Source organism: Kitasatospora sp. NPDC088134 (assembly GCF_044741705.1).
Classification (GTDB): domain Bacteria; phylum Actinomycetota; class Actinomycetes; order Streptomycetales; family Streptomycetaceae; genus Kitasatospora.
Window position 1 is genome coordinate 70,203 of record NZ_JBIUTD010000024.1, and the last position, 51,157, is coordinate 121,359.

The following is a 51,157-nucleotide window of genomic DNA, read 5'->3' on the forward strand; positions in this document are numbered from 1 at the left end:
GCCACAAGCCGTTCCTGATGGTCGGGCACCCGCTCGGCGACGGCGACGAGGACCCCAGCTGGAACGGGGCGTGGCCCCGCCTGGACGGCTGGAAGCGCTGGCTGACCGTGGCCGGCTCGAACCACGGCACCTTCACCGACAACCCGCTGTTCACCGAGAAGTTCGGCGTCCCGAACCCGCCCGGCACCACGGTCGGCGCCGAACGCGGCATCCAGCTCACCCGCCAGTACGTGGCCGCCTTCTTCGACCTCCACCTGAAGGGCGTCCCGCAGCCGCTCCTCGACGGACCGACCCCGGACCATCCGGAGGTGCTCTTCCACCCGTGACCGGGGGCGCACCCCGTCGGATGCGTCCAGTGGCGCGGATCACAGCGGGGCGTGCCGGATCGGCGAAATGCGGCGGCCGCCGGGACGGTTGGGGCGGTTGGGCCAGGGCGACCGGCCCGCGCCCGGCGGCCCCGCACCGTCCGGGCGGCCACCGGCACCGACCGCGAGGAGCACCGCATGACCGTCACCGGTCCCACCGAAGCCGCCGAACCGTCCGCCACCGGGTCGGCCACCGCCGAACCGTCCGCCGTCGAATCCGCTGCCGCCCGCGCGGCCGGGCTGCTGTCCCGGCCGGTCGCGATCAACGGACTGACGGTGCCCAACCGGATCGTGATGGCGCCGATGACGCGGATGTTCTCGCCGGGCGGCGTGCCGGGCGAGGACGTCCGCTCGTACTACGCCCGGCGGGCCGCGGCGGGCGTCGGCCTGATCGTCACCGAGGGCACCTACGTCGGGCACGAGTCGGCGGGGCAGAGCGACCGGGTGCCGCGCTTCCACGGCGAAGAGCAGCTGGCGGGCTGGGCGAAGGTCGCCGAGGACGTGCACGCGGCGGGCGGCACCATCGTGCCGCAGCTGTGGCACATCGGCATGGTGCGCAAGCAGGGCGACCCGCCGTTCGCGGACGCCCCGGCGATCGGTCCGTCCGGCATCCGGCTGAACGGTGCCGAGGGGACGGGGCGGGCGATGACCCGGGCCGACCTGGACGCGGTGATCGGCGCGTTCGCCGAGGCCGCGGCGGCGGCCGAGCGGATCGGCTTCGACGGGGTCGAACTGCACGGCGCGCACGGCTACTTGCTCGACCAGTTCCTGTGGGCGGGCACCAACCGGCGCACCGACGCGTACGGCGGCGACCCGGTGGCGCGGACCAGGTTCACCGCCGAACTGGTCGCGGCGGTCCGGGCGGCCGTCTCACCCGCCTTCCCGGTGATCTTCCGCTACTCGCAGTGGAAGTCCGACAACTACGACGCCCGCCTGGCGGAGACCCCGCAGGAGCTGGAGGCGATCCTGGCCCCGCTCGCCGCGGCCGGCGTCGACGCCTTCCACGCCTCGACCCGCCGCTACTGGCTGCCCGAGTTCGACGGCTCCGACCTCAACCTGGCCGGCTGGACCCGCAAGCTCACCGGCCTGCCCGCCATCACCGTCGGCTCGGTCGGCCTGGACGGCGACTTCATCCGCGCCTTCGCGGGCGAGGGCGCCCCGGTCGGCAGCCTCGACAACCTCCTCGACCGCCTGGAGCGCGACGAGTTCGACCTGGTCGCCGTCGGCCGCGCCCTCCTCCAGGACCCCGACTGGGCCGCCAAGGTCCTCACTGGCCGCTTCGCCGACCTCCTCCCCTACGACGCCGCCGCGGCCCGCACCCTCACCTGACCCCGCCCCACCCCAGGGCCTCCCCTCCCCCCGGTGCGCGGCGACCGGCTCGCGGCACCGGGCGCAGGAGGCCCTGGGGCGCGCTGCCGGGTGGTGCGACGGCTTCCCGCGCGGCCTGTCATCGAAGTTCGGCCAACTGACGGTCAATCAAGTCATAAGCGGAGCAACCTTGTTCGCTTCCCGACCGCCGCTGTCAGACTGGCCGACGCCCCGCGAGGGGTGCGATACGTGTCCGTCGCCGCTCCGGGTCGGGGGAGGACGGGAGCGGCGTTCCGTGCGTGTGGGAGGGGAACAGTGGCAGCTCAGGAATCCTTGCTCAAGATCTACGGTGACCGGTCGTACCGGCATGTGACGATGGCCCGGCACCAGGGCACGACGATCGCGTTCGCGATGGACGCGGCCCGCCGGATCGTGTACTCGGTGCTGGACCTGGCCGGCCAGCAGTCCAAGGGGGACGCGGACGCCGCGTACTGGAGCGACAACCCGGCCGAGCTGGTCCTGCCCCGGGAGATCGCCGAGGTGGGGTTCGCCGTGGTCGGCGCGACCGCGATGCCCACGGTCAAGCGCGGCGGCGCCGAGGCGGCGGTCGACGAGCGGCCGTTGGACAGCGAGATCGACCCGTACCTGTCCACGACCGCCCGGTTGACCGCGGACGCCCCGTTCCACGTGGTGTCGGACGGCACGTACGTGGTGGTGCTGCGGCAGTCGATCGGCGAGACGCACCCCGACGCGGTGTACAAGCTGACCGACGGCGGCTGCTCCGCGAACGCCTCCCGCACCGACTACGTGCTGAGCGGCACGAAGAAGGTGCCGCTGGTCCGCGACACCCTGCTGTGCGACCGCTTCCTGCTGGTGGACGGCAAGCTCAAGCCGGTGCTGGAGGTGCGCTACAAGCGCAGCCGGCACGCCACCCGTCCCGCGTCGGCCAAGGACACCCTGGGCACCGAGGACATGGAGGGCCGACCGTTCTACGAGCCGACCCAGGAGCTGTCGTTCGTCCGCAACCTGACCCGCGGCCGGTTCGCCGCGGTGCTGGTGCCCACCGCGGTCAGCGGTGCGCGGCGCTGGCAGCTGTTCGCCCACAACGACGCCACCGGGAGGATCGACGGCTTCAGCGTCGAGCAGGGCGTCCAGGGGCTGTTCAACACCCAGGGCACGCGGTTCTGGACCAGCCCCGACCCGCTGTACCGGGACGCGGTGTTCGAACGCAGCCCGGGCACCTGCCCGTTCACCAACCAGGACCTGGTGCCGGTGACCAGCACCGAGGGCCACGCGGAGACCGCGCTGGGCCTCACCGGCGCCAACGACGCGCACGTCGACCTGGGCGACCCGGCGGCGCTGCGCTTCGGCGGCAGGGCGTACTCGATCGAGGCCTGGATCAAGCCCACCGCGTACGACCGCCCGGTGCTGTCCCGGGGCGGGGAGTACCGGCTCGGCCTGGACGCCGCCGGGTCGCTGCGCCTCGCGCACGAGGGGGCCGCGACGACGGTCGGCTCGGTCGACACCGTCCCCACGGACGTCTACACCCACGTCGCGGCCACCTTCGACGGGACGACCGCGAAGCTGTACGTCAACGGCAAGCTGTCCGGCAGCGGCGCGCTGCCGTTCACGCCGGCCACCGGCGTGAACACCCTGATCGGCAAGCAGGTCTCCGGCACCACCGCCGGCCTCTTCGCGGGCGACGTCGACGAGGTGCGGGTGTGGAACCGGGTCCGGTCCGCCACCGAGCTCGTGGACGACCTGAACCACCGCCTGATCGGCAACGAGCCGGGCCTGGTCGCCTACTACCGGTTCGACGAGGGCTCCGGCACCACCGCCTACGACCAGAGCGACCGGGCCCTGCACGGCACGCTCAAGGGCGACGCGAAGTGGACCGGCTCGGACGCACCGGTCGGCGACCACCCGGGGGTGCGCCGCGACAGCTTCGTCCTCAAGGGGCGCACGGTCGAGTCCGGCATGTCCGCCGTGATCTACCACCAGCAGGAGAACGTCTCGGCCGGCTACCGGACCGACCCCAAGCCCGCCAAGCGGCAGGCCCGGGTGCTGCTGGCGTTCGCCGCCAAGTACGGCCAGGAGCCGGCCCTGGTGAGCCTGGACTTCGCCGTCGGCCGCGACGGCCGGCTCGCCCAGGTGCCCGACGTGCTCGACCCGGCGGTGCTCCGGCGGCCCGTGAAGGGCCAGGACTCCGAACAGGTCAGCGCCCTCCAGCAGTTGATCCGGCAGCTGGAGCCGGAGGTCGCCGCCCTGCCGGCGGAGATCACCCGGCTCGCGGCCACCGCCGGCCAGGTCGCCCACTGGCAGGGCGAGCACGACCGGCTGCTGCCGGGGTTCGAGCGGCTGGAGCGGCAGTACCTCGCCGAGAAGGACGTGCCGACCGCCTGGAACTACGCCCTGGAACTGAAGACCCCCCGCGAGGTCGACGGCCAGTCGCTGCGGTACTTCAACCCCCCCATCCACACGTCGGTCATCGTCGTCCTCGTCTCCTTCCGCTCGGCGGGCTGGCGGCTGGAGGACACCGGCGAGAGCCAGAACGGCAAGCCCTTCTACTGGCTGGTCGGCAACAACGTGAACAACCTCGACCTGCACGTCCGCAACAACGCGTCGGCGCAGAACACCGTGCCGGACACGATCGTCCGCGAACCGGGCAACCCCTTCGCCCAGTTCCAGCTGACCGCCGAGGGCGAGTACACCCGTCTCGTCAACCGGGGCAGCAAGCTCGCGCTGGGCCTGCCCGCCTCGTTCCCGGCCGCCGTCCCGGTCCAGTCGAGCGAGTGCCTCACCGGCGACTCGGGCCTGATTCGGATGGTGCGCGTCTCGCTGCGCTCGGGGGCGGACACGGCGTACCTGCAGGCCAAGCAGGAGATGGACACCGTGCGCGAGCGCCTCCAGGAGGCGAAGACGGCCGCGCAGCGGGTCGCCGAGCTCCAGCTCGTTCTGACCGGCAAGCAGGCGGCGCTGAAGGACGCCCAGGAGAAGCTGGCCCGCCTGTCGACCGCCCTGCAGGGCGACGACGACCTGACCGTGGCGATGCCGCTGATCTCGGTGGACACCACCGGGCTCAGCCTCTCCGGCGGCCTGCTCGAATTCGCCCGCGGCACCGACCGGCCCGCGCTGCTCGACAGCGGCACCGGCACCGTCGTGCTGTACTTCCGCGGCGCCAACGAGCAGTTCTTCGCCGTCTACTACGACACCGCCGTGGTCCGCGGCACCCAGCGGCTGACCGGCAACGGCGGCACGCTCGGCTTCCTCGCCCGCGACCCGGGCGTCCTGCTGGACAGCGCCGTCATCAAGGTCTCCGACGGCGACGCCCCCGGCCGCTGCGACCTGACGATCACCGTAGGCGGCGACACCGAGACCTGGCGCTCGCTGCCGCGCAAGGCCGAGCAGCTGGCCGCCGCCCTGGCCGGGCAGTCCGGGCAGCCGGTCACGGTCGGCACCGTCGCCCGGGTGACCGGCAGCACCGTGGAGTTCACCGCGGCCACCACCGTCGCGGTCGCGGCCAAGGCCCACCTGCAGATCGGCGCCAACGGGTACGCCGCGTCCGCCGACGCCCCGGTCGGCGCCAAGACGCTCACCCTCACCACCACGGGCGCGGCGGTCAAGCCGGGCGACACGGTCACCGTGGTCGGCTACGACTGGGCCCGCGCCGAGTCCACCCGGGTGGGGGTCCTGCTCTCCGCCGGCTCCCGGCTGATCACCCTGAACACCGGCGGCGCCACCTCCGTGCCCAACGGCACGGCCGTCCTGGTGACCGGCGGCCGCGGCTGCCGCTGGCGGGCCGAGATGCCCGGCCGGGCCTTCCTGTTCGACGGCAAGGACCAGTACCTCACGCTGCCCGCCGCCCAGCAGAAGAACGCCGTCCCCGCCGGTGACCTGACCCTGGAGGCCTGGGTCAACCCCGAGGCCGGACAGGGCCGGATCGTCCACGGCCGGACGGACGGGTCGGGATACTCGCTGGGACTCGCCGAAGTCGGGCTGCCGGTGCGGCAGTTCGTCGGCCAGAGCAGGGAGGTACTGACCAACTCGCTCGACCTGGCGGGCCGCGACTTCACCATCGAACTGTGGGCCAAGCGCAGCCAGGCCCGCGGCCGCGTCGAGCCGCTGCTGTTCCACGGCGCGCCGGAGGGCCGGGTCGACCAGACCCTGCACCTGTGGATCCACCCCGACGAGACCTTCTGCTTCTCGCTGTACGGCGACGACCTGAAGACCACCCAGGCCTACCCGGACCTGGAGTGGCACCACTGGGCCGCGGTGTACAAGAGCGCAAGCCGCGAGCAGATCCTCTACCGGGACGGCGTCGAGGTCGCCCGCCGGACCTCCACCGGCACCTACACGGGCAACGGCCCGCTGGTGCTGGGGCAGTTCCCCTTCTCCGGCGACAGCCTCGACGGCCAGATCGACGAGGTCCGCGTCTTCGGCCGCGTCCGCACCCCGCAGGAGATCTCGGCCCAGCGCCACCAGCGGATCTCCGACCGGGAGCCCGGCCTGCTGGGCCACTGGACCTTCGAGGGGTCGGGCAGCCCGGCCTCGCCGATCAAGGGCTACCAGGTGGTCGCCCGGGTCGGCGACCGGGTGCTGCGGTCGGCCGACCGCTTCCCGTGCAACGAGTGGGCGCACCTCGCCGCGACCTTCAGCCAGGCCTGGGCGCTGCGCCTGGACGGCGGCGAGGGCCTGTCGGTGGCCTCGCAGGACTCGCTGAACGTCCTGGAGGACCTCACCGTCGAGGTGTTCGTCCAGATCGACAAGGTGGGCGCGCCGATGGCCCTGGTCACCAAGGGCACGGCCGTCAACGGCGGCCGGGAGGGCGTCCCCTACCAGCTGGGCATCCTGGCCGACGGCCGGGTGGAGTTCGCCTTCGCCGAGGCCGACGGGACCCCCGTCCGGTACGTCTCCGACCGGGCCGTCAAGGCCGGGGCCTTCCAGCGGATCGGCGTGGTGCGGCAGCGCCGCAAGGCCGAGGTGTCCGCCGCCACCGGCACCCAGCCGGCCACGGCCGGCCAGCCCGAGCAGGACATCCGCTTCTACCTCGACGGCGGACTGGCCGGCAGCTACGTCTACGGCGGCCCGGGCGCGCAGTCCAACAGCAGCGACCTGGAGATCGGCCGGGGCCTGAACGGCGTCCTGTGCGAGGTGCGGCTGTGGAGCTCCGCCCGGACGTTCAACCAGCTCGGCCGGCCGGTCGCCGTCCGCGAGAAGGGGCTGCTGGCGCGCTGGGCCTTCGAGGAGAACGCCGGCAACACCACCCTGGACGCCTCCGGCTCCTTCCCCGCCAAGCTGCGCGGCGCCCGCTGGACCCGCGACGTCGACCCCCTCGCCAGCCCGCTGCGGCTGTACCGCAACGGCGAGCCGCTGCTCGCCACCACCGCCCCGCTCCCGGCGGACCTCCTCCCCTTCGGCGACCCGCAACTCACCCTCGGCGCGCGGCTGGAGGGCGGCAAGCCCACCGACCTGCTGACCGGCACGCTGGAGGAGGTGCGGATCTGGCGCACCGTGCGCACCCGGGAGCAGATCCTGGACAACCTGTTCACCCGCCTGCGCGGGAACAAGCAGGACCTGCTCGGCTACTGGACGTTCGACCGGGACTCCACCGCCGCCAGCACCACCTCGGTGCGCGACGAGGGCCTGCGCGGCAACAACCTGGCGTTCTCCACGAAGCGGCCGCGGATCCTGCTCTCCACCGCACCGGTGTCCACCGACACCGCCCAGGTGCGCTCGGCGCTCGCCGACGTGCGCACCCCGTTCCACGACACCGTCTCCGGCGCCCCCGCCGCCTCCGAGTACGCCGACCTCCAGTTCGACGCCAAGGGCGAGACGCTGGGCGTGCTCAAGCGCTGCTACGGCTTCGTCCGCGACGGCCGCTGGCACCTGGTCACCGGCTACAAGGTGGGCGACCTGACCACCGAGTGGGTCGGCCAGGCCCAGTTCGACCCGCAGCTGATGGGCTACATCGAGGGCGCCCCGCCGGTGCCGTCGGAGAACCTCACCGACAAGCCCGACGGCTTCCCCGGCGCCTCCTCGGTGGAGTTCACCGAGGCCGACCAGGTGGTGCACAGCCTCTCGGCCAGCAAGACCCGCAGCACCAACACCGCCTTCAACGTCTCCTTCGGCTTCGAGACCGTCGCCGACGTCATGGCGGTCGCGGCGCCCCTCGGCTTCGGCACCGCCAGCCCGCTGGCCGAGGGCCAGCTGAAGATGGCCGCGACGGCCGGCCTGGAGTTCTCCAACACCTGGAGCGAGGACACCACCGTCAGCCAGGGCAAGAACACCGCCCGCCGGACCAAGCTGGAGCTGACGGGGTACACCGAGGACCCCGCCAAGGTGCTGAACTCCGACCTCGGCCCCCGGTACGTGCCCGCCAACACCGGCATGGCGCTGGTGCAGTCGCAGACCGCCGACGTCTTCGCGCTGCGCCTGGCGCACACCGGCGCCCTGGTCGCCTACCGGATGCTGCCCAACCCGGACATCCCGCTGGACTGGAACATCGTCCACTTCCCGATCAACCCCCGCTACACCAAGCAGGGCACCCTGGACGGCGCGGTCGGCTTCGACGCGACCGGCAAGGTCACCGACCCCGACTACCCCACCGCCACCGGCTACGGCGAGTACAGCTACTTCAAGCCGCGCGACGCGTACGCGCTCAAGCGCCGCATCACCCGCGACCAGCAGCGGCTGCAGGCCTTCTACCAGTCGATCTCGACCGACGTCGGCCACCACTCGGGCACCGAGCCGGCCGAGACCCAGGCCAAGGCGGTGCTGCGCTCGATGGGCATGTCCGCCGAGCAGCAGGAGAGCGCCCGTTCCACCACCGGCAGCGCCGCCGCCACCGGCTTCGCGCACCGGGACCTGGTCAACACCTACGTCTGGACCGCCCAGGGCGGCTTCTTCGCCGAGACCACCGAGGCCACCGACGCCGTCAGCGAGACCACCTCCGGCTCGTACAACTTCACCTACTCCTACGGCGGCAACCTCGACCTGAGCTTCGGCGCCCTCGGCCTCGGCTGGGCCTTCCACCTCGACGCCTCCCGGGGCGGCGGCTTCAGCACCACCCGGGCCAAGAGCAAGGAGGCCTCCCGCAGCTTCGGCCTCGACGTCCAGTGCGCGCCCTCGAACGACCTGCAACGGCGGGACGCCAACGGCAAGCCGAAGTACGACGCCGCGGGCAAGCCGGTCCTGGTGCCGGGCAAGGTGGACGCCTACCGCTTCCTCACCTTCTACCTCGGCGAGAGCAGCGCCAACTTCGACGACTTCTACCACAAGGTCGTCGACCCGACCTGGCTGCAGGGCAGCAACGCCCCCGACGCGGCCGCGCTGCGCCAGACCCGACAGAGCTCCGCCAAGCCCCCGTGCTGGCGGGTCCTGCACCGGGTCACCTACGTCAGCCGGGTCCTCGCCCCCGTCCCGCCGCCCGGAGCGCCGCCGCTGGAGCGGGCCATGCGCACCGAGAACATCGCCAGCAACTACGAGCTGATCAAGCGCCTCGAACCGTACGTCCGCCCCGCCGCCACCAGCTCGGCCGCCCTCGCCGCCGCCACCCGCGACGCCCTCGCCGCCCAGCTGCCCGAACTCCTGCCCCACGCGGCCGAGATCACCGAATACCTCGGCCACTACTTCGGAATGGAGAACTGACCCCCGGCCCGGCTCCCCGCCCCGTCGGGGAGCCGGGCCCCGCACCACCGGTCCGTAGCCCCGGCCGTGATCCGTTCCATCCCTCTCCCGGAGGACGTGCCGGTGGTACCGCAGGTGCCCCGACCCACGACGATCCGGTTCCCCTCCCGGCAGACTCGGGTCGAACTCCTCCCGCAGCGCCCGGTACCAACGGCGACCGCACCTGGGAGAGGAGCACTCGACGGCATTCCCGTCACCACAATCGGTCTACAACGAGTGCCACGTCCGTCATGAAGCCCACCTACTCGGCTCGTAGGCCCGGTGGGCGGCAATCAGGTAGCTGTACCAGGCGTAGAAGGCCCTGGGGGTGCGCTGCTGGGTGGCGAAGTCAGCGTAGGCCTTCTCGGCGAAACCGATGCGCGTGGCCAAGTAGAACTGGGAGGCCAGGCGAACCACGGATGGGAAGCAACCCCGCGAGCGCGGGGGTTGCTCCTGCCCTGCCGCACAGCAGCAGGGCGGTACCGTCTCGGCCCCGCGCTCGCGGGGGTTGCTCCCCATTGAGGGCTCGTGGACGCCCCCGGGTAGCTCGGCCCCGCGCTCGCGGGGGGGGGTGCTCCGTCTGCTGGATGAGGGTCCACTGAACCTCTGGCTCGGCCCTGTCACCGTGGTGCGGACTTCGCCCGGTGGGCGGCGATCAGGTCGCGGTACCAGGTGTAGGAGGCCCTGGGGGTGCGCTGCTGGGTGTCGAAGTCGACGTGGACCAGGCCGAAGCGCTGGCTGTAGCCCTCGGCCCATTCGAAGTTGTCGAGGAGGGACCAGGTGTAGTAACCGCGGACGTCGACGCCGTGGGCGGTGGCGCGGGCGAGGGCGTCGAGGTGGCCGGCCAGGTAGTCGGTGCGGAAGGTGTCGTCGAGGGCGCCGTCGGTGGAGCAGCCGTTCTCGGTGACGGTGATCGGGGGGAGGGTGTCGCCGTAGCGCTCCCGGAGGGTCAGGAGGAGTTCGTACAGGCCGGCCGGGACGACGGGCCAGCCGAAGTGGGTGCGCGGGACGCCGTCGATGGGGGCTTCGGCGAACGGGAGGCCCGGGTCGGTGGGGGCGGCGATCCGGGTCGGGTTGTAGTAGTTGACGCCGAGTCCGGCCAGGTTCGGGCCGGAGATCAGGGCGAGGTCGCCGTCCCGGACGGCGCCGTGCAGGTCGGGTCCGACCCCGTACGCGGACAGGTCGGGGTAGCGGCCCAGCAGCAGCGGGTCGGTGAACAGCCGGTTGTGCAGGGCGTCATAGGCCTCGGCGGCGGCCCGGTCCGCAGGGGCGTCGCTCGCCGCCCGGACGGGTGTCAGGTTGTTGGCGATCAGGACGTCGAGCCCGCGGCCGCGCAGTTCGGCGGCGGCCAGGCCGTGTCCGAGCAGTTGGTGGTGGGCGGCGGGCAGCGCGTCCAGCATCAGGGTGCGGCCCGGGGCGTGGATGCCGAGCGCGTACCCGTACACCATGTGCACGAACGGTTCGTTGAGGGTGATCCAAGCCGGTACCCGGTCGCCCAGGCGGTCGGCGACGACGCCCGCGTACTCGGCGAACCGGAAAGCGGTTTCCCGTTGCATCCAGCCGCCCTCGTCCTCCAGCGCCTGCGGCAGGTCCCAGTGGAAGAGGGTGGGCAGCGGGGTGATCCCGGCGGCGAGCAGCCCGTCCACCAGCCGGTCGTAGAAGTCCAGTCCGGCGGCGTTCGCCGGGCCCCGCCCGGTCGGCTGCACACGGGTCCAGGCGATCGAGAACCGGTACCCGTCCAGGCCCAGTCCGCGCATCAACTCCACGTCCTCGCCCCACCGGTGGTAGTGGTCGCAGGCGACGCGCCCGCTCTCGCCGTTCTTCACCGCCCCCGGCCGCTCGCAGAAGGTGTCCCAGATCGAGCGCCCCCGCCCGTCCGCGTCCACCGCCCCTTCGACCTGGTACGCGGCGGTGGACGCGCCCCACCGGAAGCCGGCGGGCAGATCGTGACGGTCCGTCATGGGAGTCCCTTCCATGGCACGAACCCCGCAAACGCGAGGAGTGCTCATGTTAGAGAGATCCACCGGCCGCCGACCAGAGCCCCCGGCCCACCAATCACCGACCGCCCCGGGCGGAGCGCCCCCAACAGCACGCTGCCGTGACGGAGGCGGACGGCCACGGGCGGGTCCGCGGGGCGGCCTGCCTGATCAACGAGGACGTGACCCGCGCCCAGCAGCTCGCCCGCTTCACCGCCCGGGTCTCCCGCCCCGAGAGGCCGGCCGACGACCGGCAGCCGGAGGTGCTGCGCGAGAACCGAGGCCCCGCCCCCCGGACCACCGGCAGGAGAAGCAGGGCCAAGCGGCCCGGATCGCCGCGGTCCTCCCGGAGGGCACCCCGTTCCGAGGGGGACCGGCCCGGGACCCGCGAGGCGGGCAGCCGCGCGGATACGCCGTCGGCGGGGCTCCGACCGGGAACAGGTCGGAGCCCCGCAGTTGTCCGTCGGCCGGCCCTGCCGCCCCCGGCCGGAGTTCACCGGCGGAAGGGTTACAGGCGGAAGGGGTTCCCTCCCTGGGCGGCGATGAGGTACCAGGCGGTGGCGCCGGTGTGGAGGGCGGCGTAGTAGGTGTCGCCGTCACCGGTGATCAGGCCGTCCCTGGAGGCGGCGTCGATGCCCCTGCCGTTGCTGTGCGGGGCGTCCGCCTGCGCCTTGAGCAGCGTGTCCAGCAGGACGTTCGCCTTGGCCGCGTCCCCGTCCGCGTGGCGGGCGTGGTAGGCGGCCAGCATGTGGGCGGTGCCTTCGAACCAGACCTTGGAGGTGTCGACGGGGCTGAAGCTGACGCCGGTGAACTCCCCGTCCGTGGCGGCCGTGTGGGCCGCTGCCCAGTCCACGGACGGGCTGTAGGCGGGGTCGAGTGTGGCCAGGTAGCTCCAGGCCTGCACGTCCTCGGGGACGAAGTCCTGGTTGAGGCTGACGCCGTCCGTGCCGGTACCCGTCCACAGGTGTCCGTCGGCGGCTTTCATCGAGGCCACGAAGTGGAAGGCGTCCGCGGCGCGGCTCGACCAGACCGGGTCGCCGCTGACGGAGCCGAGCATGGTGAAGAACGCGCCGGTGTCGATGTTGTGCTCGGTGGCCTTCCACAGCAGCGGCGTGCCGCCGGCCGCCGGATCGTCACCGTAGCGCAGGCCGCCGGTGTAACCGCCGGCGCCGCGGGAGTCGGCGGCGTGCGTCTGGATCCAGTCGCCGATCTTCTTCGCGCCGTCGAGGAAGTCCCCGTTGCCGGTGGCCTTGTACAGGTGGGCGAAGGCCATGCCGGCCCAGGCCATGTTCCCGGTGTAGACGGAGTAGCCGCCGACGTACGGCGCGCCGCTCCTGGTGACGAAGGGGTTCGGCTCGTAGGAGGCGCGCAGTCGGCCGTCGGCGATCTCCGGGTCGTGCTCCTGCGCGTAGCGCAGGGTCTTGCCCAGCACGGTGGCGTAGGAGACGTCGCTGCTCGTGCCGCGCTGCAGCAGCGCCATGATGACCAGGGCGTTGTCGTAGGTGAAGGACGCCTGGTAGCCGTCCGGGCCGAACGAGGGGTCGGTGAAGTGGCCGCCCTGGTAGCTCTGCGGCACCCGCAGCTCGTCGTTGCAGCCGTAGGCGTCCATGTCGCGCTTGAGGAAGTCGTAGGCGTTCTGCAGGGAGTACTCCGGGGCGCCGGCGAAAGGCACACCGCCGATGACGACGGGCGGCGTGGTCGGCGTCGCCGGCACGCCCACCGGGGGCTGCCCGTCAACGCTGGGGTTGTGGTTGATGATGTCGTCGATGAGCGCCCACCCGGGGAAGTCCATCATCACCAGGCCCAGCCGGGCGCCGGCGGCTTCGTCGGGCCCTTCCAGGTACTGGGCGAGCTGGGTGTTGACGCCGGGATCGCCCGGCGGGCCGTCCCCGCCCCCCGCGTAGGTGAAGGGAGTCGTCCCGACCAGGAATGTTCCGGCAGCGGACGTGTAAGTGGTGTACAGCGCCTTGGAGTTGCCCGCGAGCTCTGCGTCCGGTCGGGCTGCCCGCCACAGGTTGGCCTTGACGGAGGCCACCTTGTCGCTGAGGGTCGGGTTGTTCCAGTTGTCCTCGAGGCAGGAGCTTTCGTTCCCTCCCGTGGCGGAGGCGCAAGGAGCGGGGGCGTTGACGGCGAAGCCCGTGAGCCCGATGCCGTAGTCGCCGCCGAAGGGCCCCCGGTAATCGGTCAGAACGATGTGCCCCTTCGCGTCCTTCAGCGTGGGGGTGTCGAAGGCTTTCCGCGTCACGGAGGACAGCTTCGCGGGGGTGCCGGAGGCGATGCTCACCTGGGAGTCCTGGTTGTAGAACAGGCCCTGGTACTGCGGATCGTGCAGGTAGCCGCAGAGGATGGCCAGGTGCCTCGTCTCGGTCCTCGCGCCGTTGTCGGCGTACCCGTCGGCGCCGAGGTCGTCGGGGACCCAGTTGTGGACGCAGCTGTTGTCGACGGGCGTGGGCGCGCTGTCGTAGCAGCCCGTCGGCCGCTCCAGGCTGCAGGGCGCTGCCACGAGGTGCGTGGTGTCGTCGGTGCAGCTGCCGGCCTGCTCGGTGCACTCCGCCTTCAACCGCAGCATGACGGTCTCGGTGGGGTGGTTCTTGAGGAAGGTCTGGGCCTGGCGCAACACGTCGTCGAAATTGGCCACCTGGTAGTAGAGGCCGTGGTGGACGGCGAACTTGTTGCCCTCGACGACACGCACGCGCACGTCGATCGCGCGGATGCCGGCGTTCAACTGCTTGGCCAGCGTCTGCGCGCTGTCACCGTAGTCGTTCTGAGCCTGCACGTAGGAGCCGCCGTGGATGGCGAGCGTCTCGTGCGTGCCGGGGATCGATATCTGCGCCAGTGACGTCTGCTCCGGCACCTTGCTCATCCAGTCGGGTGCCGAGGCCGACAAGTTGCTGAACGCATCGCTCATGGAACTGGCGCTCGCGGGCGCGACGGCGATCACTCCGCCGGCGACCACCAAGGCCAGCGTTCCGGCGAAGGCGGTCAGCCGGCGGACGGCCGACCTGAGCCTCCGCGGGAGACGCGGTGACGTATGCATGGGGATGGGTTCCTCTCCTGCAGCTCTCGTGCACTGCGCGATCGGTGGGAGGAAGCAGTGGGCCCCGCACTCGGCGGGGCGGGGAAGGAGCGAGTAGCAACCTCCCGACTGTTCCAGGACGCACACCACGAGCCGCGGCCCCCTCGCCACGGCGAAGCCGCTGTGGCGGGAAGAGGTGCAGGTGGAAGTACTCCCGCCGGAAGCACGTGCAGCGTGACGCCGCCGGTTCACCACGAACGCGGCCGTGATCCGCGCCGGCCGGTCGACCGCCACCACGACCGGCGGCAGCACGGCGACCACGCCCCGCTGTCCTCGGCAGCCCCAACACCCCAACCGTCCCCTGGACCGAGGCCGGCCTCACCGGCCAAGCCGTCGGCCTGCTGGAACACCTGCTCGCCGACCGCGAGCAGGTCATCGGCCCCAGCACCCCCGAACGCCCTCGAAAACCGGCCGAGCCTCGCCACGGCGCGCCAAGGGGGCGGGGCAGGGGCTGCGGCGCCGCCCGTACCACCAGGTCCCGACGGCGACGGCGACGAACGAGCAGCGCCCGCCCGCCCGTTCCGCCGGGTCGCGCACCCGCTCCTCGGTGCCGTCCCCGCCGCGCAACTCCAGGCGCAGGAGCAGCGATTGGGGCCGCCACACCCGTGCCACGCGCTCGGCGAACAGGGTGTCCCACTCCGCCGTCCGCAGTGGCCGCTCCTCGGTCGGCAGCGTGCACGCGGCGGGTATCCACCCCAGGCCGCTCATCCCGATCACTCCCGTCGTCCGGTCCCCGCTCGGGGACAGCTACGACGGTAAACCTGTACCTGGGTACCGTTCACCACCCCGGCGGCGCCCGACCGCCGGAGCCGGGGAGGTCAGCCGGCGACGGGCGTCAAGTCGTGCAGCAGGAAGTGGAGTTCGACGTCATCGCCGGGTTCCGTCCACAGTCCGTCGGCGTCGAGGACGGCGGCGGCGACCGTCCGGGCCTCGGCGACGAGTTCGGGGTGGTACTGGAAGCCCGGCCAGGGGAGGACGGGGTGGCCGTGGTCCTCGCCGAAGCGTCGGACCTGCGCGATGTCACCCAGGACAGCGGGCGGGAGGGAGTCGTTGGCCCAGGACCAGAGCCAGGACCGCCGGGAGTGGCTGACGCTGCCGATCATCGTGAGGCGGGCGGTGAGGAACACCTCGCCGGAGCGCGACCAGGTCATCCGGGCGTCGTCCATGGACCACTGGTACTGGACGTCGCCCGACAGGCCGAAGCGTTCGACCAGGAGGGCCTGCCGGGCGCGGGCGCGTTCGCGGGCCTCGGCGACGACCGCCTCCCAGCCGGAGTGGTCGTGCTTCGGACGGTCGTGCATGGCGTTCTCCTCGCACCGGGACGGTCGGCGCGATCCTCCCATCCGGCCCGATGGCCCGGTACGGCGGGACCGCCCACCGACCGGGCCGGACAGTCCCGCCGCACCCGACGTCCCCGTCCGACGGCCCCCGGCCGAAGCTCCCGGCCCGGGTTCAGAGCCGGCCGGTGAGAACGAAGCCCGCCTCGACGACGGCGGTGCGGACGCGGTCCTCGTCGATCTCGCCGGCGACGGTGACGCGACCGGCCTTGGCGTCGGCGGTGACCTCGGTGACGCCGGGGAGGGCGGTCAGGCCGGCGCTGACGGTGCGCTCGCAGTGGCCGCAGCTCATGCCCTCGACGGCGAAGACGGCGGTGCTGGTCATGGGGACTCCTCGGACATGTCGGTTCATCAGACGTATTGATCCATCGGACCGGTCGGCTCGTCGGACCAGTCGGACGGTCGGTGGATCGGACCGGGAGCGGCTCGCGGCGCGGACCGCCCGGGTCCACCCCAGCGCACTCGGTGGCGCGCGCACGCCGGACTCGCCGCCGAGTGCCCCCATCGGATGGAGTCGGGAACCGCCCGCCCCGCCCGACCGACCTGAGCATCCCACTCTCCTATTGCACAATTATTGCAACTGCAACTACGGAGCAAGAAGGAAGGCGGGCGCGGGGATGCCGAAGTCACCGGTGGTACTGGGAATCGAGTCGTCGTGCGACGAGACGGGGGCGGGGCTGGTCCGGGACGGCGTGCTGCTCGGTGCGGCGGTGGCGTCCAGCATGGACGAGCACGCCCGGTTCGGCGGCGTGGTGCCGGAGATCGCGGCCCGGGCCCACGTCCACGCGATGGCGCCGGTGGTGCGGGAAGCGCTGTCCCGGGCGGGGCTGCGGCTCGCCGACGTCGGCGCGGTCGCCGTGACGACGGGGCCCGGCCTGTCGGGGGCGCTGCAGGTGGGGGTGGCCGCGGCGAAGAGTTACGCGTACGCCTTGGAGGTGCCGCTGTACGGCGTGCACCACCTGGCGGGGCACGTCGCCGCGGCGGCCCTCGACGGGGAGCCGCTGCCGAACCCGTGCGTGGTGCTGATCGTCTCGGGCGGCCATACCTCCCTGCTGCTGGTGCGCGACCTGGCCCGCGACCCGATCGTCCACCTCGGCGACACCCTGGACGACGCGGCCGGCGAGTGCTTCGACAAGACCGCGCGCGTCCTGGGCCTGCCGTACCCGGGCGGGCCCGCGATCGACCGGGCCGCCCGGGACGGCGATCCGGCGGCGGTCCGGCTGCCCCGCCCGCTCACGGGGGCGAACGACGCTCCCTACGCCTTCTCCTTCTCCGGACTGAAGACCGCCGCCGCCCGCTGGGTCGAGGCGCACCGCACGGCCGGCACCGCGCCGCACGTCCCGGACGCCGCCGCCTCCCTCCAGGAGGCGATCGCCGACACCCTGACCCGCAAGGCCGTCCGCGCCTGCACCGACCACGGCATCGGCACCCTGGTCGTGGTCGGCGGCGTCGCCGCCAACTCCCGCATCCGCGCACTCACCGAGCAGCGCTGCGCGGCCGCCGGGATCGCCCTGCGCGTCCCGCCGCTGCGCCTGTGCACCGACAACGGCGCGATGATCGCCGCGATCGGCGACCTCCTGGTCCGCGCCGGCGCCGCGCCCGCCCCGCTCGACCTCTCCGTCGACCCGTCCGCCCCACTGGAGTCCGCAGCCCTCAACCCGGTTGCCCGGAAAGCAGCCTGACGGTTCGCCATGAAGCGACCCCGGGCGCCGTGGACGCGCTCAGCTCCTGCGGTGCCACCACTCCGCCGCCGGGTCGGCCGACGGCTCGTGGTACGTGCGCCGGAGCAGGACCGCGTCCAAGTGCTCGACCCGGCGGCGGAGTTCGGCGGCGGCCCGCGACGGGAGCGCGGCCAGCACGTCCCGGAGGGTGTCCCGGGCCCAGCCCTCGCCGCAGCACGGGCAGGTGAACTCGGCCTCCCAGGGGCGCCATCGGCGAGCGGTGCCGTGGACCCGTACCGACCACACGCTCAGCGCCGTCGCCACCAGGCCGGGGCACAGCCGCTCCCGTTCGAGCAACCGGACGGCGGCGTCGGCCGCGCCCGAGAGACCCGGGACGTCGCGGCAACGGACCCATGGCAGGCCGAAGTTGCGTCCCTTCGGGCGGAGCGAGACGGGCGTCCTACGCGGCACGGCCCCTTCGAGTGCAGCTCATGGACGGCATCCTGCCACACCGACGACCGGCCACCGGCCCGACGGACCCGCCTCGACCCACCAGATCGAACAGAATCAAACAGGTCGGCAGGGGTGGGGCTCACTGCCCCGCACTGCTGCCCGCCGGGCCTGCCGCGCGGCGCTCCTGGAGCCAGCGGTCGCTGAGATCCGACCAGGTGCGGCGGTACTCCTCGTACAGGGGGCGCAGGTGCTCGTGGCTGAGCTCGGCGGCGGAGGTGGTGGCGACCAGTTGCTCCAGGTCGTCGCCGAGGCGCCGGAAGCGGGACTGGGTCTCCTCCATCAGCACCCAGCGCGAACGCCAGTTGAAGAAGGACTCGACCGCGCCGAGCAGGGTCACCACGGCGACCAGGGCGAAGCCCAGTCCGGCCCAGAAGTCGAGGTCCTGGAGACCGAGGATGATCGTCGAGGCGGCGGAGAGCGCGAGCGTGAGCACCCGCAGGAGCGAGGACGAGCGGCGGAAGCGCTCCTTGCGGGCCCGCGCGTACGCGGCACCGGAGCGGATCTTCCCGAGCAGGCGCTCCGCGGCCTCCACCGGGGCCAGCCCCACCTCCATCTGCCCGCCCGAAGCCGAAGCCTCCGACACCGTCCGCCCCACCGGCTCCACCGACACCCCCACCATCCCCAACCCTCGTGCCCCCGGAGGTCTTTCCGGTGGCTTTCGGCCGTAGCGTCCCACACCCCGGGGGCCCGGAGTTCGGGGCAGCCCCCTTGCGCTCGTTTGATTCTGATGCCTAATGTTTGATTATGATTGATTGGCCAGTGCGCACAGCGCCAACAGCGAAGGTCCTGATCACCGGCGGCGCCGGCTTCATCGGCTCCACCGTCGCCTCCGCCTGCCTGGACGCGGGGATCACCCCGGTCGTCCTCGACAACACCGTCACCGGCCGTGCCGAGTTCGCCGAGGGGCGGATCTTCTACCGGGGCGACATCGCCGACGGCGCCCTGCTCGACCGGGTGTTCGCCGACCATCCGGACATCGCCGCCACCGTCCACTGCGCGGCCCTCGCGGTCGTCCCGGACTCCGTCGCCGATCCGCTCGCGTACTACCGGGTCAACGTCACCGGCACCGCGGAGCTGGTCAGCCACCTGCTGCGCCACAACTGCCGTCGGCTGCTGTTCAGTTCGTCCGCCTCGGTCTACCGGCCCGGCGCGGACCTCACCGTGGACGAGGACAGCCCGTTCGACCCGCGGAGTCCGTACGCCCGCACCAAGGCGATCTGCGAGCAGCTCCTCGCGGACGTCGCCGCCGCCGGGCCGCTGCGGGTGCTCTCGCTGCGCTACTTCAACCCGATCGGGGCCGACCCGGCGCTCCGCACCGGGCTGCAACTGGCCCGTCCCACCCACGCGTTGGGCAGACTGGTCCAGTCCTGGGAGCGGGGCGAGCCGTTCCTGGTGACCGGCACCGACTACCCGACCAGGGACGGTTCCGGACTCCGCGACTACGTCCACGTCTGGGACCTCGCCCGGGCGCACGTCGCCGCGCTGAACCGCTTCGACCGCATCCTGCCGCCCGCCGGAGCCCCGGGCACCGAGCCGTCGGCCTCCCCCGCCGCTCCTCCCGCCACCTCCCTCGCCGTCAATCTCGGCACCGCGACGGGGACCACCGTCACCGAACTCGTGCACGCCTTCAACGCCTTGGTCGACCGACCGGTGACGGCCGTCCCGGCGCCCCGCCGCCCGGGCGACGTCGCGGGGGCCAGGACCCGTAGCGACCGGGCCCGCACCCTGCTGGGCTGGGAGCCCGAACTCACCCTGGCCGACGGCATCCGGGACTCGCTGCGCTGGGCCGAGGTCCGACCCTCCCGCCTCGCCGACCGGCCGTCGCAGCAATGCTCCTGACGTGGCGTCAGTCGGAGCGGCGACCCGTCAGCAGGTCGACCACCGGCCCCCAGGCGGCCTCGCCGAGCAGCGCGTCGCCGTGCGCCGTGCCGCCGTAGTCGTAGACCTCCGACGGCGCGGCGGGGCCCTCGCCGGGGAAGCGCAGCCGGTGGCCGGCGTCGTGGCGGGCGATCACCCGGACGGGCCGGCCGGCGGCCCGGCGGCGGGCGGCCAACTCCTCGGCGTAGCGCAGCGAGGACCACATCGCGTCGTCTCCGCCCGCCACCAACAGCAGGTCGGCGGCGGCCCGTTCGACCGGGATCGCGGCCGCGTCCAGCCGGTCGACGAAGGTGCGCTCGCTGCGCCCGTAGGAGCCGCGCACCGCCACCGGCCCTTCGGTGTCGGGGAGTTCGGCGAACCAGGTCTCGTCCATCGGGACGAAGGGGACGGGCTCGCCCCGCCAGGTCCAGCAGGAGCGGTAGGGGCGTTCGCGGCCGTCGTGGCCGGGGCCGAGGTTACACCAGACCAGCGAGGTCGGCGAGAGCCCGACCACCGCGTCGACCCGGGGGTCGCGGACGGCGGTGAGCAGCGCGGCCTCGGCGCCCTTGGAAGCGCCGAGGATGCCGATCCGGCCCGCGCCGCGCTCGCGCAGCAGGTCGACAGCCGCGACGAAGGTCTCCAGCGGCACCTCGCAGATGCCGGGCGGCTGGCCGGGGCCGCCGAACCAGCGGACGGCGAGGGCGAGCAGGCCCTGTTCGGCGAGCAGCCGGGCCCGTACGCGTTCGATCCGGCCGCTCGACCCGGACAGCACCAGGACGCCCGCCCCGGTGGCCGTCCCCGGCGCCGGCTCCAGCAGAACGCCTTCCCAGGGTTCCGTCAGCTCGTGCTCCACGACCACCACGGTGTCTCCTCTCACGGCACGCCCTCGCCCAGAGGCTATCCGCGCGGTCGGCGGACCTGTCATGCACCCCATCCGCCGCCGCACCCTGTCCCGCTACGTCGCGTTCCGCCATGTCCCGTCGCGTTCCATCGCGCTCCGTCGCGTTCCACCGGACCCGGCCGGAATCCGGATGACCGGCCGCCGCCCGACGGCTAGGGTCCGGCGCATGAAGCAGCAGATCACCGTGCACCGGGTGCGCGAGGGCGCCCGGGAGTACCGCGTCCTGCGCGCCGCGCCGGGGCCGGGGCGGCTCGCACTGCGCGACGAGAACCACTGGCTGACGCTGTACGCGGACCGCGCCGGCCTGGACCGGCTGCTGGCCATGTGGGCGCTGGCGGCGCGCTCCCCGCACTCGCTGCTCCACCTGCCACTGCGCGCCCAACCGCTGCCCGCCGGCTCGCCGCCCTCAGCGCCGAGGGCCCGGCCGACCACCACCGCCGCACCCACCGCACCATCGGCCACGAGTGCGCCGAGATCGGCACCGCCCCCCGCACCTTCCCCACCACCCGCGGCCCCTTCCCCCCGGGCCTGCTGCACGTCCAGTACTCCCCCGCCTGGACGGAGTGAACGCCCTTTGCGCTACAGCCAGTTGCGGCGCTTGAAGATGAGGTAGAGGCTGACGCAGACCACGCCCATCAGGCCGATGGCGAAGGGGTAGCCGAAGGCCCAGTGGAGTTCGGGCATCTCTTCGAAGTTCATGCCGTAGACGGTGCCGATGAGGGTGGGGGCGAAGAGAATGGCGGCCCAGGAGGAGATCTTCTTGATCTCGTCGTTCTGGGCGTGGCCGGCCTCGGCGAGTTGCTTCATCTCCTCGTTCTGGCGCTGGGAGACCAGGGTGGCGTTGACGGTGAGGATGTTCTGGAGCATCTGGCGGAAGCCGTCGACGCGTTCGGCGGCGTAGGTGGCGTGGTCGGCGACGTCGCGCAGGTAGCGCTGGAGTTCCTCGTCGGTGCCGTACTTCTGGAAACCGGACTCCAGGGCGCGCATGATCTCCAGCAGCGGGCCGGTGGCACGCTGGAACTCGATGACCTCGCGGGAGAGTTCGTAGATACGGCGGGAGACCTGGGGGTCGCCGCCGAAGACCTCGGTCTCGATCTCGTCGATGTCGTGCTGGAGGCCGGCGATGACGGGGGCGTAGCCGTCGACGACCGCGTCGAGGACGGCGTAGAGGACGGCTTCGGGGCCGAGGGCGAGGAGTTCGGGGTCGGCTTCGAGGCGGCTGCGGACGGCGGAGAGGTCCGGGGACTGGGAGTGGCGGACCGTCAGGACGAAGTCGGGGCCGACGAAGAGGTGGATCTCGCCGAAGTCGACCTCCTCGACGTCGTCGAGGTAGCGGGCGGCGCGCAGCACGACGAAGAGGGTGTCGCCGTAGCGCTCCAGCTTGGGGCGCTGATGGGCGACGATGGCGTCTTCCAGGGCGAGTTCGTGCAGGTCGAACTTCTCGGCGGCTTCGACGAGTTGGGCCTCGGCGGGGCGGTAGAGGCCGATCCAGGCCATGGTGCCGGGCTTGTCGGGGAGTTCGCGGTGGATCTCGGCGAGGGTGGCGGGGCTGTCGATCCGGTGGCCGTCGCGGTAGACGGCGGCGTCGACGACGGAGTGCTCCACCGAGTGCCCGGGGCCGTCGTCGGGGTGCTGGTCGGAGCGCGGGTCCATGGAGTGCTCGGGCGCCGAGCCGTGGTCGGCGGGCCGGGCGGTGGCCCGGGTGAAGGGTCGCTTGCTCGCGCGCACGGCGCGCACACGCCAGTCGGACACGGCGGTACCTCTCGCGGGTTCGGGGGCGGCCCGGTGGGCGGGCCGCGGGGCCCGGCGGCGGCCGCGTGCGGCGCGCGGGCCCGGGGAACGCGGAGGTTCAGCGGACGGTGCGCGGGCGGGGGCGCCGGGGGCCGGAAGGACGGGGGGACTTCCCGGTGCGGGGCCGACTTCGACCCGGGCTACTGCGCTCCACCGCTCCCACCTCCTCGCGCTCCGGACGCGCCCGGCGCGTCGATGACCACGCCCCAGTCTAGTGCCGCGTCAGGCAACCTTCGCCCGTCGCGACGCCCGGCACGCCCTCTCGCCGCACCGGCCGAAAACCCGAGTACACCCAGTACGAGGGCTTCCGGCCGGCACGCCGAGAGCACGCACCGACCGCCGCTCCTTGACGGCAAAGGTTGCCCGACGCGGCACTAGCCCGCCCGGCGCCCGGCCCTCGGCCCCCAGGGGCTCGCCACCTGCTCCGTCCCGGTGGTCGGTCGCACCCCATCCGCCTGTCGGAACCGGGTGGCGTCGGCCGGTCGCGGTGGGTCACACTCGCCGGGTGACCGAGACGAGCGCCGCCGCCCTGGACGAGCAACTCCGCACCCTGACCGGCCTGCTGACGGCCGGTTCCGCCGAGGACCGGGAGGCCGCGTGCGCCCGGCTGCGCCGGATCGCCGACCCGGCGGACGACGAGGTGCGGGCCCTGGTCGCGCCGCCGCTGCTGGCCCTGGCCGAGGTGGAGCGGGACGCCCGGGTGCTGCCCGGGCTGGTGCGGGCGCTCGCCGCCACCTACGACCCGCGGGCGCTGCCGGTGCTGACGGGGCTGGCCGGGCATCCGGAGGCCGAGGTCCGGCGGGCGGTCGCCGAGTCGCTGACCGCACTGGAGACCGAGCGGGCCGACGGCCCGGACGTGGCGGCCCTGCTGGCGCTGGCCGAGGACGCGGACCCGGAGGTCCGGGCCTGGGCGGTGTTCGCGCTCGGCAGCCAGCTGACGGCGTACGGTCCGGCGATCCGGGCGGCGCTGCACGAGCGGCTGGACGACGTGGACGAGGACGTCGTCGACGAAGCGGTCCGCGGGCTGGCGCGCCGCCAGGAGGGGGCGGTGACGGAGCTGCTGGCCGAGTTGCTGGAGGACGAGTCCGACGACCCGCACCCGATCACGCTGCACGCCGCGGCCGCCCTGGGCCGGGCCGAACTGCTGCCCGCACTGCGCGAGTTGGATGCCGACCAGCCGCTGGTCGCGGCGGCCCTGGCGGCCTGCGATCCGGAGCGCCGGGAGCAACTGGCCGCCAGCGCCTGGCAGTTGGTCGAGGCCCTGGAGCGGCTCCGTCCGGACCTGGCCGCCGCGCTCTGCTCCGAGCGCTTCTCCCCGGACGTCGACCTGCTGCTGCCCGGCGCGCCGGACCCGGCCCGCTATTCGGTGCCGCACCTGCTCCGCCGGGCCGGCGAGGACCCGTCCCGCGCCGCGTCCCTGGTGGACGAGGACCTGCCGGTGGCGGCCACCGCCCCGTGACGCGCCCGGCCCCGTGATGCACCCGGCCCCGTGACGCGCCCAGCCCGGGTCCGACAGCCCGGCCCGGGCCCGACGGCTGGCCCCGTCCCCGCGGCCCCGTCCTCACGCCTCGCCGTCCGCCGGTCGGCCGGGCAGCCGGGTGGCGGCGAGGACGGCGGCCAGCACCAGGGCGGTGTTCGCGGCGATGGCGACGGCGATGCCGGCGGGGAGGCCGTGCGCGGGGGCGGCCGCGGCAACGACCGCGCTCATCACGGGAGTTCCGACGGTGATACCGATCTGCTGGGTCATGGTGGCGAGTCCGGCCGCGGTGCCCTGTTCGCGGTCGGGCAGGCCGGAGGTCGCGGTGAGCATGAAGCCGACGATCACCAACATGTTGCCGATCCCGCCGAGGAAGGTCGCGGGCAGCAGCAGGCCCAGCCAGGCCGGGTCCGGGCCGAGCAGCACCAGGGCCCCGGTCGCGGCGGCCTGCAGCAGCCCGCCGGCCAGCACCGTACCGCGCACGCCGCGGCGGGCGACGACCCGTGGCGCGGCCGTCCCGCCGAGGACGGTGCCCGCGCCGAGGACGCCGAACGACAGCCCGGCGGCGAGGGCGGAGAAGTGCAGCACCTCCTGGAGGTGCAGGGTGAGCAGGTACACCAGCGAGGTCTCGGTGAGGAAGGCCAGCAGGCCGATCGGGTTGCCGAGCCGGACGGTACGACGGCGCAGCAGCGCCGGGGGCACCAGCGGGGCGACGGAGCGGCATTCGGCCCGACGCTCGGCGGCGGGGAAGGCGGCGAGCAGGGCGGCCCCGAGCAGCAGCAGGGCGATCACGGCGGGGTGGGACCGGCCGAGCTGCCCGGCCCCGGCGAGGCCGAGGACGAGGGCGAGCAGGCCGAGGGTGACGGTCGACGCGCCCATGACGTCGAGCCGTCGGCGGTCCCCGAGGCGGCGGTCCCCGAGGCGGCGGCCGCCCTCGATCGGCCGGGCAGCCCCGCCGGCGGGCCCGTCGGCATCCCCGTCGGCGGGCAGGACGCGCGGGGCGGCCAGCAGGACGGCGAGTGCGACGGGGACGTTGACCAGGAACGCCCAGCGCCAGGAGAGCAGATCGGTGAGCAGGCCGCCGAGGATCGCGCCGGCCGTGAACCCGGCCGACATCAGGGCGCCGTTCAGGCCCAACGCCCTTTCCCGCAACGGTCCTTCGGGGAAGGCGGTGGTGAGCAGGGCGAGGCCGGCGGGGGTGACGGCGGCGGTGGCGAGCCCTTGGGCGGCCCGGGCGGCGAGCAGGACGGCCGGGTCGGTGGCGAGTCCGCCGAGCAGGGAGGCGGCGGCGAGCAGGGCGAGGCCCTGGAGGAAGAGCCGGCGGCGGCCGTGCCGGTCGGCGATCCGGCCGAACAGCAGGGTGAGTCCGGCGGCGGGGAGGGCGAAGGCGGTGGCGATCCACGGGAGCCGGTCGAGCGGCAGGTGGAGGCCCGCGCCGATCGCGGGGAGGGCGACGTTGAGGACGGAGAAGTCCACGGCGAGCATGAACTGGGCGACCAGCAGCACGGTGAGCAGCACCGCCTGCCGTCCGGTGGCACGAGGAGCGGTGGCCCGCCCCGCCCGCACGAGTGTCGACATGTCGATCCACCTGTTCCGATCGGTGTGCGACCGGTGGTCCCGGCCCGTCGGGGACGAGCCTGCGCCGCGCGCCGGAGGCCACCCAGTCCCCTGCGCGGACCACTCCCCGGGAGGCTGGTACTGGCAGGGACAGGCTCCGCCCGGGACAGCACGGGCCCGGGCGGGGCAGACTGCGGGGCATGGAGACTTCGACCGCGCTCGGTGACTTCCTGCGCAGCCGGCGGGCCCGGCTCCGGCCCGCGGACGTCGGGCTGGCCTCGATGCCGGGCCGCCGCCGGGTACCGGGACTGCGCCGGGAGGAGCTGGCGCTGCTGGCGGGCGTCAGCGTGACGTACTACACGCGGCTGGAGCAGGGGCAGAGCGGCAACGCCTCGGACGGGGTGCTGGACGCGCTGGCGCGGGCACTGCGGCTGGACCGGGACGAGCACGCGCACCTGCGCGACCTGGCCCGGCCGCGCCGGTCCGCCCGCCTCGCGGTCGAGCCGGAGCCCGCGCCGGAGCAGGTGCGTGCGGCGACGCGGCAGTTGGTCGAGGCGATGGACCGGGTGCCGGCGGTGGTGCTGGACCGGGCCAACGACGTGCTGACCTGGAACCGGCTCGGGCACGCGCTGCTGGCGGGGCACCTGGCGGCGGACGCCCCGGAGCGGCCGGAGGACCGGCCGAACCTGACGGCACTGCTGTTCCTCGACCCGCACACCCGGGAGCTGTACCCGCGCTGGGCCGAGGAGGCGGAGGTCGCGCTGGCCGCGCTCCGGCTGACGGTGGGGCGGCATCCGGCGGACCGCCGGCTGGCCGGCCTGGTGGGTCGACTGGCCATCCACAGCGCGGAGTTCGCCGAGTTGTGGGCGCGGCACCCGGTCCGGGAGTGCACGGTCGGCGAGAAGTCCTTCCGGCATCCCCTGGTCGGCGCGCTCGACCTGTCCTTCGAGAGCCTGCGCACCTCGGACGGGGCCGACCACCGGCTGCTGCTCTACTCGGCCGTCCCGGGCAGTCCGTCGGCGGCCGCGCTCGACCTGCTCGCCGCCACCCTGGGCCGGCGGTCCTGACGCTCCGTCAATCTCCTTCCTTCACAGGGAAGTCGAGGGCTGCTTCGACGGCGGCTTCGGCGTGGATGCGGGTGGTGGGGAAGACCGGGACGGGGCTGTCGCCGGGGCCGATCAGCAACTCGATCTCGGTGCAGCCGAGGACGACGCCCTCCGCCCCGGCGGCGACCAGGCCGGCGATCACCTCGCGGTAGGTGGCCCGGGACTCCTCGCGGACCACGCCCAGGCACAGCTCCTGGTAGATGATCCGGTGCACGGCGGCCCGGCCGGGCGCGTCGGGGACGAGCACGTCGAGGCCGTGCGCGGCCAGCCGGTCGCGGTAGAAGTCCTGCTCCATGGTGAACGCGGTGCCGAGCAGGCCGACCCGCCGCACCCCGGCGGCCAGCACCGCGCGGGCGGTGGCGTCGCCGAGGTGCAGCAACGGGATGTCGACGGCGTCGGCGACCTGCCCGGCGACCTTGTGCATGGTGTTGGTGCAGATCAGCAGCAGGTCGGCGCCGGCCGCCGCGACGTCCCGGGCCGCAGCGGCCAGCAGCTCCCCGGCGGCCTGCCACTCCCCCGCCGCCTGCAGCCGCTCGACCTCGGCGAAGTCCACGGAGTACAGCACGCACTTGGCGGAGTGCAGGCCGCCGAGGCGCTCCCGGACGAGTTCGTTGAGCAGCCGGTAGTAGGCGGCGGTGGATTCCCAGCTCATGCCGCCGAGCAGTCCGATGGTCTTCATCGGGCCACTCTCCCACGCCCGGCGAACCGCCCGACGGACCGCGCGACGAACCACCCGACGGACCGCTCAACCGAGCGCGCGACGAACCGCCCGACGGACCGCCCGACGGACCGCCCGGCGAGCGGCTCTTCCGACCCCCGGCGGGTCACAGCTCCAGCGAGACCCGGTGCTGCCGCAGCCAGCCGTCCAGCAGGAGCACCAACTCGCCGCCGCCGCGCAGCTCCTGGCCCGGGGCGTGCTCGACGGCCTTGGCGGCGGCGGGGAGGTCGAGCAGGTCGCGGACGGGCGCTTCCCGGTCGGCGAGCAGGCCGCGCAGTTCGGCCCGCAGCGCCTCGGCGTAGCGCGGGTCCTGGGTGGAGGGGTAGGGGCTCTTGATCCGCTGGGCGACCGCCTCGGGCAGCACGTCGCGGGTGGCGGCGCGCAGCAGCGACTTCTCCCGGCCGTCGAAACTCTTCATCGCCCAGGGGGTGTTGAAGACGTACTCGACCAGGCGGTGGTCGCAGAACGGGACGCGGACCTCCAGGCCGACGGCCATCGAGGCGCGGTCCTTGCGGTCGAGCAGCAGTTGGACGAAGCGGGTGAGGTGGAAGTGGCCGATCTCGCGCATCCGGCGTTCCTGCGGGTCCTCGCCGGGCAGCCGGGGGACGTCGGCGAGGGCCTGCCGGTACTGGGCGTCGCGGTAGCCGGGCAGGTCGATCGCGGCGAGCAGGCCGGGGGCGAGCAGGGCCTGCGGGCCGCCGGGGGTGCCGGAGCCGGAGAAGGCGTGGGCGAAGGTGTACAGCCAGGGGAAGCCGTCGTGGGCGACGGCCTTCGGGTCGTGGAACCACAGGTAGCCGCCGAACACCTCGTCGGCGGACTCGCCGGACAGCGCGACGGTGGACTGTTCGCGGATCGCCTTGAACAGCAGGTAGAGCGAGGTGTCGCCTTCGCCGAGGCCGATCGGCAGGTCGCGGGCGGCGAGCACGGCTTCCCGGTTGCGGCGGTCCATCAGGTCGGCGGTGTCGAGCACGATGTCGCGGTGCGCGGCGCCGACGTGCGCGGCGAGCGCGTGCGCGTAGGGGCCGTCGGGGGTGCCGCGCAGCGCGTCGGGGGTGAAGTTCTCGGCCTGGCCGGTGAAGTCGACGGCGAAGGAGCGGACCGGGCCCCGGCCGGCGGCGGCCAGGCCGCGGGCGGCGAGCGCGGTGATCACCGAGGAGTCGAGGCCGCCGGAGAGCAGGGTGCACAGCGGGACGTCGGCGATCAGCTGGCGGGCGACGATGTCGTCGAGCAGGTCGCGGACGGTGGCCACGGTGGTCGACAGGTCGTCGGTGTGCTCGCGGGCCTCCAGCGCCCAGTAGCGGCGCTCGGTCAGGCCGCCGCGGCGGACCCGCAGGGTGTGGCCGGGCCTCAGTTCGCGCATGCCCCGGTAGACGGCCCGGCCGGGGGCCTTGACCATGGCGAGCAGTTCGGCGAAGCCGGTGGCGTCGACGGCGGCGCGCGCCTCGGGGTGGGCGAGGATCGCCTTCGGCTCGGAGCCGAACAGCACGCCGTCGGGGGTGGGCCAGTAGTACAGCGGCTTGATGCCCATCCGGTCGCGGACCAGCAGCAGTTCCTCGGTGCGCGGGTCCCAGAGCGCGAAGGCGTACATGCCGTTGAGGTGCGCGGTGAAGTCCTCACCCCACTCCAGGTAGGCGTGCAGGGCGACCTCGGTGTCGCTCTCGGTGCGGAACTCGTGTCCGTGCGAGCGCAGTTGGGCGCGCAGCTCGCGGTAGTTGTAGATCTCGCCGCTGTAGGTGGTGACCAGGACGGTGCGGCCGTCGTGCTGGGCGGCCATCGGCTGGCGGCCGCCGTCGAGGTCGATGACGGCGAGCCGGCGGTGGCCGAGGCCGACGTGGGTGTCCAGCCAGACGCCGGCGGCGTCCGGTCCCCGGCACTCCATGGTCCGGGTCATCGCGGCGAGGGTGGCGTGCTCGGTGCTCAGGTCCCGGTCGAACGAGACCCATCCGGTGATCCCGCACATGCGTGGGGTGGCCCTTCCTCTACGGGACCGGCGCCGCGCCGCCCCGCGGGTGGCGGGGGCGGGGCCGTCTCCCGTACGGCCGCGCCGGCGCCACGACGCTAGGCCCGTTGGATGCATCACACAACCAAATGCGGGTCATGCCCGTTCGGTTCGGGCCACCGCCCGCCCCGCTCCCGGCCGGCCCCCGACCCGCCCCCGACCTGCACGGCCACCAGCCCGACGGCCCGTCAACTCCCTTTCCCTACAACAGGATCTGGCCCGAACCGGGCTACGGTCGGACCGTCCCCCGGTGCTCGACGAAGCTGCGCACCGTCGTCACGCCCGGGACGTACCGCAGCCGATCGGGCTCCACCGGCAGGCCCGGCAGCGCCCGCAGGTCCTGGCCGACCGGGTCCGCGCCCGCCGCCGGCGAGATCGGCAGGCCACCCGCGCAGCGCGGGTCGACCTCCACCACCCGGGCCGATCCGTCCGCCGCCGGGGACCCCTGGACGTTGACCAGCCGGTCAGCCCGAGCGCCCGCGCCAACGCGCCGACCAGGACGTCCACCCGGGTGTCCGCGAACGTCGTCCCCCGGGTGGCGAACACGTCGCGCGAGCCCCGGCCCCGGCGCGGTTCGACGTTCCACGGGCCTCTGAATACTCCGCTCCCGGAGTGCCCGGCGGGTGGCTACTCCCGGGCGACGTCGCGCAGCATCGCCGCCACCGAGGCCCACTGCGGAACGTCCAGGACCCAGCTCTCGTGGTCCCACCGGAGCACCGCGCCGTGGGTGTCACCGGGGCGCAGGTCGACGACCAGCCCGTCACCGCCGGGGTCCAGCGCGATCGGCAGGAACTCCGGCAGGTAGCGGTCCTCGGCCGGCCCGTCCTCGCCGAGCGCCTCGTCCTCCTGCTCGGCCACCAGCAACCAGATCTCCCGGGTCTCCAGGGCCTCCTCCCAAGGGACGGGGGCGAACGCCTGCGGCAGCCAGTGGTCCATGACCACGTCGGGCAGCAGCCACCAGGCGCGCAGGTCGGCGGGCAGGGGCAGGCCCAGCTCCGCCTCGAACGCGTCCAGGCGGGCGGCGTCCGCCGCCGCTCGCACCGGGCCCCACCGGGTGTGCGCAGCGAGCCGGTCGCCGATGCGGCGCCAGGAGTCCGGGACGTCGTGATCAACCGTTGCCATGCCGGGCAGTCTGCCGCACCGAGGTGTCAGCGGCCGAAACCGTGCGACGGGTGTCGGCGCCCTCGGCTTCCCGGCTCCTGGGACGGCTGCGTTGACGCTCCGTCAAGCGTGTCGCGGTCCGGGACGCCACGCCCGGGCGGGTCTGCCCGGGTGACCCCGCCGCGCGGGCGCCGGGGGCCGATGATGAACTGTGACAGTGAGCAACGATCAGCAGAGCACCGAACCCCCGCTGCCCGGGACGGCCGTCGACCGCCGTCCCGCCCCGGTGGTCCGCTGCCGACGCTGCCACCGCCCGCTGCACTCGCCCGAGTCGCGCTGGGAGAAGCTCGGCCGGCACTGCGCCGACGCGCCCGAGCGCACCCGCGTCTACGTCATCGACCAGGACTGCCTGCCCGGCACCTGACCCCGCGCGGCCCGCGCCCCGTCAGGTGCTACCGGCCCGAGCCGGCGGGCGCGGCGGCAGTGGCCCCAGCCGCGACGGAACAGCGCCGAAGGCCGTGGCCCAGGAAGAAGTTGGTAACCGCTCAGGTTCGGTCCAGGCCCGCCCGGGCACCCGGCACGTCCGCCACCGCGCAGCCCGGCAGCGTCACCGGGTGCAGCGGCGGGCCCTCCCACCCGGCGCGCCGCTCCCGGTCGATCGACGCGCCGTCGAGGACGGCCCGGTGGACTGCGCGGGCCAGCCGGGAGCCCCAGTGCGAGCGCGGACCGCCGAACGGCTCGGGCGGCTCGGCGGCGGTCGGGGTGCGGACGGCGACGCAGACCGCGTCCGAGGGCGTGCCCGAGCAGTCCAGTCCCGCGTCCAGCAGCGCCTGCACCTTGGCCTCGGTCGCGGTGGCGAGCAGGTTGACCAGACCGGCGTCCGAGACCGGGGCCGGGACGACCGCCAGGATGTTGACCGTACCCGGCACGTAGCGGGCGGTCGACCCCACCGGAGCAGCCGGGACCTCCGGGGCGGTCGGGGCGGTCGGACCCGCCGGGGCCGCCGGGGCCGCCGCCCAGGTCGGGACGCCGAGGCCGGTGGTGACCAGGGCCCGCACGCCGCCGTCTGCGGCCCGGGTGCAGTGGTCCACCTCGGCGGCCGTCATCAGTCCCACTCCGGGGCCCAACAACCCTTGCGCGGCGGCGAGTTCGGCCAGGTGCGCCGCCGGGTCCAGCCGCCCGTACCCGGACCGGACCTGCGCGTTCAGCACCCATTCCCGCTCGCCCAGACCGCCGCCGAGGACGCCCGAGGAGACCATCCGCCACCCCGGACCGGCCCGCCACACCAGCAGGTGCCGGCAGGCCCCGTCCTCGATCCGCCCGGCCCGCCGCACCACCATCGGGAAGCCGTCCGCACCCGTCACCGCCGCCGGGAACCCGTCCGCACCCGCCGCCTCCGCAGGCAACCCGCCCGCACCCGCTGCCGCCGCGAACCCGTCCACTCCCGCCACCCCCACCGGGCCGTTCGCGGACGCCGTTCCGTCCGCGATCTTCGCCGACCACCCAACCACACCGGGGCGCCCGGGGATTCGCGGCGGCCCGCACCGATGGGGCAGAGTGTCCGCCATGACCCCGCAGCCCGCCGCGCCGTCCGCCCCCGCCTCCCGCGCCCCCGCGGCCGGTGCGCGCCGCCGACCGGTGCAGCAGCGCAGCCAGGAACGGTACGAACGGCTGCTGGACGCCTGCGCGGGCCTGCTCGACGAGGTCGGGACGGCGGGGCTGACCACCAAGGAGGTCGCGCTGCGCGCCGAGGTGCCGATCGGCACCCTGTACCAGTTCTTCGCCGGCAAGGAGGGCCTGCTCGCCGCCCTCGCCGAACGGAACCTGGCCCGCTTCCTGGACGGGCTGACCCGCCGGGTCGCGGCCGTCGGCAGCCCGGACGTGGCCGGGTTCACCGACCTCGCGGTCGAGGAGTTCGTGGCGATGAAGCGCACCGTCGCCGGGTTCGGCCACCTCGACTTCGGCCTGGTCGACGCCGTGCCCGCCGAGGTCGACGACCTGCACCTGCTGGACGCCGAACTCGACAACAACGCGGCGGTCGCCGTCCGGCTGCGCGCGATCGGCGGCGGCCTGTTCGCCGCGCCCGGCTACGCGCTGGCCCTGCGGGTCGCCATGGAGTGCGCGGACGCCGTGCTGAAGCTGGCGTTCCGGGCCGACCCGGACGGCGACCCGGCGCTGATCGGCGAGTGCAAGCGCCTGGTGCGCAGCTACCTCGCCGAGATCCCGTCCGCCGACTGACCCGGTACGGCCCGCGCTCCCAACCCGACCCGCCCGGCATGGTCCGTACGTCCGCCCGGGCCGCTCGGGCCACCTGGGCCGCACGGTGCGACACGCCCGACGCCGTCCACCGTTGCCACGCCCGGGGCCCCGCCGCACAGTGGAAGGAGTACGGGAAGGGCAGCCCCTTCCGCCCCACCGGTCCACAGGGAGCAGCAGCGATGAACGCCACCGTAGGAGACCACGTCCACATGTTCAGCAGGTCGGTCGGCATGATCGACCGGCGGGGCGAGATCGTCGAAGTCCGCGGCGCCGACGGCGAACCGCCGTACCTGGTCCGCTTCGAGGACGGCCACCGTGCCCTCGTCTACCCCGGGCCCGACTGCCTGGTCGAGCACCACGCCGACACCGAGCAGCGCTGACCGAGACACCATCGACACCGAGCACCATCGACACCGAGCAGCACCGACCGGGGCACCATCCACACCGGGCACCGCCGCCGCACCGCAGCACCGCAGCACCGCATCCGACGCGAGGAGCACCCGTCCTTGGCCGCCCCGCCCCTGCCCGGCCCGCTGGCCCAGCTCGCCCCGCTGCTCGACGACTACGGCTACCTCGCGGTCGGGGTGCTGGTGTTCCTCGACAACTGCGTGGTCCCGGTGCCCGGCCAGACCATCCTGGTGCTGGCGGCGGTGTACGCGGGCGCGGGGCAGCTCTCGCTGCCGGGCCTGCTGCTGGTCGCGGTGGCGGCGGCGATCGCCGGTGACGCGCTGGCGTACGTGATCGGGCGCACCGGCGGCCTGGCGTTCGTCCACCGCTGGGGCCGGTACGTGCGGCTCACCCCGGAACGGATGGACCGCGCCGAGTCGTTCTTCCGCCGCCGCGGCGGGCTGGTCGTCACCGGTGCCCGCTTCGTCGACGGGCTGCGGCAGACCAACGGCCTCGTCGCGGGCACCACGGAGATGCCGTGGCGGCGCTTCATGCTGGCCAACGCGGTCGGCGCGGCGCTCTGGGCGGGGACGTGGACGGCCGTCGGGTACTTCGCGGGCAGCAACATCGACACCCTGTACCGGGAGGCCGTCCGCTACCAGGTGCTGCTGCTCGTGGTGGTCGCCGCGCTGGCGCTGCTGCTGGCCGTCCGGGCCTGGCTGCGCCGCCGTCGCTCGCCCCGGGACGGTTCGGTCCGCATCCCGCACCAGGACGACGGCGGGGACTGATCCCCCTGGGCTCCGCCAACCAAGCCCAGGGGCAACGTTTCTGATGGTCCGTCAGCGGAAGGCGATCACCTCGAACGCGGCGGCGAACCGGGTGCCCAGGCGGGCGCCCGCGGCCCGGCCCATCGACTCCAGGAACTCGGCGGCGTTCGCCATCTCGCCGCCCAGACCGGCCAGATAGGCACGGTGGGCCTCCAGCGAGGCGACGCCCGCGGCGAAGGTGCCGGTGGTGTCGACGGCGTGCCGGCCGTCGGGTGAGCCGGCCGCCCAGAGCTGGCGGACGCCGTTCCACGGGCGGTGGCCCTCGGCGGTGAGCTCGGGGAACACCCAGCGGTTCCCCGCGTCGCGGACGGCGTCCAGGGTGGCCCGGCCGACCGCGATGTGGTCGGCCTGGTTGGGGAAGGTGCCGCCGTAGGTGTCGCGGAAGTTGGTGGTGATCACGATGTCGGGCCGGTGCCGGCGGATCGCCCGGGACAGGTCGCGGCGCAGCGGCAGGCCGTACTCCACGATGCCGTCCGGGTAGCCGAGGAACTCGACGGTGTCGACGCCCACCGCCGCCGCGGACTCGACCTGCTCGCGTTCGCGGACCGGGCGACACTGCGCGGGGTCCATGCCGTCGATGCCGGCCTCGCCGCTGGTGACCATCAGGTAGGCGATCCGCTTGCCCTGGCCGGTCCAGCGGGCGACGGCGGCGGCCGCGCCGTACTCCATGTCGTCGGGGTGGGCGACCACGGCGAGCGCGCTCTCCCAGTCCTCGTCCAGCGGCAGGTAGGGGGCCGGCGCGGGCGGGTCCGGTACGAGCGGGGCCGGTTCGACGGGGTCGTTCATGGTGCTTGCCTCTCGTCCTCGTTGCTCGTTCTCGTTGCTCGTTCTCGTCCGGCCCCGCCCGGCCCCGCCCGGGGCCGCCCGGGGCCGCCGTGCCGCCGTGCCGCCGTCCTGCCGTGGTGCTGGGTTGCCCGGTAGGGTGCCGCGCCCCGGGCGGGGCGCGGCGGCGGTCAACGCGCGGTGCGGATCGAGTAGTTGAAGTCGGCGTGGCCGTAGTGGCGCATCAGGCGCAGCCAGAACGGCATCAGCATCTCCAGGCTGCGGGCGGCGTCGATGCCGCCGAGGTCGAGGATGTCCTCGGCGGGCCAGCCGAACTCCACCAGCAGCGCCTTGACCTGGGCCTTGGCGTCCGCGTCCTGGCCGGCCACGAAGAGCTGGTGCGGGCCGGGGACGCTGCCGGGGTCGACCATGATCGCGTTGTTCACGGTGTTCAGCGCCTTGACGACCTTGGTGTCGGGCAGGGCGCGCTGCAGGCGCTCGCCAATGCTGTCGTCATTGACCGGGTCGAGGGTGACCTCGCCCTCCGGGGAGAACACCAGCGGGTTCGAGACGTCCAGCAGGGTCTTGCCGGCCAGCCGCTCGGGGCCGGCCAGTTCGACGGCGGCGAGCGAGACGGTGCCGCTGGTGGCGTTGACGACCAGCTCGCCGAACTCGGCGGCCTCGGCGAAGGTGCCCGCGTGGGCGCCGTCCCCGGAGCGCTGCGCCCAGTCCAGCGCGGCCGGGTTGTCCTTGCCGCGCGAGCCCAGGGTCACCTCGTGGCCGAGCGAGACCAGCTTGCTGCCCAGGGTCTGGCCGACCGTTCCGGTGCCGATGATTCCGATCCGCATTGTTCCTGCTCCGTCCCCACGTCAGATCGACGAACTCGAACGCACCCTAGCCGAGTACGTCCTGACGGGTGATCAACCCTCCGGGGGCCGCCGTTCTTCCCCCGCCCGCGCCGACCGTCCGCACAGCGGGCCCGGACCGCACTCCACCCGCTTTCCACGGTACCCCCGGAGCACGGCCCGGAGCAGCGGGAAAGCGCTTGCCAAACTGCCGTCCGACCCGTTGACGCCCCCTTCGGAAAGCGCTTACCGTCAGCCCACGGAAAGCGCTTTCCTCCTCCCTCGCACTCCCCCACCGCACCCCCACCGCACCCCCTCCGTGCTCCCCCACCACTCCCCCACCTCCGGAGACGCCGTGTCCCTGCCCGAACTGTCCCGCCGCCGGCTCCTCCAGGCCGGCACGGCCGGCGCCCTCGCGCTGGCCGCCACCGGCACCCTCGCCGGGCCGGCGTCCGCCGCCGATCCCGATCCGTACGACACGCTGCGGCTGCGCTGGGTGGCGCTGCTCACCGGGACGGGCTTCGACCCGGCGGCCGAGCCGTTCGCGGGGGCGCTGCGGGCACTGGGTGACCGGGCGCGGGCGCAGCAGCAGACGATGGCGCCGGCGGCGGGCTCGCTCTGGCCGGACCTGCCGCTGGGGTCGGTGTCGGCGAACATCACCGGCAGTTTCGTCCGGCTGCGCACGATGGCGCTGGCCTGGGCGCAGTCGGGTACGGGGCTGTCGGGGGACGCGGCGCTGGGCGCGGCGGTGGTGGCGGGGCTGGACCACCTGGTGGCGACGGCGTACACGGCGAGCGCGACGGCGTACGACAACTGGTGGGACTGGCAGATCGGCTCGCCGCAGGCGCTGCTGGACGCGGCGGTGCTGGTGTTCCCGCTGCTGTCGGCGGCGCAGTCGGCGTCGTACGGGGCGGCGGTGGACCGTTCGGTGCCGGATTCGCGGGTGGCGGCGTACTCGGGGACGAGCACGGGCGCGAACCGGGTGGACCTGTGCCGGGTGCTGGCGCTGCGCGGGGTGCTGGGGCGGAGTGCGGCGAAGCTGGCGCTGGCGTCGGGGGCGCTGTCGCCGGTGTTCCCGTTCGTGCTGACGGGGGACGGCCTGTACCGGGACGGTTCGTTCGTGCAGCACACCTGGGTGCCGTACACGGGCTCGTACGGGGAGGTGCTGCTGGGCGGGTTGAGTCGGCTGTTCGCGCTGCTGGCGGGGTCGGCGTGGGCGGTGTCGGACCCGCAGCGGCAGAACGTGTTCGACGCGGTGGACGCGGCGTACGCGCCGTTCCTGTTCAACGGGCTGGTGATGGACGCGGTGAGCGGGCGGGCGATCAGCCGGGGCGTGCAGCGGTCGGACCTGTTGAAGCTGCAGCAGGACGACCACGGGCGCGGGCACACGATCATCGGGCACGTGCTGCGGCTGGCGGAGTCGGGGGCGGCCCCGGCGGGGCAGTCGGCGGCCTGGCGGGCGGCGGTGAAGGGCTGGATCGCCCGGGACGCGTACCGCCCGTACCTGTCGGACGCGGCCGTGGACGTGCCCGAACTGGCCAGGGCACAGGCCCTGTTGGCGGACGGTGCGGTGGTGGCGGCGCCGGAGCCGCCGGGGGCGCGGGTGTTCGGGATGGACCGGGCGGTGGTGCGCCGGCCGGGCTGGGCGGCGGCGGTGTCGATGTGTTCGGCGCGGACGACGTTCTACGAGACCGGCAACGGGGAGAACCTGCGGGGCTGGCACACCAACAGCGGCCTGCTGTCCTGGTGGAACGCGACCAGCGGCAACGGCCAGTACTCGGACGCGTTCTGGCCGACGGTGGACCCGTACCGGCTGCCGGGGACCACGGTGTCGACGAAGCGGCTGGCGGACGCGGCGGGCGGCGCGTGGGGCGCGGCCCGGCCGGACACGGTGTGGGCGGGCGGGGCGACGGACGGCCGGTACGCGGCGGTCGGGCAGGCGGTGCGGGGGCTGTCCTCGACGCTGTCGGGCCGCAAGTCCTGGTTCCTGCTGGACGATTCGGTGGTCTGTCTGGGCGCGGGCCTGTCCTGCGCGGACGGGGTGCCGGTGGAGACGGTGGTCGACAACCGCAACCTGGGCGCGGCGGGCACGCACGCGCTGACGGTGGACGGGGTGGCGCAGCCGGCGACGCTGGGCTGGTCGCAGCAGTTCACGGGGGCGCGGTCGGTGGCGCTGGCGGGTTTCGGCGGGTACGTGTTCCCGGGCGGCGCGAACGTGAAGGCGCTGCGGGAGGCCCGTTCGGGGAGTTGGCACGACGTCAACTCCGGTGGCACCACTGATGTGTTGACGCGCCGCTACGTCACGCTCTGGTTCGACCACGGGACGGACCCGGTCGACGCCTCGTACGCGTACCTGCTGCTGCCGGGGGCGGACGCGGCCGCGACGGCGGCCCGGGCTGCTGCGCCGACGGTCACGATCCTCGCCAACTCGGCTTCGGTGCAGGCGGTTTCGGATGCGGCTTCGGGGGTGGTGGCGGCGAACTTCCACGCGGCGGGCAGTGTCGGCGGGATCACCGTGTCGGCGCCCTGCTCGGTGCTGGTGCGGGAGGCGGGCGGGGTGCTGACGGTGTCGGTGGCCGATCCGGCCCGGACGGTGTCGGCGGTGCAGGTGACGGTGGACCGTCCCGGGTACCTGTCGGCGGACCCGGCGCAGGGCGTGGCAGTGCTGGCGGCGGGCCCGCCGGTGCGGCTGCTGGCCGAGCTGGGCGGCACCCAGGGCGCGTCCCGGACGGTGACGCTCCGTCAGGTCGGTTCCACGGCGGGCGGTTCGGCGGTGCTGCTGTCGCCCGTCCAGGACACGTACGTGCGGGACGGCTCGTACGCGGACGCCAACTACGGGACGGCGTCGGTGCTGACGGTGAAGGAGACCGGGACGTCGGGGTCGGGGTATTCGCGGCGGGCGCTGCTGGGGTTCGACACCTCGGCGCTGGCGGGGCCGGTGCGGCGGGCGGTGCTGTGGGTGCACGGGGCGGTGGCCGACTCGGGCGGCACCGAGACGGACCTGCAGGCGTTCGAGACGGGCACGGCGGCCTGGCAGGAGACGGCGGCGACCTGGAACCGCTGCCCGGCGCCGGGCGGCGCGCTCGGCACGGGCCGGATCTCCAGCGCGGCGGACTGGGTGGGCCTGGACGTGACGGCCGCCGTCACCGCCGCCCCGCTGCTGACCCTGACGGTCGGCCAGCCGGCGGGCCGGGCGGGCCTGGCCGTGAACCTGAACAGCCGGGAGAACGCCGCCTTCCCGCCCGTCCTGGAGGTGGTCACGGGCTGACCCCCGCACGCCCCGGGCGGGCCGCCCCCCTCCCCGGCCCGTCCGCGAAGGCCGTGGACGGCCACAACGACCACGGCACCGACGACTTCGGCGGCACTCTCGCCTTCCACACCCTGGCCTGCGCCGCCCTCTGCACCCGCCGCGAGACCTCCTGACGGTCCTGGCGCTGTCGGACGTTCACGCAGGCCGGGTTCCGGCTGTTCATCACGCTGTTGTGCGTCACGGTGCGGACTCCTTGTCGGGGTGCCGGAGGATGTCGATCGTCCAGGCCGGTCTGACGGTGTGCCAGCTGTGGCGGTAGCCGTTGGTGCCGAGGTAGGGCGTGGTGAGGAGGTGGTGGAACTCGCACCATGCGGCGAACTCGCGCCAGGAGCATCCGGGCAGGCCGCGCCGGCGAGGGTGGTGGTTGTAGGTGTCCACGGCCTGGCGGATGGTGTCCTCGGGCAGCGGGCCGGTGGTCATGGCGGTGCTGACGACGAGCTTGGCGAGGTCGTACCCGAATGGCGCGAGGGTGAGGGAGTCGAAGTCGATGACGGCCACATCGGCGTCGGCGATGAGGAAGTTGCGGGGGTTGGCGTCCTTGTAGAAGGCGGCCGGCATGGTCGCGGCCCGCTTCAGCCAGTCGTCGGCGGCCTCGAACGTCAGGGCCGGCTCCGGCACGGCGCCGGAGGCCAGGAGCTGGTGGAGGCGTTCGCGGCGGCCGTCGGCGAAGCCGGTGATGGTGATGGTGTCGTGGGTGTGCGGCGTGTCGAGGCGGGCTGCGTGCAGCTCGCGGGTGTGAGCGGCGGTGTGCTGCTGTCCGAGGAGGTTGGCCAGGGCCACCAGGTCGTCAGGACCGCCGTGTCGTCCTTCGAGGTGCTCGAAGTCGATCTCGGTGGGGCGGACTTGGACGATCCGGGGGATGCGCACGTCGGGGTTGGCACGGGCGACCCACCGGTGGTGGGCCAGGGATTGCTGCTGGGCCTGGGCGCTCGGGTAGGTCTTGGTGAAGGTCTTCATCGGCGGGCGGCCACGACGTAGGTGACGGTGGAGGTGGTCTCCAGCGGGCCGTTGCCGACGGTCTCCCGAAGTCGCCAGGCGATCTCCTCGACGTCACCACCGAGTTGGTACTTCGGGTTGGTGGCCGCGTACTCCGCGATGTGGTCGGCGTCGGTGAAGCGGAAGCGGTGCTCGTGGTGGACGACCTGCTGCACGTCGAGGCAGGTGGCGACGGTGTCGGCCTGGTTGTGGCTGTGGAAGGTCTCGTACAGGCTCGGCCGGCTGGTGGCCTCGGGGTCCAGGCCGCTGGCGGCGATCACCTCGTCCAGCGTGCGGTAGCTGTCGGGCGACTTGGCGACCGTGATCGACAGCCCGCCGGACGCCAGGCAGCGGGCGATCTCGGCGATCACTGCCGCCGGCCGGGCGAGTGGTAGAGGCAGAACGCGGCCACCGTGACGGCCACGGAGGTGTTGGGCAGGTCGATGGCGTGGAAGTCGCCGCGCAGGAACTCCACGCCCGGGCGGCCGGCGAGCCGGGTCCGCGCCTCGGCGAGGAGCGCGGTGGACTGGTCGAAGGCGATGAGCCTCGGCGGGTCGAGCCGCTCGGCCAGGGCGAGCGTGGTCGTGCCGCGTCCGCAGCCGATGTCGAGGACGGTACCGCGCAGGCCGGTCGCGGCGAGGTCGACGATGACGGTGGCGGGGTGGGGACCGGCGGTCTTGGCGCGGGACAGCGCGCCGGTTCGTTGGGCGATGCGGTCGGCGTCGGCGTACAGGTCGTGGCGGACGCGGTCGGTGTCGAGGAACGGGTTGGCGGTCATGGACAGGTGGAGCCTTCCCGGTGCGAAGTGGGTCAGGTCATGTCTGTGGAGGGACGGCGGCGACGAAGCGGCGGGCGGCCCGGCGGCTGGTGAGGGTGACGACGCGGGCGTGGCCGGCGTGCTCGGCGATCAGCGCGCGGACCTTGGGCCGCATCTGGCGTCGGTAGCCGAGGATGTAGCGGACGAAGCCCCAGGTGATGCGGTCGAAGACGCCCTGGGAGGTGTGCTGGCCACCGCGGTAGCGCCGGCGTCGCTGCAGGATGCCGAGCAGGCAGACGACCGGGGGGATGTCGAGGAAGATGACGGTGTCGGCCCGCTTGAGGCGGATCGGGAGGGTGGAGGCGTAGTTCCCGTCGATCACCCAGCGGGGCCGGGCGACGAGCTCCTCCTGGAGAGCAGCGAACTTCTCCTGCGGCAGCGGATTCCAGTCGGCGTCGTAGTAGACGCCGTCGAGGTGGGTCAGCGGGGCATCGATCAGTTCGGCGAGCCGGCGTCCGACGACGGTCTTGCCGCTGCCGCCGCAGCCCATGATGGCGATCCTGTCCATGCCGCTACACGCTACCGAGCCGTGCGACGGCCCAGCCCCCGACTTGTTCGGGCCACTCGGGCGAGATCTCCAGCATGGTCATGCGCGGTCTCCTTCGAGCAGCAGGGGCGGGATGGTTGTGCCGCCCAGCGCGGCGGTGAGGGTGCGGAGCTGGCGGGAGAGGCGGAACGGGTCGAGCCGGTCGATGCAACGGGCGATCAGGTCGGCGTGGGCCTGGCTGCCCGCGATCCGGGCGAGTGCGGTGACGGTGGCCACCACATCGGCCGCGCTCGTGACGACCAGCTCGCGCGGGACGACCGTCTCGGCGGCCCGCAGGGTGCGCGGGGCCAGCGGCAGGCAGCCGGCGAGGACGGCCTCGAAGAGCCGCTGGGTGAACTGGCCGGTTCTCGCGTACCGGGCCGGGGCAAGGAGCACGGTGCTCACTGCGGAGCGGTAGGTGGGGGTGACCTCGTCGAAGGGGATGCGGCCGGTGAAGTTCACCTCCGGCCAGCGGGCCGTGCTGTTCCATTTCCCGGCCACCCGGTGCGGCAGCTGGGCGGCGGCCGGGGCGAAGAACTCCCCGAAGGCCGTGTCGCGGTCGTACTGGTTGCCGATGTAGACCAGCGGCAGTTCCCGCTTCTCGGCCGCGAGGGCGGCCGGGTAGGCCCGGTCGAGGGCGTCGTCGGCGACCGGGAAGAGCAGGCTGGCCGCTCCCGGCGACGGGTACAGGGCCGGTTCGCACACCTGCAGGTGCGGAACAGTCCTCAACGGGTCGTCGGCGGGCAACTGCTGGTCCTTGTCCCACAAGACCGTGCGGACGGCGAGCCGGTGAGTGTAGTGGTCGAGGAGTCCCTGCTGCCGGTGCAGGTCGCAGGTGTGCCCCTCGGTGCCGCAGGCGGTGGTGTTGCGGCCGGGGATCGGCCAGCGCCACTCCAGGAACAGGGCGTCGATCTCGGGCAGGCCACCGTCCCATCGGTAGGCGGCGGTGAGGTCGGTGCCGGCCTCGGCGAGATCGCGGTTGGCCTGGAGGAAGACGATCTCGTGTCCGGCGGCGATCAGGCCGTCCACCAAGGCGCGGCGGTGGCTTCGCCCGCCGTCGGGGGTGTCGGTGATCCCGGAGCCGAGGAAGCCCCAGAAGCTGTAGCCGATCCTCATGCCTTGGTCACCCACCAGTCCTCGATGAGGAGCGCGTCCAGCCCGGACTCGGCCAGGCAGTCCAGCGCCATCTCCGAGGTGCCGCAGATCGGCTTGCCCTTCACGTTCAGGGAGGTGTTGATCAGGACCGGCACGCCGGTGATCTCGGCGAAGGCGGTCAGGATGTCGGCCAGGAGTGGATTGTCCCTGGGCGAGAGAGTCTGCACCCGGGCAGTGCCGTTGGCGTGGACGATCGCCGGGATCGTCTCGCGGGCAAGGTCGGTGACCGGGGAGGCCATGGACATGAACGGGGCCTCTTGGCCGAGGGTGAAGTAGTCCGCCGCCTTGTCGGCCAGGACCACGGGGGCGAACGGCCGGAACGGCTCGCGGAACTTCACCGTGGCGTTGAGCCGGCCGGCGACGCCGGGCCGCAGCGGCGAGGCGAGGATCGAGCGGTGCCCGAGAGCGCGCGGGCCTGCCTCCAGCTCGCCCTGGAACAGGCCGATGATCGTGCCCTTGGCCAGCGCGCGGGCTGCGAAGCCGGCCGGGTCGTCCAGGCGCCGGGCGGTCATCCCCGGCCGTGGCGCGGCCGGCAGCTCCAGGCCGGGGAAGGACGGGCCGAGGTAGCAGGCCCGCGCCAGCCCGGTCGGGAGGTCCCCGTGCCGGTCGAGGTGGACCGCGGTGGCGGCACCGATCGCGGTGCCGGAGTCACCGGGCGCGGGCGGTACGGCGACCTCGTCGAACAGCCCGGAGGCGATGATCTTCCCGATGCTGACGCAGTTCATCGCCACCCCGCCGCCCACGCACAGCAGCCGGGCACTCGTGCGTTCGCGGGCGATCCGCGCCAGGTGCAGCATCACCTGCTCGGTGCGTTCCTGGAGAGCGGCGGCGAGGTCGGCGTGGACCGGAGCGACTTCCTCGTCCGGCCGGCGGGGCGGGCAGGTGAGCGCGGTGAAGGCTGCGGTCAGCCGCGGGTAGCGGCGATCCTTGACCCGCAGACCGATCAACCGGTGATCGAGGGCGAAGCCATCGGCGGTGAGCCGGACGGCCTTGGCGAACAGCGAACGGAACCGCTTCGGGTCGCCGAGGGCGGCCAACGCCATGACGGTGCCCTCCTCGTCCCCGCGCCACCAGCCGAGATGCTCGGTGACGGCGCCGTACAGGTAGCCGAGAGAAGCGGGGTCGTCGAGGGCGTGGACGATCCGGTACGAGCAGCCGGCCGCGCTCTGCCGCGCGTGGCCGATGGTGGTGGTCCGGGTCTCGCCGAGGCTGTCCACCACCAGGACGGCGGCCTCCTCGTAGCCGGAGGCGGCGAAGGCGTAAAGCCCGTGGGCGCGGTGGTGCAGGACGGGCTGCACCTCGGCGTTCGGGAAGATGTCGGCCAGGCGGGCAAGGCGCCGGCGGGTGTTGGCGGCGACCTGGGCGAACGAGCGGGCTCGGGGCAGGGCCCTGGCGGCCGTCGCCGGTCGCAGCGCGTGAGTGAGGGCGGAGGGGATCGCCCGGAGGTAGTGCTGCGGGGTGAAGTTGTACGCGACGGTGCCGATGTCGGCGCGGGTAAGGCCCGCTTCGTCGAGAAGCCACTCCACGGCCTTGGCCGGGTAGCCCTTGTCGTGCTTGATCGCGCTGAGCCGCTCCTCTTCGACGAAGCCGACGAGTCGGCCGTCGACGAGTAGGGCGGCGGCGGAGTCGTGGGTGTAGGAGCACAGGCCCAACACGGTGCTGCGGTTCGCAGCCACGTCGGTCACCTCTTCGCCGGGATCGCCGGGGTGGGCATGGCCGCGAGCGGGATCTTCTGCTCGCGCTGGTCGTACCAGAGCGCCAGGGTCTCGGGCAGCGGCCCGGTCGCCTCGGCGGCCCTGGCCCGGGCCTCGTCGCGGCGACCGGCCTTCCACAGCCGGTAGCTGGCCAGGACGGCGGCGAAGCCGTCCCAGACCGGGTGGCCGACGGCCTCGCCCACGGTGACCTGCTTCACCATCAGGTCGAAGTCCTCCCACGGGATGCCGAGCGGCTGCCACGCGGGCGAGGCGGGCGCGTCGACGGCGAGGCTCCAGGCCGTGTCCTGGTGCTGGGCGTACAGGTGCAGGGAGTCCACGTGGTGGTGGTAATCGCCGACCTCGGCGCCGAGCCATCCGGCCATCAGCTCGTGCAGGACGGTGGTGGTGATCAGGTCGTACGGCAGGCCGAGCCACACGTCCTGGCTCCGCATGCTGGTGTGCATCTCCAGCCGGCCCTCGCGCAGGTAGAAGCGGTATCCGAGGGTGCAGGGCACGTCCTTGTGACCGGCGGTGTCGCGCGCGGGGTCGAAGATCTGGACGACGGCACGGCGGCTCTCGCTGTCGCGGGTCAGCTGGCGGCGCACGTAGTCGAGCTGGTCCAACTGCCCATGCCAGCGCCGCAGGCGCGGACCGTAGGCACCCTGGAGGGCGCCGTGGTCGGTGAGGCCGGCCAAGCGGCTGTTGAAGTCGTGGATCCAGTCGGCGCTGGAGCCGGAGAGGATCCACACGGTCTCGGCGGCGGCGAACGCGGGGTTCAGCACCCGGTACGGGCCGAGGTGGACCATCCGGGCGGCCGGGTTGGTCAACTTGAGGTAGGCGCCCATGAGTTCAGCGGTGGCCATGCCGCGCGGCGCAACGCTGCGGCCCTGGCTCAGGATGGCCTTGCCGGCGCGGGTGAGCAACGCATTCGCGCTGTCCGCGGTGGTGACGAACACAATTCCTCCGGTGGGAACGACGGGGCAGGATCGTTCAGGTGCCCACGGGCTGCGGGGAGTTGGCGTTGAGGTGGGCGAGCTGGCGCGAGACGCCCCGGGTGAGGGCGGTGCGGGGCCTCCAGCCCAGGAGGTCCACCGCCCGGGAGTTGTCGGCGAGGGTGGCCTCGACGTCGCCGGCCTGGGCGGGTAGCCGGTTGACCGGCACGGGGTGGCCGGTCAGCTCCTCGACGGCGGCCAGCACGTTCAGCACGGTGGTGGTGACGCCGGTACCGATGTTGAGGACCGTCGTGCCGATCGGGGCGGTCGCGGCGGCGATGGCGGCTCGGACCACGTCGCCGACGTAGGTGAAGTCCCGGCGCCGGCTGCCCTCGCCGTAGAGGTTCAGGGCGGGTCCGCCGAGCGCTGCCGTGAGCGCGCAGCCGATCAGCATGTCGCCGCGCTGACGAGGGCCGTAGACCGTGAACAGGCGAAGTGCCACCGCGGTGACGGTGGAGGTGGCCTTGCCCGCGTGGGCCAGGCAGAGCTGTTCGCCGGCGAGCTTGCTGATCGCGTACGGCGACTCGGGGTTCGGCGCGATCTCCTCGCCGGCCGCGCCACCGCTCGTGGTCCCGTAGACGCTGGAGGAGGAGGCGTAGACCAGTCGGGGAACACGGACGTCCTCGCAGGCGGCCAGTACGCGCTCGGTGGCGAACACGTTGCAAGCGGTGTACTCGGCGAACCGCTCGCCCCAGGAGCTGCGGACGCCCGGAAGTGCTGCGAGGTGGAAGACTGCGTCGGCCTGCAGGAACAGTGCCGTGAGCGGGCAGGTCCTCAAGTCGGCGGCGACGAAGGTGAAGCCGGGGTGGTCGAGGGCTCCCGCGAGGTTGGCTGCCGCACCGGGGTCGGTGCGGGGGTCACGGCGGTCCACGCCGACGACGGCGGTCCCGCCGGCGAGAAGAGCATCGACCAAGTGCGAGCCGATGAAACCCGCGGCTCCGGTGACGACTGCCCGGGACGGGGCGCGTCCCGGCATTGCGCTGTGCTGCATCGAAATCCTCCAAGGGTCTTGCCACCGGCGCCCGGGCCGCCGGCGCCGACAGTCGGGGCATGCCGAAACCTTCCCGGGCCGCGACCCGGCCCGGGAAGGGACGGTGACGGTCAGTCAGGTCAGTTGCCGGTCAGAATGGTCAGGTTCGCCCAACAGCGGAGAACAGCGCCGAGGGCTGCTGTACGTTGGCGTCAAACCTGTTCAACCGCACCGGACTTCGAGGTCTTCTGTGAACGAAGTTCCTGTTCTCGGCGACTGCCTCAAGCGGCTCGGTTGGTCGCCCGACAAACTGGCACGCGAGATCAACCGCGTGCGACCGAACAGCATCAGCCCGAAAGCGCCCTACGGCTGGCTCAAGGGCTCCACGCCGCGCGGCTCGCTGCCGCAGATCGTCGCCGCAGTCCTCTCGCACCACCTGCGGGAGACGATCACCACCGAAGCCCTGTGGCCGACGAAAGCCATCGCACCGGGTGCCGACGGCTGGCTGCAGCAGCCGTGGTCGCAGGAAGGAACCTGGGAGGGGCTCGAATCCTTCACGGTCGGTCCCCTCCGCTCCGGTCTCGGCGTGTCGCGGCCCTTGTCCGGCCAAGGACTCATCGGCCCGGCCGTCGACTGGTTGACGACACCGGACGCACCGGTCGGAGGACGGCCCATCGGCGAGGTGATCAGCCCTCAGGCCATCGATGTCCTCACCGATCGCGTCACCCAGCTCCGTCGACTCGACGATGCCCAGGGCGGCCCGCTGGTACTGGACTGGATCACCCAGGACCTGAACTGGGCAGCGTACTTGGCCCGCAACGGCAGCTACGATCCGCTCACGGGGCAGCGCCTCCACAGTGTGCTCGCCGAACTCGCGCAGTTGGCCGGCTGGCTCGCCTGCGACCTCGGTCGCAACGCCCTGGGCCAGCGCTACCTCCTCTTCGGCCTCCGCGCCGCGCACACGGCCAACAACCGCGCGCTGGGGGCGAACATCGTCTCCTGCCTGAGTTACCAAGCCACTTGGCGCAACGCGCACGAGGAGGCCCTTCACCTGATCAAGATCTCCCGCCAAGGAGTCGGAGGTCCGGCCGGCGGAGTGGTCCATGCCCTCCTCGCCACCAGGCAGGCTCGCGCCCACGCCCAGTTGGGCCGACTGGACGACTGTGCCCGGGCTCTCGACGAAGTGGCCGCCCTGATCGAGTCCACAGCGGACAGCGCTGCACCGTCATGGGCCTACTGGGTGACACCGGCCGTCCTGGCCGCCGACGCCGGCCGCGCATGGCTCGAACTCGATCGCCCCGAGGTCGCCGAGCACCACCTGCTGCGCGGCCTGCAGCTGTTCGGTGACGCGCAACCCAGGAACCGGCTGCTGCACACGATGTCCCTGGCCGAGGCCCGGCTGCGGCAGCGCGATCTCGACGGCGCCGCCGTGGCCGCCCGCCGGGCCCTCGCTCTCCGCCCGTCCCTCGACTCCGGCCGCGCCAGGCGGCGAATGGCCGGCCTGCGCGACGAGTTCGAGCGCTCCGCCAGCCCACTGGCACGCGATGTCACGGACGAGATCGGTGCCGCCCTGACCGCATAGCCTGGCCTTCCGCACCCACCCGAGGAACCGCATGCACGCCCGCGTACACGTCCCACTGGCTCCGCTCACCACCCTCGGCATCGGCGGTGATGCCGCGCTCATTGCCGAGCTGACCGATCCGGCCGAGTTCCCGGAGGTCGTCGCGCTGGCCGACCGAGAGGGAGCGCGGCCCTTGGTCCTCGGCGGCGGCAGCAACATCCTCGTCGCCGATGCCGGGTGCACCGTGCCCGTGGTGCGGATGGCCACCAAGGGCGCAAAGTTCGAACATGGTGACGACGGCGAGCAGGTCACCGTCACCGTCCAGGCCGGTCACGTGCTCCAGGACCTGGTGGAGCAGAGCATCGCCCACGGACTCACCGGGCTGGAGACACTGATCGGCATTCCCGGCACCGTCGGTGCCACCCCGGTCCAGAACGTCGGCGCCTACGGGCAAGAAGTCGCGGACGTGCTCGATCGCGTCACCGCCTGGGACTGGGCCGTCGGCCGCGAGGTCACCCTGTCCGCCGAGGACTGCCTACTCGGGCATCGCACCAGCATCTTCAAGCACTCCACCCGTTGGACGCTCCTGACGGTGACGTTCCGGCTGCGGCCGTCGAAACTGAGCACCCCGATCAGGTACGGCATGGTCGCCGAGGCCCTCGGCGTCCCCAAAGGCACGCCCGTCCCCCTCGCCGATGCCGCGTCCGCCGTGCTGGCGGTGCGGCGCAGCAAAGGCATGCTGCTCGACGCGGGAGACGCCGACAACCGCAACGTCGGCAGCGTCTTCCTCAGCCCCGTCATCGACGCGAAGCAGGCCGAGAAGCTCCTCGCCGAACAGGCGCCCGTGCACACGTTCCCCGACGGCGTGACCAGGGTCAGTGCCAGCTACCTGATCAAGGCCGCCGGCTTCGGGCTCGGCCGCCCCCTCGCTCCGGGCATCCGGATGTCCGGCAAGCACTTCACCCTCGTCGCCGAGGGAGAGGCCACTGCCCGCGCATTCGCCGAAGCGGCCCGGGTCGTCGCCGACGCCGTGCAGAAGAGCACGGGTATCCGGCTGACCCCCGAGCCCGACCTTTTCGGCGACGAACCCGCCTACCTCCGCCTCAAGCAGAAGGCACTCGCCTCAACCACCTCCTGACGGACCCCGCAGGACCGCACTTCGCCCCGGCCCGGGCTCAGGCCGGGGGCTGGGGCGGGAGGGCGGCGACCACGGGGTGGTCCTGCGGGAGGGGGCCGAGGCGGGCGGCGCCGCCCGGGGTGCCGAGGGTGGCGGAGAACTCCTGGTTGGCGGTGGTGAATTCGCGCCATTCGTCCGGGGTGTCGTCCTCGAAGTAGATCGCCTCGACGGGGCAGACGGGTTCGCAGGCGCCGCAGTCGATGCACTCGTCGGTGTTGACGTAGAGCATCCGCGGTCCTTCGTAGATGCAGTCGATCGGGCATTCGTCGACGCAGGCCCGGTCCTTGACGTCCACGCAGGGCAAGGCGATGACGTACGTCATCGGACCGCCCCCTCTCTCGCTCGGGTGGGTCGCCGGTCGTTCCGGCCCGACCGAACGTAGGTGCTCAAGTAAGGTTGAGGTCAACCGAGGGGAGGCGGCACGGTGGCGGACGGGCGCGGGCACCGGGGCGAGGCGCACGCCTCTCCGGACGACTGGTTGAGCATCGGCGAGGTGAGCGCCCGGACGGGGGCGGCCGTCTCGGCGCTGCGGTTCTACGAGGAGTTGGGGCTGATCGCCTCGGAGCGCGACGGGCGCAACCGGCGCCGCTACCCCCGGCACATGCTGCGCCGGGTCGCGCTGGTCTCGGTGGCGAAGCGGATCGGCATCCCGCTGCAGGACCTGCGCGAGGCTTTCGCCGACGTGCCGCTGGACCGGCCGCCGAGCCACCAGGAGTGGCAGCGCGCCTCCCGCGGCTGGTCCCGGCGCCTGGAGGAGCGGCGGCAGACCATCGAGCGCCTGGAGGCCGAACTCACCGGCTGCATCGGTTGCGGCTGCCTGTCGATGAAGGCGTGCGCCCTGCTCAACCCGGGCGACGCCCTCGCCGAGGACGGGGCCGGCCCCCGTCGCCTCTGAGCCCCCGTCGCCTCTGGGTCCCCATCGTCTCTGGGCCGCCGCCTCTGGGCCGGGCGCGGCGGGGTCGTTCAGAGCACCAGGTCGTCGTGCTCGTCGAAGATCCAGCCGTCCTCGTACAGCACCTCGAAGAGGTGGCCGTCGGCGTCGGTGAAGTACCCGCTGTGGCCCCAGGCGTTCGGGGCGGCCGGGCGGGTGACGGTCGCGCCCAGTTCGGCGGCCCGCGCCATCACCCGGTAGACCTCCTCGGCGCTGCGGGCGACGTAGGCGAGCGCGAAGCCGGCGAAGCCGCCGGGCCCGCGGTCGGGCAGGGCGGCGTCGGCGGCGAAGGCCGCCCGGGACTGGAACGCGACGGCGACGCCGCCCAGTTCGAAGAGCGCGAACTCCTCGGAGCCGGCCGCGGAGCGCTGCCAGCCGAGTGCCTGGTAGAACGCGGCGGAGGCGGCGACGTCGCGCACGCCGAGGAGGATCAGGTTGAGCCGCTGCCGCATGGTGCTTCCTCGAATAGGAACTGGCGTTCGATCCGTCATCCTGCCACCCCGCCGTGCAGGCGCAGCAGCAGGGCGTGCAGGGCGGCGCGTTCGGCCGGGTCGAGCGGGGCGAGGACGGCGTCCTGGACGGCGCGGGCCTCGGCCTGCAGGGCGGCCAGCCGGGTGCGTCCGGCAGGGGTCAGGGTGAGGGTGAGGCGGCGGCGGTCGGCGGGGTCGCGGGTGCGGTCGATCCAGCCGCGGGCGGCGAGCAGGTCGGCGGCCTTGGCGAGGTCGCTGGGGTCGAGGCGCAGCCGGTCGGCGAGTTCGCGCTGGGTGTGCGGCCCGAGGTCGGCGAGTACGGCCAGGGCCGCGTGGTGGTACAGCCGCAGCCCGTCGGCGGCGAGGCGTTCGGCGAGCCGGGAGCGGGCGTCCTTGCCGGTGCGGGAGAGCAGATAGGTCGTCAACTCCAGCAGCGAGGGCGGTTCACCGGCGGAGGAGGAAGAGGAAGCGGCGGGCGTTCGGGGGTGGGCCATGCCCAGATCCTAGGCACCACCCTATAGTGGGCGCGAACCCATGATGGGTGCAGACCCACGATCGAGACCGGGAGTTCCCATGGACGCGCTCCACCCCCGCCTGCTGGCCGCCGACTTCGCGGGCTGCTTCGCCTTCTACGACGCGGTGCTGACGCAGCTGCTGGGCGCCCGCCGGGTGCAGGGCGGGCCGGACGGGCCGTACGCGCACTGGGACGTGGCGGAGCAGGCTGCCCTGACGCTGTTCGACCGGGCCGCGATGGCGCAGGCCCTGGGTACGACGCCCACCCCGGCGGGGGCGCCGCCGGCCGACACCGCGATGTTCGTCTGCCGGGTCGCGGACGTGGACGCCGCGTACGCCTTCGCACTGCGGCACGGTGGCGGCTCCGCGCTGCCGCCCGCCGACCGCCCCGAGTGGGGCGCGGGCCTGCGCACCGCCCACCTGCGCGACCCGGACGGCACCCTGGTGGAGTTCCAGTCCTACTGACCTGCTGGCCCTACTGTCCTAGGGCACGTATTCGGTTGTGATCAATTTGCGGGTTTCACTCTCGTGGTCGCGCCTCGTCCGGTAGATCCTGTTGTGTGACGCGAGTGCAACTG

Annotated in this window: 45 protein-coding genes (1 of these 45 running past the window's edge); 17 read left to right on the forward strand and 28 right to left on the reverse strand. The window is 73.4% G+C overall.

Going from position 1 to position 51,157, the window contains the following annotated elements:
• From ACIOHG_RS29185 to ACIOHG_RS29195, 3 genes are all read left to right on the forward strand, one after another.
• Positions 1 to 326, forward strand: the 3' portion of a protein-coding gene (locus tag ACIOHG_RS29185) for an alpha/beta hydrolase family protein (protein ID WP_400954962.1). The gene continues 859 nt to the left of window position 1, outside the view; the window shows 326 of its 1,185 coding nt (coding positions 860-1,185); its start codon lies off the left edge, out of view; the stop codon is at positions 324 to 326.
• Between the two features lie 177 nt (positions 327 to 503).
• Positions 504 to 1,694 carry an NADH:flavin oxidoreductase gene (locus ACIOHG_RS29190; protein WP_400954880.1) on the forward strand — a complete coding sequence of 397 codons (1,191 nt, stop codon included), beginning with the start codon at positions 504 to 506 and terminating at the stop codon, positions 1,692 to 1,694.
• A 294-nt stretch (positions 1,695 to 1,988) separates the two neighbouring features.
• Positions 1,989 to 9,320, forward strand: coding sequence for a LamG-like jellyroll fold domain-containing protein (locus ACIOHG_RS29195; RefSeq protein WP_400954881.1), 7,332 nt, complete (start codon positions 1,989 to 1,991; stop codon positions 9,318 to 9,320).
• A 638-nt stretch (positions 9,321 to 9,958) separates the two neighbouring features.
• On the opposite strand, the gene ACIOHG_RS29200 is transcribed toward ACIOHG_RS29195, so the two are convergent.
• The 5 genes from ACIOHG_RS29200 to ACIOHG_RS29220 all read right to left on the reverse strand — a co-directional run bounded on the left by ACIOHG_RS29200 (position 9,959) and on the right by ACIOHG_RS29220 (position 16,052).
• Positions 9,959 to 11,299, reverse strand: a complete 1,341-nt coding sequence (locus ACIOHG_RS29200; protein ID WP_400954882.1) for a GH1 family beta-glucosidase — start codon at positions 11,297 to 11,299, stop codon at positions 9,959 to 9,961.
• Between the two features lie 523 nt (positions 11,300 to 11,822).
• Entirely contained in the window at positions 11,823 to 14,222 is a 2,400-nt protein-coding gene (locus ACIOHG_RS29205) for a phosphatidylinositol-specific phospholipase C domain-containing protein (protein WP_400954883.1), read from the reverse strand.
• A gap of 540 nt (positions 14,223 to 14,762) precedes the next feature.
• Positions 14,763 to 15,098 carry a hypothetical protein gene (locus ACIOHG_RS29210; RefSeq protein ID WP_400954884.1) on the reverse strand — a complete coding sequence of 112 codons (336 nt, stop codon included), beginning with the start codon at positions 15,096 to 15,098 and terminating at the stop codon, positions 14,763 to 14,765.
• Between the two features lie 110 nt (positions 15,099 to 15,208).
• Positions 15,209 to 15,691 carry a DUF6882 domain-containing protein gene (locus tag ACIOHG_RS29215; RefSeq protein ID WP_400954885.1) on the reverse strand — a complete coding sequence of 161 codons (483 nt, stop codon included), beginning with the start codon at positions 15,689 to 15,691 and terminating at the stop codon, positions 15,209 to 15,211.
• Positions 15,692 to 15,842: 151 nt separating this feature from the next.
• The gene (locus ACIOHG_RS29220) at positions 15,843 to 16,052 is read right to left on the reverse strand and encodes a heavy-metal-associated domain-containing protein (protein ID WP_400954887.1); all 210 of its coding nucleotides are present in this window, start codon (positions 16,050 to 16,052) and stop codon (positions 15,843 to 15,845) included.
• Positions 16,053 to 16,344: 292 nt separating this feature from the next.
• On the opposite strand from ACIOHG_RS29220, the gene tsaD reads away from it, so the two are divergent.
• A complete protein-coding gene (gene tsaD / locus ACIOHG_RS29225; RefSeq protein WP_400954888.1) occupies positions 16,345 to 17,409 on the forward strand; it encodes a tRNA (adenosine(37)-N6)-threonylcarbamoyltransferase complex transferase subunit TsaD in 1,065 nt (354 codons plus the stop codon).
• Positions 17,410 to 17,448: 39 nt separating this feature from the next.
• On the opposite strand, the gene ACIOHG_RS29230 is transcribed toward tsaD, so the two are convergent.
• Positions 17,449 to 17,859 (reverse strand): hypothetical protein, encoded by a 411-nt coding sequence (locus ACIOHG_RS29230; RefSeq protein WP_400954890.1) that lies wholly within the window; start codon positions 17,857 to 17,859, stop codon positions 17,449 to 17,451.
• 121 nt (positions 17,860 to 17,980) lie between these two features.
• Positions 17,981 to 18,520: a DUF4231 domain-containing protein gene (locus tag ACIOHG_RS29235; protein WP_400954892.1), complete on the reverse strand. Its 540-nt coding sequence runs from the start codon at positions 18,518 to 18,520 to the stop codon at positions 17,981 to 17,983.
• Between the two features lie 140 nt (positions 18,521 to 18,660).
• Here ACIOHG_RS29235 and ACIOHG_RS29240 point away from each other — a divergent pair, with 140 nt between their 5' ends.
• The gene (locus ACIOHG_RS29240) at positions 18,661 to 19,740 is read left to right on the forward strand and encodes an NAD-dependent epimerase/dehydratase family protein (protein ID WP_400954895.1); all 1,080 of its coding nucleotides are present in this window, start codon (positions 18,661 to 18,663) and stop codon (positions 19,738 to 19,740) included.
• 7 nt (positions 19,741 to 19,747) lie between these two features.
• Here the strand turns inward: ACIOHG_RS29240 and ACIOHG_RS29245 are convergent, their stop codons facing one another.
• On the reverse strand, positions 19,748 to 20,620 hold the full coding sequence (locus ACIOHG_RS29245) for an acyl-CoA thioester hydrolase/BAAT C-terminal domain-containing protein (protein WP_400954897.1): 873 nt from the start codon (positions 20,618 to 20,620) through the stop codon (positions 19,748 to 19,750).
• Between the two features lie 363 nt (positions 20,621 to 20,983).
• Here ACIOHG_RS29245 and ACIOHG_RS29250 point away from each other — a divergent pair, with 363 nt between their 5' ends.
• Positions 20,984 to 21,226, forward strand: a complete 243-nt coding sequence (locus tag ACIOHG_RS29250) for a hypothetical protein (protein ID WP_400954899.1) — start codon at positions 20,984 to 20,986, stop codon at positions 21,224 to 21,226.
• Between the two features lie 12 nt (positions 21,227 to 21,238).
• Here the strand turns inward: ACIOHG_RS29250 and ACIOHG_RS29255 are convergent, their stop codons facing one another.
• Complete coding sequence (locus tag ACIOHG_RS29255; protein ID WP_400954901.1) at positions 21,239 to 22,411, reverse strand: magnesium and cobalt transport protein CorA; 1,173 nt, start codon at positions 22,409 to 22,411, stop codon at positions 21,239 to 21,241.
• A gap of 544 nt (positions 22,412 to 22,955) precedes the next feature.
• Here ACIOHG_RS29255 and ACIOHG_RS29260 point away from each other — a divergent pair.
• The gene (locus ACIOHG_RS29260) at positions 22,956 to 23,909 is read left to right on the forward strand and encodes a HEAT repeat domain-containing protein (RefSeq protein ID WP_400954903.1); all 954 of its coding nucleotides are present in this window, start codon (positions 22,956 to 22,958) and stop codon (positions 23,907 to 23,909) included.
• A gap of 102 nt (positions 23,910 to 24,011) precedes the next feature.
• Here the strand turns inward: ACIOHG_RS29260 and ACIOHG_RS29265 are convergent, their stop codons facing one another.
• Positions 24,012 to 25,505 (reverse strand): MFS transporter, encoded by a 1,494-nt coding sequence (locus ACIOHG_RS29265; protein WP_400954904.1) that lies wholly within the window; start codon positions 25,503 to 25,505, stop codon positions 24,012 to 24,014.
• A 179-nt stretch (positions 25,506 to 25,684) separates the two neighbouring features.
• Here ACIOHG_RS29265 and ACIOHG_RS29270 point away from each other — a divergent pair, with 179 nt between their 5' ends.
• Positions 25,685 to 26,551: a helix-turn-helix domain-containing protein gene (locus tag ACIOHG_RS29270; protein ID WP_400954906.1), complete on the forward strand. Its 867-nt coding sequence runs from the start codon at positions 25,685 to 25,687 to the stop codon at positions 26,549 to 26,551.
• Between the two features lie 7 nt (positions 26,552 to 26,558).
• On the opposite strand, the gene ACIOHG_RS29275 is transcribed toward ACIOHG_RS29270, so the two are convergent.
• The 4 genes from ACIOHG_RS29275 to ACIOHG_RS29290 all read right to left on the reverse strand — a co-directional run bounded on the left by ACIOHG_RS29275 (position 26,559) and on the right by ACIOHG_RS29290 (position 30,429).
• Complete coding sequence (locus ACIOHG_RS29275; RefSeq protein WP_400954908.1) at positions 26,559 to 27,269, reverse strand: aspartate/glutamate racemase family protein; 711 nt, start codon at positions 27,267 to 27,269, stop codon at positions 26,559 to 26,561.
• Between the two features lie 145 nt (positions 27,270 to 27,414).
• Positions 27,415 to 29,268, reverse strand: a complete 1,854-nt coding sequence (gene asnB, locus ACIOHG_RS29280; protein WP_400954910.1) for an asparagine synthase (glutamine-hydrolyzing) — start codon at positions 29,266 to 29,268, stop codon at positions 27,415 to 27,417.
• A 268-nt stretch (positions 29,269 to 29,536) separates the two neighbouring features.
• Positions 29,537 to 29,722: a hypothetical protein gene (locus ACIOHG_RS29285; RefSeq protein WP_400954911.1), complete on the reverse strand. Its 186-nt coding sequence runs from the start codon at positions 29,720 to 29,722 to the stop codon at positions 29,537 to 29,539.
• Between the two features lie 212 nt (positions 29,723 to 29,934).
• Positions 29,935 to 30,429: an SMI1/KNR4 family protein gene (locus ACIOHG_RS29290; RefSeq protein ID WP_400954913.1), complete on the reverse strand. Its 495-nt coding sequence runs from the start codon at positions 30,427 to 30,429 to the stop codon at positions 29,935 to 29,937.
• A 196-nt stretch (positions 30,430 to 30,625) separates the two neighbouring features.
• Between ACIOHG_RS29290 and ACIOHG_RS29295 the strand changes: the two genes are divergently transcribed.
• On the forward strand, positions 30,626 to 30,832 hold the full coding sequence (locus ACIOHG_RS29295) for a DUF6011 domain-containing protein (RefSeq protein ID WP_400702331.1): 207 nt from the start codon (positions 30,626 to 30,628) through the stop codon (positions 30,830 to 30,832).
• 121 nt (positions 30,833 to 30,953) lie between these two features.
• On the opposite strand, the gene ACIOHG_RS29300 is transcribed toward ACIOHG_RS29295, so the two are convergent.
• A complete protein-coding gene (locus tag ACIOHG_RS29300; RefSeq protein ID WP_400954964.1) occupies positions 30,954 to 31,748 on the reverse strand; it encodes an adenosylcobinamide amidohydrolase in 795 nt (264 codons plus the stop codon).
• A gap of 226 nt (positions 31,749 to 31,974) precedes the next feature.
• Here ACIOHG_RS29300 and ACIOHG_RS29305 point away from each other — a divergent pair, with 226 nt between their 5' ends.
• The 3 genes from ACIOHG_RS29305 (at position 31,975) to ACIOHG_RS29315 (ending at position 33,842) form a co-directional block, all read left to right on the forward strand.
• Positions 31,975 to 32,646: a TetR/AcrR family transcriptional regulator gene (locus tag ACIOHG_RS29305; protein WP_400954915.1), complete on the forward strand. Its 672-nt coding sequence runs from the start codon at positions 31,975 to 31,977 to the stop codon at positions 32,644 to 32,646.
• Between the two features lie 200 nt (positions 32,647 to 32,846).
• Positions 32,847 to 33,047, forward strand: a complete 201-nt coding sequence (locus ACIOHG_RS29310; protein WP_400954916.1) for a DUF1918 domain-containing protein — start codon at positions 32,847 to 32,849, stop codon at positions 33,045 to 33,047.
• 126 nt (positions 33,048 to 33,173) lie between these two features.
• Positions 33,174 to 33,842 (forward strand): DedA family protein, encoded by a 669-nt coding sequence (locus ACIOHG_RS29315; protein WP_400954917.1) that lies wholly within the window; start codon positions 33,174 to 33,176, stop codon positions 33,840 to 33,842.
• Between the two features lie 51 nt (positions 33,843 to 33,893).
• Here the strand turns inward: ACIOHG_RS29315 and ACIOHG_RS29320 are convergent, their stop codons facing one another.
• Positions 33,894 to 34,667 (reverse strand): PIG-L deacetylase family protein, encoded by a 774-nt coding sequence (locus tag ACIOHG_RS29320; RefSeq protein ID WP_400954919.1) that lies wholly within the window; start codon positions 34,665 to 34,667, stop codon positions 33,894 to 33,896.
• Positions 34,668 to 34,834: 167 nt separating this feature from the next.
• Complete coding sequence (locus ACIOHG_RS29325; RefSeq protein WP_400954921.1) at positions 34,835 to 35,491, reverse strand: NADPH-dependent F420 reductase; 657 nt, start codon at positions 35,489 to 35,491, stop codon at positions 34,835 to 34,837.
• Positions 35,492 to 35,843: 352 nt separating this feature from the next.
• On the opposite strand from ACIOHG_RS29325, the gene ACIOHG_RS29330 reads away from it, so the two are divergent.
• Positions 35,844 to 38,756, forward strand: a complete 2,913-nt coding sequence (locus ACIOHG_RS29330; protein WP_400954922.1) for a polysaccharide lyase family 8 super-sandwich domain-containing protein — start codon at positions 35,844 to 35,846, stop codon at positions 38,754 to 38,756.
• A gap of 219 nt (positions 38,757 to 38,975) precedes the next feature.
• On the opposite strand, the gene ACIOHG_RS29335 is transcribed toward ACIOHG_RS29330, so the two are convergent.
• The 8 genes from ACIOHG_RS29335 to ACIOHG_RS29370 all read right to left on the reverse strand — a co-directional run bounded on the left by ACIOHG_RS29335 (position 38,976) and on the right by ACIOHG_RS29370 (position 45,948).
• On the reverse strand, positions 38,976 to 39,755 hold the full coding sequence (locus ACIOHG_RS29335; RefSeq protein WP_400954923.1) for a phosphotransferase: 780 nt from the start codon (positions 39,753 to 39,755) through the stop codon (positions 38,976 to 38,978).
• Positions 39,752 to 40,144, reverse strand: coding sequence for a hypothetical protein (locus ACIOHG_RS29340; RefSeq protein WP_400954926.1), 393 nt, complete (start codon positions 40,142 to 40,144; stop codon positions 39,752 to 39,754). The genes ACIOHG_RS29335 and ACIOHG_RS29340 overlap by 4 nt, the downstream gene beginning before the upstream one ends.
• Positions 40,141 to 40,551: a methyltransferase domain-containing protein gene (locus ACIOHG_RS29345; RefSeq protein ID WP_400954928.1), complete on the reverse strand. Its 411-nt coding sequence runs from the start codon at positions 40,549 to 40,551 to the stop codon at positions 40,141 to 40,143. The genes ACIOHG_RS29340 and ACIOHG_RS29345 overlap by 4 nt, the downstream gene beginning before the upstream one ends.
• Before the next feature lie 37 nt (positions 40,552 to 40,588).
• A complete protein-coding gene (locus ACIOHG_RS29350; protein ID WP_400954930.1) occupies positions 40,589 to 41,098 on the reverse strand; it encodes a topology modulation protein in 510 nt (169 codons plus the stop codon).
• Positions 41,099 to 41,176: 78 nt separating this feature from the next.
• Positions 41,177 to 42,232, reverse strand: a complete 1,056-nt coding sequence (locus ACIOHG_RS29355) for a hypothetical protein (protein ID WP_400954932.1) — start codon at positions 42,230 to 42,232, stop codon at positions 41,177 to 41,179.
• Positions 42,229 to 43,947, reverse strand: a complete 1,719-nt coding sequence (locus ACIOHG_RS29360; protein ID WP_400954933.1) for a carbamoyltransferase — start codon at positions 43,945 to 43,947, stop codon at positions 42,229 to 42,231. The genes ACIOHG_RS29355 and ACIOHG_RS29360 overlap by 4 nt, the downstream gene beginning before the upstream one ends.
• A 5-nt stretch (positions 43,948 to 43,952) precedes the next feature.
• Positions 43,953 to 44,921 (reverse strand): thymidylate synthase, encoded by a 969-nt coding sequence (locus ACIOHG_RS29365; RefSeq protein ID WP_400954935.1) that lies wholly within the window; start codon positions 44,919 to 44,921, stop codon positions 43,953 to 43,955.
• 34 nt (positions 44,922 to 44,955) lie between these two features.
• On the reverse strand, positions 44,956 to 45,948 hold the full coding sequence (locus ACIOHG_RS29370) for an NAD-dependent epimerase/dehydratase family protein (protein ID WP_400954937.1): 993 nt from the start codon (positions 45,946 to 45,948) through the stop codon (positions 44,956 to 44,958).
• Positions 45,949 to 46,177: 229 nt separating this feature from the next.
• On the opposite strand from ACIOHG_RS29370, the gene ACIOHG_RS29375 reads away from it, so the two are divergent.
• Together ACIOHG_RS29375 and ACIOHG_RS29380 are read left to right on the forward strand one after the other, a co-directional pair.
• Entirely contained in the window at positions 46,178 to 47,509 is a 1,332-nt protein-coding gene (locus ACIOHG_RS29375) for a hypothetical protein (RefSeq protein WP_400954939.1), read from the forward strand.
• A 31-nt stretch (positions 47,510 to 47,540) separates the two neighbouring features.
• Complete coding sequence (locus tag ACIOHG_RS29380) at positions 47,541 to 48,626, forward strand: UDP-N-acetylmuramate dehydrogenase (protein ID WP_400954940.1); 1,086 nt, start codon at positions 47,541 to 47,543, stop codon at positions 48,624 to 48,626.
• 37 nt (positions 48,627 to 48,663) lie between these two features.
• Here the strand turns inward: ACIOHG_RS29380 and fdxA are convergent, their stop codons facing one another.
• A complete protein-coding gene (fdxA, locus tag ACIOHG_RS29385) occupies positions 48,664 to 48,987 on the reverse strand; it encodes a ferredoxin (RefSeq protein ID WP_400954942.1) in 324 nt (107 codons plus the stop codon).
• Positions 48,988 to 49,089: 102 nt separating this feature from the next.
• On the opposite strand from fdxA, the gene soxR reads away from it, so the two are divergent.
• The gene (soxR, locus tag ACIOHG_RS29390; RefSeq protein ID WP_400954943.1) at positions 49,090 to 49,560 is read left to right on the forward strand and encodes a redox-sensitive transcriptional activator SoxR; all 471 of its coding nucleotides are present in this window, start codon (positions 49,090 to 49,092) and stop codon (positions 49,558 to 49,560) included.
• Positions 49,561 to 49,628: 68 nt separating this feature from the next.
• Here the strand turns inward: soxR and ACIOHG_RS29395 are convergent, their stop codons facing one another.
• Both ACIOHG_RS29395 and ACIOHG_RS29400 read right to left on the reverse strand, forming a co-directional pair.
• Positions 49,629 to 50,048: a VOC family protein gene (locus ACIOHG_RS29395; RefSeq protein ID WP_400954945.1), complete on the reverse strand. Its 420-nt coding sequence runs from the start codon at positions 50,046 to 50,048 to the stop codon at positions 49,629 to 49,631.
• Between the two features lie 35 nt (positions 50,049 to 50,083).
• Positions 50,084 to 50,560: a MarR family winged helix-turn-helix transcriptional regulator gene (locus ACIOHG_RS29400; protein ID WP_400954947.1), complete on the reverse strand. Its 477-nt coding sequence runs from the start codon at positions 50,558 to 50,560 to the stop codon at positions 50,084 to 50,086.
• Between the two features lie 79 nt (positions 50,561 to 50,639).
• Here ACIOHG_RS29400 and ACIOHG_RS29405 point away from each other — a divergent pair, with 79 nt between their 5' ends.
• Entirely contained in the window at positions 50,640 to 51,044 is a 405-nt protein-coding gene (locus ACIOHG_RS29405; protein ID WP_400954950.1) for a VOC family protein, read from the forward strand.
• Positions 51,045 to 51,157: the final 113 nt, after the last annotated feature.

What these genes read in the sequence shown, in the direction of transcription:
- ACIOHG_RS29190 (WP_400954880.1), top strand. Translation starts at nt 504, where the DNA reads ATGACCGTCACCGGTCCCACCGAAGCCGCCGAACCGTCCGCCACCGGG.
- ACIOHG_RS29200 (WP_400954882.1), bottom strand. Translation starts at nt 11,299, where the DNA reads ATGACGGACCGTCACGATCTGCCCGCCGGCTTCCGGTGGGGCGCGTCC.
- ACIOHG_RS29205 (WP_400954883.1), bottom strand. Translation starts at nt 14,222, where the DNA reads ATGAGCGATGCGTTCAGCAACTTGTCGGCCTCGGCACCCGACTGGATG.
- ACIOHG_RS29210 (WP_400954884.1), bottom strand. Translation starts at nt 15,098, where the DNA reads ATGAGCGGCCTGGGGTGGATACCCGCCGCGTGCACGCTGCCGACCGAG.
- ACIOHG_RS29215 (WP_400954885.1), bottom strand. Translation starts at nt 15,691, where the DNA reads ATGCACGACCGTCCGAAGCACGACCACTCCGGCTGGGAGGCGGTCGTC.
- ACIOHG_RS29220 (WP_400954887.1), bottom strand. Translation starts at nt 16,052, where the DNA reads ATGACCAGCACCGCCGTCTTCGCCGTCGAGGGCATGAGCTGCGGCCAC.
- tsaD (WP_400954888.1), top strand. Translation starts at nt 16,345, where the DNA reads ATGCCGAAGTCACCGGTGGTACTGGGAATCGAGTCGTCGTGCGACGAG.
- ACIOHG_RS29235 (WP_400954892.1), bottom strand. Translation starts at nt 18,520, where the DNA reads ATGGTGGGGGTGTCGGTGGAGCCGGTGGGGCGGACGGTGTCGGAGGCT.
- ACIOHG_RS29265 (WP_400954904.1), bottom strand. Translation starts at nt 25,505, where the DNA reads ATGTCGACACTCGTGCGGGCGGGGCGGGCCACCGCTCCTCGTGCCACC.
- ACIOHG_RS29270 (WP_400954906.1), top strand. Translation starts at nt 25,685, where the DNA reads ATGGAGACTTCGACCGCGCTCGGTGACTTCCTGCGCAGCCGGCGGGCC.
- ACIOHG_RS29275 (WP_400954908.1), bottom strand. Translation starts at nt 27,269, where the DNA reads ATGAAGACCATCGGACTGCTCGGCGGCATGAGCTGGGAATCCACCGCC.
- asnB (WP_400954910.1), bottom strand. Translation starts at nt 29,268, where the DNA reads ATGTGCGGGATCACCGGATGGGTCTCGTTCGACCGGGACCTGAGCACC.
- ACIOHG_RS29290 (WP_400954913.1), bottom strand. Translation starts at nt 30,429, where the DNA reads ATGGCAACGGTTGATCACGACGTCCCGGACTCCTGGCGCCGCATCGGC.
- ACIOHG_RS29300 (WP_400954964.1), bottom strand. Translation starts at nt 31,748, where the DNA reads ATGGTGGTGCGGCGGGCCGGGCGGATCGAGGACGGGGCCTGCCGGCAC.
- ACIOHG_RS29305 (WP_400954915.1), top strand. Translation starts at nt 31,975, where the DNA reads ATGACCCCGCAGCCCGCCGCGCCGTCCGCCCCCGCCTCCCGCGCCCCC.
- ACIOHG_RS29310 (WP_400954916.1), top strand. Translation starts at nt 32,847, where the DNA reads ATGAACGCCACCGTAGGAGACCACGTCCACATGTTCAGCAGGTCGGTC.
- ACIOHG_RS29320 (WP_400954919.1), bottom strand. Translation starts at nt 34,667, where the DNA reads ATGAACGACCCCGTCGAACCGGCCCCGCTCGTACCGGACCCGCCCGCG.
- ACIOHG_RS29325 (WP_400954921.1), bottom strand. Translation starts at nt 35,491, where the DNA reads ATGCGGATCGGAATCATCGGCACCGGAACGGTCGGCCAGACCCTGGGC.
- ACIOHG_RS29335 (WP_400954923.1), bottom strand. Translation starts at nt 39,755, where the DNA reads ATGAAGACCTTCACCAAGACCTACCCGAGCGCCCAGGCCCAGCAGCAA.
- ACIOHG_RS29345 (WP_400954928.1), bottom strand. Translation starts at nt 40,551, where the DNA reads ATGACCGCCAACCCGTTCCTCGACACCGACCGCGTCCGCCACGACCTG.
- ACIOHG_RS29350 (WP_400954930.1), bottom strand. Translation starts at nt 41,098, where the DNA reads ATGGACAGGATCGCCATCATGGGCTGCGGCGGCAGCGGCAAGACCGTC.
- ACIOHG_RS29355 (WP_400954932.1), bottom strand. Translation starts at nt 42,232, where the DNA reads ATGAGGATCGGCTACAGCTTCTGGGGCTTCCTCGGCTCCGGGATCACC.
- ACIOHG_RS29370 (WP_400954937.1), bottom strand. Translation starts at nt 45,948, where the DNA reads ATGCAGCACAGCGCAATGCCGGGACGCGCCCCGTCCCGGGCAGTCGTC.
- ACIOHG_RS29380 (WP_400954940.1), top strand. Translation starts at nt 47,541, where the DNA reads ATGCACGCCCGCGTACACGTCCCACTGGCTCCGCTCACCACCCTCGGC.
- fdxA (WP_400954942.1), bottom strand. Translation starts at nt 48,987, where the DNA reads ATGACGTACGTCATCGCCTTGCCCTGCGTGGACGTCAAGGACCGGGCC.
- ACIOHG_RS29395 (WP_400954945.1), bottom strand. Translation starts at nt 50,048, where the DNA reads ATGCGGCAGCGGCTCAACCTGATCCTCCTCGGCGTGCGCGACGTCGCC.
- ACIOHG_RS29400 (WP_400954947.1), bottom strand. Translation starts at nt 50,560, where the DNA reads ATGGCCCACCCCCGAACGCCCGCCGCTTCCTCTTCCTCCTCCGCCGGT.
- ACIOHG_RS29405 (WP_400954950.1), top strand. Translation starts at nt 50,640, where the DNA reads ATGGACGCGCTCCACCCCCGCCTGCTGGCCGCCGACTTCGCGGGCTGC.